Genomic DNA, 57,671 nt, shown 5'->3' on the forward strand with positions numbered 1-57,671 from the left:
ACGCCTTCGGCAGAAGCGGATCGGAGCTGTTGGGAAAAGGCGATGATCAACGCGGTTCATGCTTCTGCCCGGAGGGCGTAGGAGTCTGGCTTGCCAACGATGGGGCTGCGAAGCGGCCCTGAAACCAGACATCTCGGTTCATCAGACACACCGCGCACACAGGTTTTGCTGCCGGTCCCCGGCAGATCGCGGGCAAGCGCCGCTCCTACGGCCTCCGGCCAGAATCAAAAGCTTCACGGGCAAGTCGGAACGCCGCCCGCTCATTCCGACAGGATGTGTAGGTGCCCCGAGGCCGCTTCTGCGCGGATCGGTACTTTATTTGGCCACCGCATCGCCGCACGAGCCATTCACGGCTTTTAGCAGCGTGTCGTTCTGAAAGACTTCAAGGTGAACTTGGCAGGAGGCACCGGCAGGCATGTTCAGGCTGACGCTGTTGCCGGACACGCCACTTTGAACTTCGCCTTCCTGACTGATCCCGGCATTGCCGCTCGCGCTGCTTTGCTGCACGGCCATTCGATAATGCAGGGACAGCGGCGTCGGGTTTTCGATGTGCGGGCGGATGATGACCACACTGCCTTGGCGCTGCATGTCGATCGATACGGCTAATTGCGAGACGTCCATCATCCAGGCTACCTCTGCGTCGCGTTGGCGCTCATGTTGTTGCCGTATTGGGTGATTGAAACCGTGCCGCCAAAACCTGCCTGGCTGACTGATGCCTGGTTGGCTTGACCGTATTGGCCGACGAACGCCTGATTGTAGGCGCCGTTCTGCACCACAGTGGCCGCGTTACCGGTGCCGTTCTGCGTAACGCCCGCCTGGTTGTAGCCGCCGGACTGACTGACTTCCAGGCCGTTGCCGGAGCCTGTCTGTTGAGCAGAAATCGAATTGTTGATCCCGCTTTGGTTGATCGTCGCCAGGTTTCGGTTGCCCGACTGGATCTGGCTGAGCTGCTGGGCAGCGCCGCTCTGATCGACCCGGGTGCGGTTGTTGGAGCCGATCTGCGAAATGGTGGAAACACTGTTGCCTACCGTAATCGCTGAATAGCGCGCCTCGGGCATCAGGTCGGCCGCCTGGCACAGTGTGCCGGCAAGCGACATGGCTGCGGCGAGCCACCAATAGTTTTTATTTTTGAGTACCATTTTTGTCTCCGTTGGAAAGCAGGTCTCGTTCCGATGTCGCGATTGGCAAGGTCGACATCTGTTCGTCGTAGTTCTGCAGGTAGCTCTGCAGCAACGGTTTGTTCAGATCGTCTGGATTCTTCAGGTTCCAGCTTCCGTCGCGGGCGCCTTGGGCGATCATGTGAATCAGCGCGGTCTCGATTGCTTCGCGCACGCACTGCTGAACAGGTTCGTTGCGCGACAAGCCGGTTTCGACCTCCAGCAAATGCTTGAGCGAGACGAACTTGAAAATGCCGAAATCGACCTGAATCGAAAACACGGTTTTGGTCGTGGTGATGCTTTGAATGATATCGCCGGTCCTAATGTCCACGGCCCGCAGGTTGACCGTCACCTGGTCCTGGCGGTAAAGCTCCGATGGGCCGATTCCCAGATAGCGAACGCCGATGCCGCCGGTTCTGACGTTACTTTCATAGGCCACGATGGCGCCTTCGATCAGCATGTTGGCCGGGCGCAATGCAGGCAATTGCACCTGTGCCTTATCCTGGGGTTGCTCTAACGCACGAATGATTTTGCGTTCAGTGAGCAGGTCTTGCAGGTTCTCGCGCTCCACCGGTTTGAACCAGCGTGAGTCACGCAGCGCGGTGATCAATAAGGATGCGGCGCCTTGTGTCACCGAGGTTGAAAACGAACTGTCAGGCGACGGTTTGTACTGGCCGGTCTGATCTCGCAAGCCATACACCGCAACGCTGATGGGGCCAGCCGGTGCAGGCAGATGGGTCAGGTCACGCAGGCTCTGGGTGGGAGGCGACAGCGTGGCCGGAGAAATGGTCGATGCGGGTCGGGAGGTGGCACAACCGGCGACTAACATTACGGCAGAGACAATCAATGATAATGAACGGATGCACATGGTTTCCCTTCCTGCAAAGAAACCCCGCCAGAGTGCTGGCGGGGTAAAACATCTTAGTGTTGGTAGATCGTAGCGACGTTGCCGCTGCCGCCGGTCTGGGTGACGTTGGCAACCATGTTGTTGCCGGTCTGAGTCACGCCGACCAGGTTGATACCACTGAACGAACCACCACCGGCACCGCCAGTCTGGCTAACCACCGCGCGGTTGCTGTTGCCGGTCTGCAGCAGGGATTCTTCGTTGTACGCGCCAGTCTGGGTGCTGGACGCATAGTTGTTATTGCCGCGCTGTTGAACGTCGGCGTTCAGGCCGGTGCCGCTCTGATACAGGCTGGCGGTGTTGTAGTCGCCGTTCTGCAAGGCACTTGCGGAGCTGAAGTGGGTGCCGGTTTGCTGAATGGTGCCCAGGTTGCTATTGCCGTTCTGCTGCAAGTTGCTCGAAACCAGAGCTGAGTTGTATTGCTGAGAGACGGTGCCGGTGTTGCCGTTGCCCGACTGTCTGACAGAGGCCGTCACTGTGTTGTTGTTATTTTGCTGAGAGACGCTGCCCAGATTGAAGCTGCCCGACTGTGTAACGCCCCCGCCGACGATGGTGCTGTTGCCCGCTTGAGAGACGCTTGCGGTGTTGTTGCTGCCGCCACCTTGAGTGATGCTGGCGCTCGTGCGGTTGTTGCCATCCTGAGAAATGGTCGCGGTGCTGTAACTGCCGGACTGGTCCAGTGTGGCCACTTGCGGCAGAGAGCCGCTACCGCCGTTCTGGGTCACGGACGCATCGTTGTTGTTGCCAGCCTGTTTGGCAGCGGTGCTGTTGAAGAAACCGTTCTGGTTGATGTTCAGGGTGCTGTAGGTCGCGGTCTGGCTGATCGGCGTGCCTGGAGAGAACAGCGATGCCTTGGAGCCGGCGGAGTTCTTGCTGCCAGTCTGGTTGATGTTGATCGTCGACTGGGTCGCGCCTTGCTGATTGACGTTGATCGTGTGGTCAGAACCGTCCTGGTTGGTATTGACGGTGCTGGAGTCAGCCATGGCCGAGCCAGACAATGCAACCAGTACAGCGAGAGACAGAAGTGATTTACGTGCTTGCATGGAGAGTCATCCTTTTTCAACTTTATGATTGGTTTTTTGCGGCAGATTTACAGCGGTCTTACGGTTGGTTCACTTGAAACTGTGTGGTCTGGCCGGTGTTCTTGTCGGTGGTGACAATCTGCAGCAGGCCGCCCTGAAGGTTGGTGATCGAAATACGGAAGTCGGTGGTTTCCACAACCCCCGGCACCAGCTGGCCGTTGGCACCGACGATGCTGGAGGTCACGGCCGAGGACACTCGGCTCAGAATCGCGCTCTGCAACATGCTGTTGAACTGGGTGAGGGCGGTCTGTCCTGACAATCCCGAAGACGAGGACTTCTCGGTGAAATGGTTTTGCGCCTGCGCCTGGTTCAGCAGGACCGGGCCGTTCAACGGGTTGCCGCCGAACGAGGGGTTATTGGGTACGTAGGCCAGTTCGCTGGCGTGTGCGGCAAGGCTCAGGCCGGACACAAGCGTCAGGCCGATGACCTTCAGAGATAAACACTGCATAGGGATACCTTTCATAGTTCATCGCGCCCCACGTCCGGGTCGCCGAAGAATTGCGCGAGTTGATAGTCAAGAATTGCCTGGAACACCTGCGCGGCGGCATCAGCCCCGATGGCCGGGATGAGCGTGCGGTTTGGTGGGAGGAATGTCTGGTAGAGGCGGCGGTTGCCGTAATCGACGAACACTTGGCTGCCGAGTCGCGCGGTGGGCCGTTCAGTGATGGCCACCGTGAACGTTCCGGTTTCGTCCTTTTCAGTCCAGGCCACCGCGAAGCTGTCAAAAAAAGCGCGGCCGGCCAGTGTGATGGTTTGCCCAATGACAATACCGCCCACGTCTTTATGGTTAAGCGTTCGATGTTGATCGACAGTTGCAGAACTGTTAACGCTGGACTGCGCGCACACGGTGGCAGCAACTAATAGTTGCAGGGCGATCAGGCCCAAACTTCGTAAGGCATTCATTTTTATTAACCACTTAAAGCGGGTCTGTTGCTAGTTATATATGAGCAATTGCTTTTTGCCACTACCTAAATGAAAATATTTTTAACTTTTTTATTGGCGTCAAATTTTAATATAAGGCGGTGCGTTTAATAATTCCGGGAGACGCTTGTGGATTAGCGGAAAAGTGGCGTCAAATTTTCATTTTAGTCAGTGTTTTCGGGGGTTTTAAGCTGGGGGGATATTTTTTGACGCGGTTTGTGAGCGGCGAGACTATGTGTGTTTTAACCGGGTTGTGCATGCTTCATCTAACTTTTTAGTTTGCAGTTTATTTAAGTGAGTTGTTGTCTTTGAGTGCTTTAATAGGCTGATTAATTCCGGGTTATCGTGGGCGCCATATTGTTCGCTCTCTGTCGGTGGCTCTAGCTCGCGGGTGAGATATGATTTGGCAGGCTTGCCAATTAATAAGCGAGTCGCTCAACGCTAACGGAGCAGCCCGGTGCACAAGTTGTTGAACGACCGTCGCCCATGGCGGTTGGCGCAAATCGGCGCGAGTGAAATGACTCCGTCGATTGGGATAGAGTGGCTACCAATCTTGCAACATCTTGAAAAGGTCGCCCACGTTGACGGTTCCTACGACGCCTGATTCACGCATCGCCGACTCCGGCGTCAGTGTGCAAACCCGCCTTATCGCGCTCGTCGTGGCGGTGACATTTTTCATGGAAAACCTCGACGCCACAGTCATTGCGACCGCGCTGCCGAAAATGGCCGCCGGGTTTGGCGTCACGGCTGTCGACATGAACATTGGTATCAGCGCCTATTTGATAGCGGTCGCCATTTTCATCCCGCTGTCGAGCTGGGTCGCGGATCGCTACGGGGCTCGCCGGGTGTTCGCCAGCGCCATCGTCATTTTTACCCTCGCGTCCCTGCTCTGCGGTTTGAGTCAGAACCTGGAGATGTTCGTCTTTGCCCGGATGCTGCAGGGCGTTGGCGGGGCCTTGATGGTCCCGGTGGGGAGGCTGGCCGTACTGCGCAACACCGAGAAAAAGGATCTGGTGAAGATGGTCGCGGTGATCACCTGGCCAGGTTTGGTGGCGCCCATTCTTGGGCCATTGGTGGGCGGGCTGATCGTCACCCACGCATCGTGGCCGTGGATCTTCTACATCAACTTGCCGCTGGGCATCCTTGCCTTGGCCGCCACGCTCTGGCTGGTGCCTGCCGGTCGCGAAAGCAACGTTCGCAAGTTCGACGGCCTGGGTTTTGTTCTGTTGGCGTGCGCCTGTGCGCTGATTCTGGGCGGGCTGGAATGGCTTGGCGCTCAGGACGGAAATTCACTGTTGACCGGCGCCGTGCTGGTTGCGCTAGGCCTGGTCTTTTCAGCGCTGGCGGTGCGTCATTGCCGCAATCGTGCGGACGCGCTACTGCCATTGGCGACGATGAAATTCCAGACCTTCCGTGCCAGTATCTACGGAGGTTCGCTTTTCAGGTTGGCGATCAGTGCTCTGCCATTCTTGCTTCCGTTGTTGTTTCAAGTGGGCTTTGGATTATCGCCAGTGGACGCCGGCTCGCTGGTGCTGGCGGTTTTTGCCGGCAACCTGGCGATGAAGCCGTTTACCACTCCCATCATGCAGCGCTTTGGGTTCCGCACAGTGTTGCTGGTCAACGGCGTGATTGGCGTGGTATCGATTGCAGCCTGCGCAGCGTTTACCGCCCAGACGCCGTTCTGGCTGATCGCTGCTGTGCTGTTCCTGGGTGGGCTTTCGCGCTCCATGCAGTTCTCTTGCTACAACACGATCGGGTTTGCCGATGTACCGAAGGCGCGGATGAGCGAAGCCTCGGCCTTGTTCAGCATGTTCTTTCAACTGGCGATGGGCATCGGCGTGACATTCGCCGCCTTGCTGCTGCGGATGTCCATGGCCGTGCAGGGACACGAACTCCACGCCCTGCCTGCCGATTTCAGAGTGGCGTTTCTCGGCGTCGCGCTGCTGGGGATTTTGGGGTTGATCGATGTGGCCAGATTGCCGAAGGATGCGGGGACGAGCGTGTTGCAGCGTCATTGAAACTATAGGAGTTCCTTTCTGTAGGAGCGAACTTGTTCGCGAGAGGCCAGTACAGCCGACGCACCTTTTGTGGCGGATAGTCAGTCTTCGCGGACAGGTCCGCTCCCACGGGTTTGCGCGCGCACCTGACCGGGCATTGAATCTGTAGGAGCGAACTTGTTCGCGAGGCGTCAAGCCTGACACGCCGCTTCAGCCGAATTGCCAACAACCTGGCTTTTACAGGTGGAAGCGTGCAATCACCGGCAAGTGATCTGAGATCAACAGCGTGTCGTCCTGGCGAACCGAGGCATCAATGCGCTGGATTGTCGGGCTATAAAACAGATAGTCCAGGGTGCGATCCGGGCCGCTCACGCGAGGATCGTTGGGAAAGCGGGTAAGCCATCTCCTGCGTTCATCGCCATTGGTGTCGTCGTTGCTGGGCACCATAGGGTATTTGTCCCACAACGTTTGCAGCTCGCTGCCAGGCGCGTACTCACTACGCAACTCTGCGGGCATACGTCCGTATTGCCCTTTGGGCAGCAAATTGAAATCCCCGCCCGCGATCCATCGAGTGCCCGCACCTTCAAACGAATCAAGCAGCCGTTCAGTGAAGTCCACCTGCTGCTGCAAGCTGTCGTCGCCTTGATGGGAATTCCCCAGATGGGTATTCACCACCGCCAAATGCTTGCCGTCAGTCATCGGCAGGTAACTCACCAGCAACGCACGCTTGGGCTCGAACTGACGGGCAATCAGATTGCCGTCGGGAGAGGGCAGTTGCAGACGTTCGGCTTTGTCTAGCCGGAAGCGGCTCAGGGTCGCGAGTTTGGTGCCGACGCTACCAAAAATATGCGGGTCGGGGATGAAGTCCGATTTCCAGTAAAACGCTTCGGTGCTGCACGGTAGCAGGTCGGTAACGCGGGCTTGCAGCAGAGCGAGTTGGTTGACGTAGTCGGTGTTCTTGGCGCCATCGTCAACTTCCTGCAGCAGCACGATATCGGGCTGTTCGTCCCGAATCACTCGCGCCACTTCGTCGAGATTGTAGGCAATGTCCTCAGGGGTAGGGCGCTCGTCCGGACCGCTGCCATCGGCCATGTCGTACCAGAACACGTAGCGCTTGCCCGCGAGGTATTGAATGTTCCACGTCATGACTTTCAGCGTCTGTCCGGGCTCCAGTGGCGGCAGGGCTGCGTCCTTGGCGTTGCAACTGATCGGCATATGTTCGTGCGCGGCAGGGTGCCAGGTCACGTTGTAGACCAGACCTGCGAAGAAACCCGCCAACACAAGCACGATGAGAACGAAGCGAATTAATCGAGGCATCGGTTTGGCCTGGCCCCCTCACTGGATCATTGATGCAAATCTTGCGTCAGGCGCGATCTGACGTCTCATCGAGCAACATGAACATCCGGAACATCACGACGCTGATAAACAACTGCAAAAAGCTGGAAATACTGTCGACCATTAATGAAAGCAACGGACTTTGCTGCTCGGGTAGCACGTAATAACTCAAGCCTTCGAGCGCAGAAAGCGGCACATACACAAACACAACGCAGGCCAGAATGCGCAGCATGTGCCCGCGAGTCATCATAAAGCTTGCACGCATGGCGGCCAGCGGCGTGAGGCCGCGCAGCACCAGTAAATACTCGGAAAACACCAGTTTGATCATCACCCAGATGCCGGGCAGGATGAACAGCGACAACCCACCCATGATCAGCAACGTGCTGAGCGCCGACAGCACCGCAAAGGTCGGCCACAAGCGTAATGCACCGGCCCACAGATTGCGTTTGGGTGGCTCATCGCCCGCTGATTTTGCATCGAGAAACAGAATCAGCGCCCCGGTGTACAACGGATAAAACAGCAGCCCCACGATCAGCTCATAGGTCGCGGTCGCACTGTCCCCCAGCGAGTTGCTCAGCAATTGCTTGGTCAACGCCTCCAGTATCACCAGCGGCAGGCAGAGCATCAGAATGCTGGCCAGATTGCGCCGGAAGAAGTAGAGGGAGTCTCGGAGGATGGTCAACGGGTTCATGAACGGATCACAGGCTAAAAGCAGGTCGCCACTTTAACGCAGTGCCGGCGAGCGGGCCAATTGGACGAGCGGTCGCACGCCGGTTAACTTTTTTGACGCCCTATTGAAACGGCTCGCAATAGCCCCATTACGTTGCATGTACCTGACCATTTGGTCGGATCACGAATTCCAACGGCAATCTAACGAGGTCGCCATGAATAGCGAAGAGCAAACCCTGATCGACGGCCTGTTTGCAAAACTCAAGCAAGCAGAGACGGATTCGGACCCACGAGACGCGCAGGCCGAAGCCCGGATCAAGGAACATCTCGGCCAGCAACCCGGCGCGCCTTATTACATGGCGCAATCGATCCTGGTGCAGGAAGTCGCGATCAAGCAGCTGGAAGCCCAGAGCCGCCAGCGTGACGAGCAGATTCAACAATTGCAGGCCGAGCTTCAGCGCAGCAAAGTGCAGGCGCCCGCAGCAGCGCCTGCGCAAAGCGGTGGTTTCCTGTCGAGCATCTTTGGCGGGGGTGCGCGCGAGCCTCAGGCTCAGCAGCCTTCGTCTTTTTCCCAGCAACGTCCGTCCACGCCGCAACCTTCGGCTGGCGGCTGGCGTGACGCGGGCCCGGCAAGTCCACCGCCCTATAACAACGCCGCGCCTCAGGGCAACTACGCACAACCGCCGCAGCAACAAGCGCCCGCCGCGCCGATGGGCAGTGGCTTTTTGGGCGGTGCCCTGAAGACTGCCGCTGGTGTAGCCGGTGGCGTGATGCTCGCCCAAGGCATCAGCAGTCTGTTCAACCACAACAGCCAGCCGCAGGAAATCGTCGAAATCATCAAGGACGAGCCTGCGCAAAATGTCAGCGATACGTCCAATCAAGATGCTGGCAGCACCGGCGGCTGGAACGACGATCAACAGACCGTTACCAGCAACGATTCCTGGGGCAACAACAACGACTCCGGTGGCTTTGCCGATACTGACTACGGCAATGACGACGGCGGCGGGATGTTTGATGACGATGATTCGTTTGTCTAAAGGATACCGGCGCGGCAAACCGGGCTCACTGTAGGAGCGAACTTGTTCGCGAGACGGCAGAGTGGGTTCAACCTGTGATATCGCCTCGCCAACAAGTTGGCTCCTACAGAGCGCGCGCAAGGCGCAAATCCGCGCGAATCCCACTGCGCGCTTCAATCAATTCCTCAAACTGGCATACTGAGCGCCGGTCCGGTGTTCGGGCCGTTGTCGCTCGTTAGCGAATCGAGGAGTTCCGGTGAAAAGAATTGCGGTGTTCGCCGACGTACAAAACCTCTATTACACCGTGCGCCAGGCCCATGGTTGCCACTTCAACTATGCGGCCCTCTGGGCCGATATCAGTCAGCGCGGGCAGATCGTCGAAGCCTATGCGTATGCCATCGACCGTGGTGACAGTAAGCAGCAGCAGTTTCAGCAGATCCTGCGCAACCTCGGTTTTACCGTGAAGCTCAAGCCATACATCCAGCGCAGTGATGGCTCGGCCAAAGGTGATTGGGACGTTGGCATCACCATCGACATCATGGACGTCGCGCCCAACGTGGACGAAGTGGTCCTTGCGTCGGGCGATGGCGATTTCGACTTGCTGCTTGAGCGCATCATCAGCAAGCATGGCGTCGAAGCTGTGGCCTATGGCGTGCCGGGGTTGACTGCCAATTCCCTGATTCGCGCGGCCAGTCGGTATGTGCCGATCGAGGGCGGGTTGTTGCTCAGGAATTGAGGCCTCACCTGTAGGAGCGAACTTGTTCGCGAGGCGGCGTATCTGACTCCGAGTTTTGACCGCCTCGCCAACAAGTTGGCTCCTACAGGTCGAGTTCCAGATCCGGCATCATCCGGGCCCCCGGCTTCAATAAAGACCACTGTTAAAGGCTAAAAAAACCGTGCAGGAACGCATCGCTGTCATCGACTTTGAAACCACCGGTATTTCCCCCGGCAGCGGCTGCCGTGCCACCGAAATTGCCGTGGTGATCATGGAAGACGGGCGTATCGTCGAGCGTTATCAGAGCCTGATGAATGCCGGTGTGCGCATCCCGTCCTTTATCGAATCCCTCACCGGCATCAGCAACAGCATGCTGCGCACGGCGCCGTCCGCCGATCGGGTGATGAACGAGGTGGCCGAGTTCGTCGGATTTACGCCCTTGGTCGCGCACAACGCCTCGTTTGACCAGAAGTTTTGGGATTACGAACTGTCGCGCATCAAGCGTATCCGCGAGCAGAGTTTCGCCTGCTCCATGCTGCTCGCCCGCCGACTGATGCCGACCGCACCCAATCACAAGCTCGGGACGCTCACCACTTGGGCAGGTCTGCCTAACACCGGTAAGGCTCACCGGGCGATGGCCGACGCCGAAATGGCCGCCAATCTCACCGTTCACCTGAGCAACGAACTGCGCCAGACCCATGGCATCCGCGGTGTTTCGCACCAGCTCATGTGCTCGCTGCAGAAAGTCCCCGCGAAAAAAGTCAGCGAAGCGATCATGCGTCATCGCGGGTTTTAAACGCTCAACACCTAACCTGTGGAATTGGAGCAGCGCTCGAGATTCTGGATCGTGCCCAGAAATTGTGGGAGCGGACCTGTCCGCGAATGCTGTATGCCAGACGCTGAAGATGTATCGGCTGTACCGACCCATTCGCGGACAGGTCCGCTCCCACAGGATTCGAGCCGTGATCGGGATTTCATCGTGTGTCTGCACTTGCTACAAAAAGTGTATGGGTCGATTAAGCTCGATGTGTGGCTAATACTTTTTGCCCAACGTTTCTAGAATGTCCGGCCATAACAAGTAGATGTTGAGTTACTCATGCCTGCCCCTCGCCGTTTCCCCCTGTTGTTGGTCGGTGCCTTCTTTGCCCTATACGTCATCTGGGGCTCCACGTATCTCGCGATTCGCATCGGCATCGAAACCTGGCCGCCGCTGATGATGGCCGGGGTACGTTTCACCATCGCTGGCTCCATCCTGTTCGCATTCATGCGCTGGCGCGGGGCGCCGATGCCGACCTGGCAACAATGGAAGGCCGCGGCGATGATCGGCTTCCTTCTGCTGGCGTGTGGCAATGGCGCAGTCACATTGGCGGAGCACGCAGGCGTTGCGTCAGGAGTCGCAGCGCTGGCAGTCGCCACGGTGCCATTGTTCACCTTGTTGTTCGGCTTGTTCTGGGGCCATCGCAACACTCGGCTGGAATGGGCAGGGATTGTTCTTGGACTGGTCGGGATTGGCCTGCTCAACCTCGGCTCCAACCTGCAAGCCAGCCCGATGGGCGCGTTGTTGGTGATCTTCGCTGCCGCGACCTGGGCGTTCGGCTCGGTGTGGAGTCGCTACCTTCCGTTGCCCGCCGGCCCCATGGCCAGCGCCTGCGAAATGTTGGTCGCAGGCGTGCTCATGCTGGTGGGCAGCTACATCAGTGGCGAGCGCATGACTCAATCGCCGGGTCTTTCCGGCTGGCTCGTCATGGCCTATCTGGTGGTTTTCGGCTCGATCGTCGCGTTCAGCTCGTACATGTACCTGTTGAAAAACGTTCGCCCGGCGGCCGCCACCAGCTATGCCTACGTCAACCCCGCCGTAGCCGTGATGCTGGGCGTCGCGTTCGCCGGGGAACACATCGGCATTGAAGAAGCCATGGCGATGGCCGTTATCATCAGCGCCGTGGTGCTGATCGGCTTGCCGCAGTGGCGCAAGCAGAAACCCGTCGAGAAAGGGTAAACTGCCGGCCATTGCAAAACGCGCTGACATTTTCCCTACGGTATCCCCATGACATTCGCCTCTCTCGGCCTGATCGAACCCTTGCTGCGCGCCCTTGATGCGCTTGGCTACCAGACCCCGACGCCTGTCCAGGCGCAAGCGATCCCCCCGGTACTGGCCGGCCGTGATTTGATGGCCGCCGCCCAGACCGGCACCGGCAAAACTGCCGGTTTCGCTTTGCCACTGTTGCAACGCCTGACCATGGAAGGCCCGAAAGTGGTCTCCAACTCGATCCGCGCCTTGGTGCTGGTGCCGACCCGCGAACTGGCCGAACAGGTTCACGCGAACATCGCTCAATACGCCGAGCACCTGCCGCTGACCACCTACGCAGTGTATGGCGGCGTCAGCATCAATCCGCAGATGATGAAACTGCGCCGTGGCGTGGATGTGCTTGTGGCGACTCCAGGCCGTTTGCTGGACCTGTTTCGGCAAAACGCGATCAAGTTTTCCCAAGTGCAGACCCTCATCCTCGACGAAGCCGACCGCATGCTCGACCTGGGCTTTTCCGAAGAGCTGCGCAGCATTTACGCGGTGCTGCCCAAGCGCCGCCAGACTCTGCTGTTCTCGGCTACATTCTCCGATGAAATTCGGCAACTGGCCGGGCAGGCGCTCAACGATCCACTGACCATCGAAGTCAGCCCGCGCAACGTAGCGGCATCTTCGGTCAAGCAGTGGGTGGTGCCGGTGGACAAGAAGCGCAAGGCCGAGCTGTTCATTCACCTGCTGAAGAAGCAGCGCTGGACCCAAGTACTGGTTTTTGCGAAAACCCGTGTCGGCGTGGATCAGTTGGTTGATCGCCTGCAAGGCCTGGGCATCAACGCTGATGGCATTCACGGCGATAAACCGCAAGCGACACGCCAGCGTGCGCTGGATCGTTTCAAGGCAAACGAAGTGCAGATTCTGGTCGCCACGGACGTCGCTGCCCGCGGTCTGGACATTAACGATCTGCCTACTGTGGTCAACCTCGACCTGCCCACCGTTGCCGAAGACTACATCCACCGCATCGGCCGCACCGGGCGTGCGGGGCAGACGGGCGAGGCGATTTCCCTGGTCTGCGCCGATGAAGTCGAACTGCTATCGGCCATCGAGATGCTGACCCGCCAGACCCTGACCCGTAAAGACGAACCCGACTTCGTCCCTGAGCACCGGGTTCCGCTCACCGACGCCACCGGGCAGATCCAGAAAAAACCTAAAAAGCCGAAAAAACCCAAGGACAGCGGTGGCGGCGGTAAGCGCAATCTTGGCAAATGGGTCGACAGCGGCGATGCAGCGCCAGAAGCACCGTCGGTCAAGGCCGTGCGCAAAGTGCCGGTGTTCAATACCGGGCCTCGCAAGCGTAAGCCATGAGGTAACACGATCGGCGCAGTGAGCAATCCCGCGCCGATGTCGTCAGTGGCGTTCGAGAATGTCCCGATACAGCGCTGCGTAGCTCTGCACCATCTTCTCTGCGGTGAACAACGTTTCATACCGTTGTTCAGCCTTTGCGCCCATCCGCTGTGCCAACGCAGTGTCATTCCAGATCGTGGTCATGGCATCGGCCAACGCCGCTGAGTCCCTTGGCGGGACAACGAGGCCGGTCTCGTCAGCGATGTTGATGAACGTGGTACCACTGCCGATCTCGCACGAGATCATCGGCTTGCCGTACATGGCCGCTTCGAGCAGTGAAATACCGAATGACTCAGATCGCAGGTGCGAGGGGAACACGAACGCCGTACACAGCGTCAGCAGCGCGTTCTTGTCTTCGTCAGGGAGACCGCCGAGGAATTTGACGTTAGTCAGCCCCAGCGTTTCCGCCTTCGTTTTAAGCTCGGCTTCTTCATGACCGCCGCCCATGATCACCACGGGAAGCTGACAGCGCTGGGCCGCTTCGAGCAAGTAGTCCAAGCCCTTGTAGTAACGCAACGCACCCACAAACAGAAAAAACCGCTCGCCCAATTGTTGCTTCCAGTGCGCGAGCTTGTCTGGAGAGGGGGCAGGATAAGTCTCGCGGTCCAGACCGTACGGAATGATCTCGACTTTGTCCCGAAAGCGCGTCAGCACTTCACTGCTGGCGGCATAGTTGGGAGACGAGGCGACGATGCGATCAACGCTGCCCAGGAAGCGGTTCATCAGTGGCTGGTAAAGCTTGAGCAGGGTCTGCTGTTTAACGATGTCCGAGTGATAGCTCACCAGCGATGGCTTTTTCAGGCGCGTGGCGAAGTGCGCCACGTCCATGTAAGGCCATGGGAAGTGGTAATGGACGATGTCTGCTTGCGCTGCCAGCTCTTTGAAGTCCCTGATGCCAGACCAGGAAAGCCCGGTCGAGGCGATGTGCAAATCCTGCTTTGAGCGATGAATCCGATGGTTGCCGACCGATTCATTGCGAGCCGAGCCGTTGGCGCTGAGGTACAGCACCGAAGGATCGATGCCGTGAGCTGCACTGCCTTGCGCGAGCTGAAAAATTACCTGCTCAATCCCGCCGCCGGGGCTTTCCGGAAAGTAGGTCTTGAAGAAATGCAAAACTTTGGTCATCAGTGTTCTCTGACGAAACGGTCACGTCCGCTGGTTCGCGACACGTGCACAGCGGTCAAGCGGTTACAGGAGCGCAAGGCTTAAAAGAAAACCCGAAGCGCGTTACTACGCTTCGGGTTGCAGTGCATCGGATCAGGCTTCGCTCAACATCCAACTCAGGGTCTCGCTCAGCTCCGGGGTTTTCCATCCTGGAACAAGCTCCTTCAAACGGCTGTTATCGCCGCAAAGGGTTTTCACTTCATTGGCACGGACGAAGGCCGGATTCACTTCGACGGCCAGGTCGTGGCCAGTGATAGTGCGGCACATGTCGATGACTTCTCGCAGCGAGTGGGTTTTGCCCGAACTGACGTTGACGAACTGGCCGAACGGTTTGGCCTCCAGCAGCCCACGGTATGCCGCTACCAGTGAGCGCACGTCGCTGAAGTCACGCCAGACGTCCAGGTTACCCAATTCGATCTTGTCGGCTTTTTCGCGGAAGTGCTTAACGATCTTGGGCAGCAGGAAGTTATCCGCCTGTCCAACACCGGTGTAGTTAAAGGGGCGGGTGACAATGATTGGCAGCCGACCGAACCACAAGCTGGCCATATACTCCATGGCCAGTTTGCTGACGGCATAATCATTGGCTGGCGCGGGCGCGGTGCCCTCGTTCAGCATCCCGGAAGAAGCGTTGCCGTACACGTTTGCGCTGCTTGCCAGCAAAACGCTTTCCGGCGTCTTGCCGCAGGCCGCAATCGCTTCCAGCAGGTTACGCGTACCAATCAGGTTGACTTGATAAAACGCCTCTGCCGCACCATGGCCAACGAAGGCGAGGGCGGCAAGGTGAACGACGATGTCCGGTTGAATATCTGCCAGTAGCTTGCTCAAACCAGCCAGATCGGTGAGATCGACTTGATAATAATCAGCATCCTCAGAAGGCTGGCTACCCATTCCGATGACTTCGCAGCCCTGGGCTGCTAGTTCGGCGGCCATGTAACGCCCCGTGAATCCTTGAATACCCGTTATCAGCGCACGCTTACCGGCAATACTCATCAGAACGAAAATCCTTTTTCATTTCGACGCATGTCCGCTTCAACCATCATGCGGCACAGCTCTTCCAGGGTGGTCTTCGGCTCCCAGCCCAGGACTTCCTTGGCTTTGAGCGGATTGCCGATCAGCAGGTCAACTTCGGTAGGGCGGTAGAACTTCGGATTGACCGAAACCAGTACCTTGCCGGTGGCTGCACAAGTGCCTTGTTCGCCTTCAGCTTCGCCGCTCCAGTTGATGGTGATATCAACGGCCTTGAATGCCATCGTCACGAAATCGCGAACGGTTTCGGTGCGGTTGGTCGCCAGTACGAAGGTGTCCGGCTCGTCGGCTTGCAGCATGCGCCACATACCTTCGACGTACTCCTTGGCAAAACCCCAGTCGCGCTTGGCGTCCATGTTGCCCAGCTCAAGCGTGTCCTGCAGACCCAGTTTGATCTTGGCAACGGTGTCAGTGATCTTGCGAGTTACGAACTCACGGCCACGCAGGGGAGACTCGTGGTTGAACAGAATGCCGCTGGTTGCGAACAGGCCGTACGACTCACGGTAGTTAATGGTCATCCAGTGAGCGTAAAGCTTGGCAACGCCGTACGGGCTACGTGGATAGAAAGGCGTGCTTTCGATCTGAGGGATCGCCTGGACCTTACCGAACATCTCCGAAGTCGACGCCTGGTAGAAGCGGACTTTCGGGTTAACGATGCGGATAGCTTCCAGCAGATTCACAGCGCCAAGGCCGGTGATTTCTGCGGTGGTCAGAGGCTGATCAAAGGAAACGCCAACGAAGCTCTGGGCTGCAAGGTTGTAGACCTCGGTCGCTTCGGTGGTTTGCAGCAAACGGATGCTTGCGGACAAGTCGGTCAGGTCGTACTCGACCAGGTGCAGATTTGGATGATTCTGGATACCCAGTTCGTCGATCCGCCAGAAATTGACAGAACTGGTACGGCGGTATGTGCCGTAAACGGTGTAACCCTTCCCTAGCAGCAGTTCAGCCAGGTAGGCGCCGTCTTGACCAGTGATGCCGGTAACGATTGCTTTCATGCGAATCCTCTAAACTCCATTAAAGCCAGCGCAGCTATCAGTTACTTAACGCATGGCGAATTGGCAGGCATTGGTGAGGCGGCAATCATACAGAAAATCCAGACTCTGGACGATGGGCGGTACGCAATGAAGCGCAGATATGACGACTGGTCGGTGGCTGGCACTCGTGCATTGCGATGAACCAATCTCGTTTATGCGCGGCACGATGAAATGAACTAAATCTCTTAAGCGCCTGAGCGCGCCTGCACAATGCTTTTTTGAGGGTCCTGTCGTTTTTCCAATCAACTTTGCTGCATGAAAAAAGCGCCACGATCTGTGACTTTCTTTAAAAAAGGTCGAGAGCTACAATGCCCGCATTCAGGGGAAGGCATTGATGCAGACATCGACAAGTAGGGCGCTATTCGCCAACCAACTCAGAGGGTTGGCAGTGGTGGCAGTAATAATGGTCCACTGGTGCGGTATATATTGGGGTGCAAGAGAAGCGGTCGCCAGTTACATACATGCCCCTGTTCTTGAAGGCCCGCCTTCCAGCATGTCAAAGTGGCTGGATATCCCAACATTCAACTACGGCCCTTTTGGCGTTTCTATTTTCTTTTTGATCAGTGGATTTGTCATTCCTTTTTCATTGGCCCGAACAGCGCCTTTGAAGTTTCTAGTCGCGCGGTTTTTAAGGATATATCCCACATACATTGTGGCCTCGTTCACGATGTTGCTGCTCGTCTACTTATCAAGTCGCTACTGGGGGCAAAGCTACACCCTGTCTCTGACCAACTTGTTGGCAAACCTGACGCTGGTGCAGGAAAACCTTTCAATGCCGTCTATTGACCTAGTGAACTGGACGCTGTCGATCGAAATAAAGTTTTATCTGATGGCTGCGCTGCTGTACTTGGCCATACGCAAGGGTAATCCACTTCCTATCATCTTTTATGCAGTGCTGGTACTCGCGTTCTGTAGTGTACCCACCAGCTTGTGGCCCATTGGTTTGACTTCAGTCATTTCCATCGACTCGCTCAAGACGGAGTTGATGTATACCGTATTCATGTTTGTGGGCACCGGTTTCTATCATCATTACACCGGGGATCACAGCGGCAAGCAGCTGTTTCAATATTCGGCAGTACTGCTGGTTATATTCTTGCTCTGCTGGCCGAGAACATCCTGGGTTGGCCCGATTTCTGATGTCCCGCAAAACTATATGTATGGTTTGCTGACGTTCAGTATCAGCTATTTGTTCAGAGATAAGTTCAGGCCGATCTGGCCGTTGGACTTTCTGGCCAATATCAGCTACTCGGTCTACGTGCTTCATTCGATTATTGGCTATTTATCGATCCGTATCCTGATGGACCAGGGATGTACTTTTCCGGTGGCCGGATTGTTAACGCTTATCTTCGTGTTGGCGTTGGCTTACGGCTTACATGTACTGGTCGAAAGGCCAACCATGCACATGGGGAAAAACCTGTTCAAGACCAAGGTAGCCCCACCTGATGCAATTGCCACTGTGGCGCAGCAGTAGGGCGGGTGAAACCTACGCTGAGGGGCATCCGGGGCGGCGAGGTCGATACAACGACTCGCAATCCCCGGAATCATGAGAAAACGTTGTTTAAATCATGGCTCGCTTGAGCTGCTCCACGCTTTCTTCCCACTTCAACCACGGCATCTGAGCCGATGTCGGATGCTCACCCGCATTGAACAATGGCAGCCATTTTTCGATGGCTTGGGCGAGGTCATCAGGCGCCAGTCCCTGGAAATAAAACGCATGATCGCCAGCCACTTCCCTGAACACAGGTAAGTCCCGGATGATCATCGGCACCTTGTACTGGGCGGCTTCGATCAGTGGCAGCCCAAAGCCCTCACCTTCGGACGCAGCAACCAGACACGTTGCGACGCTGTAGACCTTCTCCAGATATTCGTCACTGATGCCTTCGAGCCAGAAGAGCCGCTTATGCTTCTCAGGATGCGCTTCTAGCTGCGCGACCAGTTTATCGACCAACCAGCCCCGTTTGCCGACGATGACCAGATTGATATCGAGGCCAGACGCCCAAAGAATTTCGAATGCCTTCAGCGCTTGCTCGTGTCCTTTGCGTGGCTCGATGGTGCTGACCATCAAAAATGATGGCCGCCCCGCGATCTGCTCCAGGGTCTGGATCGCATCATCTGGCAGGCCGACTGAAGGCAGGCTGCTTTGAATATCCGCACCAAGATGGAAGCTCGCGATAGCCGGGCCCAGGTCAGGTCGTTGAGGAGGGTTAACGATCAACCAATCCCTCAATTCGTGAGCCACTGCTTCGGAAATACAAATCAACCTGTCGCCTACCAGGCTTATCTTCTCAAGCCAGTTTTTAAACAACTCCGGATTGGGCGCATGCCACCAATCCGGGCGATGAACCAGCAGCAAGTCATAAACGATGTAATTGATCTTCACCCCGTTGTTCTGCATTTGCGTGTGCAGCGACAGTAATTGGGTCGCCAAATGCATGTTCAGATCAAGGGAGAGGTAGATATCGCCCTGGACGAAATCGATAGGCGTATCGGTAGGCACGGCATCGCCGGTTTTCACCGGGGAGGTGAACTGGTCGGCGTAGAAGTAAGCGCCGCTTGCGAAATAGATAGGTCGCACCGACATGCCCGCCGGAGGGGAGGTCAGAAACTCATGCAGCAGGCTACGCACGACCCTTTGTATCCCGGACTTGGCATCGCTATGTACGATGCTGGAAATATCCAGCATCAGCTGCTGATCCCGACCTTCCGGGAAGTTATAGGCAATACTTTTCGCGATTCGGATCAGCTCTTCGTCAGAGGCAGGCGAACTGTCGAGCGCAGCGAGATTTTCGATGAGCTGACTGCGCTTGAATTCGTACCGGTCCTCGCGCGCAGTTATATCCAATGCTTCTAGCGCAGCAATAGCCTTCTTCGCGGATTCATCCCAGGAAAAAGTCGCAGCCTGCACTGCCGCGTGTTCGATGAGTGTCCCTCGGAAAGCCTCATCGTTTAGCGCCTGAGCCATTTTTTCGGCAATTGAAGCAACCGAAAACGGATCGAATAAAGCGTCTTCAAACCCGATGACTTCCGGGACGCTGCTGCAGTTGGACCCAATGACTGCCGCGCCGCAAGCCATTGCTTCCAGCACAGGCAGACCGAAGCCCTCGTGTGTCGAAGGGAACACAAACAGTTTGGACATCGAGTAAAGCGCGACCAGTTCGTCATCTTCAACGTAGCCGGTCAGTACCAATTCATGGCTTTTGAGCCCGAAGGATTTTGCATAGCCGTTGAGTTCTTCCCGCTGAGGCGGGTGAAGCTTGCTGGCAATGACGAGTTGGTAAGCCTGGCGCAATTCAGGGGCAAGCGTGCTGTAAGCTTCGATCAATCTGGCAAAGTTCTTTCTGGGATCAAAGCCGCCAGGCGCGAACAAGATGAATTCTTTAGTGATTCCAAACTTGCTCAGCAGTGTCGAAGCTTTGTCCTGGCCCAGCACTGTTGGCGAGAATTGATCGCCAATCGCAGCTGAAATATTGGCAATCTTTTCCAGTTCAATGGCCAGGTGTTCTGAGGCTTCTGATCGGGATGAATCAGAAATTGCCAGAAGCAGATCTGCATTCTTCAGCCATTCTATTTTTCTGAAGTAATAGTCACGCAGCTCTGCGTTGGGCAGATAAACGTCCTGATTCAGGAGTGGAATCAGGTCATAGAAGATCACGGCGGTCCGATGCGCCGAATGAGTCGCGCCGACAGAAGTCACAGCCCCCGCCCATGGACCCTCGAACATACTGCTCACCAGAACCACATCAGGCTCCAGCGAATTCAGAAACTCTTCGCGCACGATCTCCGAAGCACGCCCGGTCCATTGCCCGGGCTTTCGGTCATCGGGGACATCAAAGGTGCGGATTCGCTCTTCCGGGATCAGCTTTGAGAAAGCGGCTTTCAGCCTCGGAATGCTTTCCGGCAATCTGCCGTTCAGTGCGATCCAGATCTCGTGGTCCTGCGCGTGCTTGGCGATCGCCAGACTCAGCGAAAGCGAGTAACGACCAATTCCCCTGAAGCGGCTTTCGGATTGCGCGCCCTGCAAATCAATAACGATACGCATCACTTACTTTCCTTGCGCTCAAGAGCATGTTTGAGTTCCAGATAAATATCAGCTTCACGCATGCTCAAAAGCGGCGTTCCGGACACAGGACCATTGCTGGCAGATACCGGAGCGCCCGAAATAATTGCAATCGCCGACAGCTTCGCTTTTAGCGATCTTGGAAGCCGGTTTGCGGCGATGACAGCAACGCGTTTCAGGCGGGGGCGAGCGGCAACAAAGTTAATGGCGCGCAAAGCGAGCGAGCGCTTGAAACTTCCGGTCTGGCTTGAGGATTTCCCGCCTCTGACCAGGCTGGAAACTTTCCTCAACGGATAGGTGATTTTCCAGGAGGCGCTTTGCACCACCGCGTTCAAAGCGCTGTCAGCAGCGCTGTGATTGGACTCAGCCTGACTCAGCCTTGCCTGAAGCGCCTGCACGGTTGCTTCCAGCGAATCGTTGCGGGTCAGCAATGCGCCATTTTGATGTGCGAGGGCGCTGTTCTGATCTCGAACCGACGACAGCTCAGTGTTGAGCTCTGTCAGGCGCTGCAGAAAATTTTCGGTGAGTGCCGAGACGCCGTCCATCTTCACCTCAAGATTCTCAAACCGCGTATCAATGCGTTTGTCATAGCGCGCCGCTAGCTCACCGGGAGTGATACCAAATATCCGGGCGAACGGCTCATCGAAGAGCGCCGCGACAGATTCAGGCGCGTTCTTCTGGGCCACGATCGCGTAGTCGGGGCTTGCGCTACCAAGCGCCGTGATTAGATCAATCGTCTGGTTCTGGTCGTGCAGTTCGGACTGTTCTTGCAGGCGCAATAGCTTGGTTCTGTCGAACCCGGTGAACTCGGTCAGGAACGAAAGCAGAAGATGGGGAATCGGTTTTTCGTGCGTCGGGTCCATATAGAACCCGTTAGACCCGACGAAAAGATTCTCTGCGTTGGGCGTTTCCAGTATCAGCAAACCGCCGGGCTTGAGTACGCGAAGGGCCTCGGCGATCAGGTCCTGCAACGCCGTAAACGGTATGTGCTCAACCAGATGAAAAGCGCTGATGACCGACACGCTGTCGTCTGCGCGTTTTTTCAGCGCGCCGACCGCATCATCACGTTCCGCTGGCAGTCCACGCACGCGGCAGCCTTCCAGCATGCCGTCATCCAGATCCACGCCACTGGCTGTGAACCCGGCGTCGATGACCATCTCCAGCCATTCGCCGCGACCGCAACCGAGGTCGAGCACAACCGGATCGGCCTCCAGCTGTTTAAGCGGTTCCAGAAACGGTAGATACACCTTCAATCGTTCAAGAATCAGCTCTCTGGAGCCGCGATGACGATCTTCAAACGCCCTGTAGAACGGAGCTACCATTAATTACACTCCACGGTCGGTGGCATCCATGCCATACCGATAAATTTCTTCTTAGAAACGTTAACCACGTTGAATACGAGCGCCAGGTCTCGCCATTCAAAGTTCTCGGCAATGTGCGTATCGGACGAATGCAGCGCAACGGCGATGGAGTACGAGCCAACGCCCATGTTGGCCGGAAATCTGAACTTGTAGGCCAACTGCGCCCCGGCTTTCACCGTCTCAAGTTTGCACTCCAAATGGTGAGTATTGGTGCCGAATACGTCCTGCCCAAGACGGTCCTTGATCACGTAGCCGACTACCAGCTCGGGTAGATCGACATTCGCCCGAACGTTGATAGCCAGACAAATCTCATCGCCAACGGCGATGTATTCAACTGGAGAGCCGTCCGCGTCGTAAAGCGTCACGCTTTCGATAGAGGCCTCGCCGGTTCCGGAGCGCGTTTGAACGCCCGTACCCTCCAGCGTCACAACCTCAACCGTGCTGTTTTCTTTCTGCGCGATGATGGCGTTGTAGTAATCCATCACTTCTTCAGGCGGACCGTCTTTGATCACAGTGCCGTTGTCGATCAGGATCGCCCGATTGCACAGCGCCTGAATCGACCCGCGATCGTGGGAAACGATCAGCAGCGTCGTGCCTGCCTGTTGAAACTCTTTGATCCGGCTGAAGCTCTTGTGCTGGAAGTAGCTGTCACCCACGGACAACGCCTCGTCGACAATCAAAATGTCCGGGCGGAAAGCTGTCGCTACCGAAAAAGCGACACGCATCTGCATGCCGCTGGAGTAGGTGCGCACGGACTCATCGAAGTACTCGCCGATTTCAGCGAAGGCCTCAATGTCGGCAATGACATGATCGATCTGCTCCGTGGTGAAGCCCATCAATCCGGCAGCGTGATAAACGTTCTGCCGGCCCGTTAGTTCAGCGTTGAAGCCCATCCCCAATTCAAGGATGGCGGCGATTCTGCCGTTGACCTGTACACGTCCCTCAGTGGGCTGCAAGGTGCCCGTGATCATCTTAAGTAGCGTGGATTTGCCCGCCCCGTTTTGCCCAACGATGCCAATTGCTTCGCCTGCGTCGATGGAAAAACCAATGTGACGCAACACCCAGTGTTCGTGATTGGCTTTTACCGGCAAGTAAAACCACCGAGCAAAGCGCTGCCACTCAGAACGATAGGTGCGGTAGGCCTTACCGACGTTTTCTACGATCAACAGGCTCATAGCGAATCCACCATCTCGGGCGCAGCACGTCTAAACAGGAACAGACCCAAGAGCATGAGTGCCAAGGCCACCAGCACGGTAATTGAAATCTGCTGCAAATCCGGTGCTGTCCTGTAAACGAGGACGTTGTGGTAGGCACTGACGATTGAAAACATCGGATTCAGATTAAGCGTGCTGCGAAAGGATTCGGGAATGATGTTGATCGAGTAAACGATCGGGGTGAACCAGAACCAGATCTGCAGAATGATCGGCACGACCTGACCGATGTCACGCACAAAGACGTTGAGCACGCCCAGCACCAGACCAATGCCAAGAGCGAGCGACGTGACTGCCAATGTCAGCGGGATCAGCCATAACATTTCCAGGCTTGGCATCTGTCCCAAAATGGCGAAGACGATCAGCACCGCAACGAACAACAAAAGGTTGTTGAGCAGGCAAGACCCTACGACGACCACAGGCAGAGCGATGCGGGGAAACCTCATTTTCTTCATGAGATTGCCGTTTTCGATGAACACGTTGAGGCAGCGCCCCACGATCTCCGAAAACAGATTCCACGCCAGAATCCCCGCCATCAAATACAGCGCGTAGGCGTACTTGTTATCGATGCCTGGCAGCTTGGCTGCCAGAACGTTGGAGAGAATCAGCGCGTAAATCGCAACCTGCGAAAGTGGATGAATGATCATCCACAAGCCACCCAATTTGCTGCGGGCAAACCGAGCGATGAACTCATTGCGAATAGAGGTTGATATAAAGCCCCGGTATTCCCAAAGCCCCCTGAGCATTGCAAACATATTTACCCCTCAATGAGCCGTTCAATTTCCTGCACGCGCTGGGTGACCAGCGACTCGTTTGCACGGCTCTCAACATTTAAACGCAGCAGCGGTTCGGTGTTTGACCCACGCAGGCTGAAGCGCCAGTCGGCAAACTCGACGCTGATGCCATCGGTCTTATCGATCGTTGGCTGTTGCGGCAGGTAGTGGCCCAGGATTTTGTCGATCACTGTTTTAACGTCATCGACGCGATAGTTGATCTCGCCGCTGCACGGGAACGCTTGAATGCGCTCATCGACCAGCTGCGACAAGGTCTTGCCGGTTTTGCTCATCAACGCCGCGACCAGCAGCCAGGGAATCATCCCGCTGTCGCAATAAGCGAAATCGCGGAAATAGTGGTGAGCGCTCATTTCGCCGCCGTACACCGCATCTTCCAGGCGCATGCGCTCTTTGATGAACGCGTGACCGGTTTTGCTCTGGATCGCGACGCCGCCTGCAGCTGTCACCTGTTCGATGGTGTTCCAGGTCAGGCGCGGGTCGTGAATGATCTTGCTGCCCGGATGCTTCAACAACAGCACTTCAGCCAGCAGGCCCACAAGGTAATAACCTTCAATGAAGCGGCCGGTTTCGTCGAAGAAGAAGCAGCGATCGAAATCGCCGTCCCACGCCAGACCGAGGTCGCACTTGTGCTCAAGCAGCGCGTTACGCGTCAGCTCGCGGTTCTCTGGCAACAGCGGGTTAGGCACGCCGTTAGGGAAGTTGCCGTCCGGCTCGATATTGATGAACACGAATTCCAGCGGCAAACGTGCGGCCAATGCTTCGAGGGCAGGGCCGGCAGCGCCGTTGCCAGGGTCAGCCAGAATTTTGAGGGGCTTGAGCGCGGCGACATCTATATAGGTCAGCAGGTGATCGATATAAGCGGTCTTGTCGAAGACTTCACGCACTTGGCCCACTGTTGCAGCAGCTTCCCCGATATCACCGGCATCCACGCGCACGCGAATGGCATCAAGGCCTGTATCGCCACTGATGGGGCGAGACTGCTCGCGCACCAGCTTCATGCCGTTATAACCCTTGGGGTTGTGGCTCGCGGTGATCATGATCCCGCCATCGGCTTTCAGATGACTGGTCGCGAAATACACCTCTTCGGTGCCGCACAGACCGATGTCGAGAACGTCGGCACCAGCCTCGGTCAGGCCCTTGATCAGCGCGTCCGCCAATGCCGGGCTTTCAAGGCGCATGTCCTGGCCGACGACATAAGTCTTGCCGTGCAACTCGGCGACAAGGGCGCGGCCTATCCGATAGGCGATATCGTCGTTGAGGTCATTAGGGACTTGGCCACGAATGTCGTAGGCCTTGAAGCAACGGGTTTGAATAGGAGGGTACATATCGCTCACCTGATGAAATGGTCGTCCATGCAGTCGGCATGGAGCGTTCGAGAGGGGATCGTAGTTTGAGTGACGAACCGATCCAGTGACCGCAGTTTCCTGCGGCACCGGGTCAAGACAGGTTACCAGCGTTACTGGCCAGCTCGGCCGTAGACGTCTTCGAAACGAACAATGTCGTCCTCGCCCAGGTAATCGCCACTCTGTACTTCGATCAAGATGAGGTCTATGACACCAGGATTGCTCAAACGATGCTTGTGGCCTGCACGAATGAACGTAGATTCATTAATGTTCAGCATCATCTCTTGCTCATCATTGACGATCAGAGCCATGCCGCTCACCACGATCCAGTGCTCGCTGCGATGATGATGCATCTGCAAGGACAGCGAAGCTTTGGGCTTGACCACGATACGTTTGATCTTGAAGCGATCGCCGGTTTCCAGCGTCGTGTAAGTACCCCACGGACGATGCACCGTCTGGTGCAACTGGTGCAGCGTATGCCCGGACTTCTTGAGTTGGGTAACGATGTGCTTAACGTCTTGCGCGTGATCTTTGTGCGCAATCATCAAGGCGTCAGCGGTATCGATGACCAACAAATCTTCGACCCCGACCAGAGCGGTCAGACGATCTTCGCTATTCACATAGTTGTTGCGAGCCCCGTGGGACAAAACTTCGCCTTCGAAACGGTTGCCGTTTTCGTCAGCGTTGGTCAGGTCGCTGACTGCGTTCCATGAACCAATGTCGCTCCAGCCGATGTCGCAAGGGATCGTCGCAACCTTGTCCGAGCGCTCCATCAACGCATAATCGATGGAAATATCGGGGACTTGAGCGAAGGAGTCCGCATCTACCGCAAGGCAGCGATAGCCCTTGGCGGTCGTTTCGCGGGAGCGACCCAAAGAAGCTGCGGCTGCGCTCAATACATCCGGCGCGTGCCTGGCAAACTCCTCCAGCACCGCGCCCACCTGGAAGCAGAACATGCCCGAGTTCCAGAAATAATTACCCGCTGCGACATACGCTTCAGCCGTTTTTAAATCAGGCTTCTCGACGAAGCGCGCAACCTTAAGCCCGCCTTCCAGCTCAGAATCGGCCGCCTCGATATAACCGAAACCCGTCTCTGGGTATTGCGGCTTGATGCCAAACGTCACCAGCCAACCCGCTTCCGACAGCTTCACGGCTTTGGCCACTGCAGCGGCGAACTCGGTTTCGTCTTGAATCAGGTGATCGGCGGCAAGCACCAGCATATGCGCCTGGGAGCCATGAGCCTCTTTCAATTGCAGCGCAGCCAGTGCCACTGCGGCAGCCGTATTACGGCCGAAAGGCTCGAGAATGTAACCCAGCGCATGGCCCGCGGTGTCGACCGTGCGGTACTCGTCTTCAGTCTTGAACAGCAGCTCGCGGTTGGTAACGGTGAGGATTTCGGAAACGCCTTCGAGGGCAGACGCCCGAAGGAAGGTCTTTTGAATCAGATTCTGGCCATCAGGCAACGTCATGAACGGTTTGGGATGAGCTTCGCGCGAAACCGGCCACAACCTGCTGCCCACGCCGCCTGACAAAATTACGGGAATCAAATCCATGTTTAAGATCCTTACGTGTAACCAGTGGCAAACAGATCGAATGAACAATCAGGTGTTCGAACAACTCGATCTAGCATAGTCACAGAGGGTTGGCCGAAGATGCTGGGCATTCCGGAACCGCCTGGTGACGCGGACATGAGCAATCAATTCAGCGCGCAAGAATACCAGAGAAAACAGACATTGACGCCGTGTCCAGACACGCTACGGGCCAGGCGTAAGCACCGCAGCGATAGCGACTTCCATTGAAAAAGCTATCGGCTAATACGTGAGCCAACACTAATCACAATGGAACGAGGCGGCATTTGGAGGACGCATTTTTGTGTGGAGCATCGCTTAAATGACTGCCTCGTGTGTAGAGAGAGACGCATTGGCGGCAGCCATAGAAGCAGGAAAGCTCAACCAGGCATTTTCTTCGCTCCCGGTTAGGAGGGAAGGCTGGGCTGATCCGCGATCTTCAGTGCATCTTCAGCCATTGATCGATAGAACTGGACACTCGGATCGTTAAACCTTTCCAGGTTAGTAATTGCAGATCGCCGCTGTGAATCGCTATAGCCCGAGCATTTACGAAGAAGTTCCGTCTTCAGAGAGAATTTTGCACTCGGTGATTTGATGAAGAATCGAGTAGTCATCTCGGCAAGAAGGAATTCAGGTTGTTCATTATGAACTATCGACCAATCAATATCTGCGCCTGAAAAAACATGTACGACTCTGGCAAAACTGAATACGAGGTAAATGATCAACGGAGTAGAAAATGAGTCGCCAAAGATAAGGCAGGTTGCCTTGTTGATGGTGTCATTGTTTTGATAAATATGAACTCGTCCCCGATTCAGAATTTTGTTGTCGAAGATCCTATATTGGTTCACGCTGGAGTAGTCCGGGAGGGGAACGACTTCCGTACGAGGAGGCGAGAACTTTGACCCCAGATCACCACTGGTCCGAGTGTATTTATAGTTGAAATCAGGATTCACGAAAGTCTGATTGAAATGCTGGCATACAAGTCGAGCAGCAACGCGGGCCCCATAGTGAGTCCAGTGCGTATCAACCTTCGAGTAAGTAAAGTTTCGCTCAGTAATAAGTTGAGTGGTTGGGTTGATTATTGAAATATCTTCGCTGAAGTGAGACATGAATTGGTCGGCAGGCGTAGTCCCACTTCTAATGACAGGATAGTGCTCTGGAAAAATATATTCCTTCCCAGGTGCCATCAGGAATGCACTTTTAAACTTGTGGTTTTGCGCCTCCGCAGAAATTTTTGCAAAATATTCTCGCCATAGAGTCAGGTTTTGCTTGTCAATCAGTAGTTCGCCTCTGTACTGAGATACACTTCTGTTAGAGTCATGGTCGAGAAACAGATAGTCATCGTGACCAATCAGTACACTGACGCGTTCGAAGATTATTGATGCAAGCCACTCCACACCGCTGCCACGCTTGTAGCCGAGCTTAGCATTGACACCCAGTTCCAAAAGGGTTTCGAAGCCACAGCAAGCCGGGGCCTTATCGTAGGCGAGCGCTACATCCGGACGCTCTATGAGTGCGGGTAGGTTAACCTGGGAGCCAGTATCAAGTACCAACTCGGGAACCTCGCCTACCTCCGAAAAAAACCACCCTTTAAGTTTGACAAAGTGTCGGTGGTCGCCTGCGACAGTTGACTCTTTAGGCGAGTCGATAGAGAACTTTATGCTGCTGTCCGAAGACAATAACTTTGTGACTCTGATGGTGGTTTTCATAGGCAGTACCTGCATTTTTATCTATTTTTATCTGTCTTTAGTCATTTTTGAACAGGTCGCGACTATAGACCTTATCCATTACGTCTTCTAAGTCATCGGATAATCTATTGGCTACGATGATGTCAGAGACGCTCTTGAACTCCTGCAGGTCATTCATGACCGCAGAATTGAAAAATAGCGCATCCTTTATTTCTGGTTCGTAAACGACTACTTCGATCCCTTTCGCTTTGATGCGTTTCATCACACCTTGGATAGAGGATTTGCGGAAGTTATCAGACCCTGATTTCATGATCAGCCGATATATGCCAACCGTTTTCGGCTTGAGCTTGATTATCTCTTCGGCGATAAAGTCTTTGCGCGTTGTGTTGGAGTCAACGATCGCTCTGATCAAATTGTTTGGGACGTTCGCGTAATTGGCTAGCAGTTGCTTTGTATCTTTAGGAAGGCAATACCCTCCGTAGCCGAATGAAGGGTTTCGGTAGTGCGTACCGATGCGGCCATCCAGGCCAACACCTTCAATGATTTGCTTTGAGTCCAAACCATGCACTTGGGAGTAGGAGTCCAACTCATTGAAATATGCTACCCGCATGGCGAGGTAGGTGTTCGAAAAAAGCTTGATCGCTTCTGCTTCGGAAGGAGAGGTGATCAGGATTGGGACGTTATCAGCCAATGCGGCTTGCGTAAGCAGTGACGAAAATTGCTTCGCTTTCACCGCGTTTCCGCCAACTATTATCCTGGAAGGGTACAAGTTATCGTGAAGCGCGAGCCCCTCCCTTAAAAACTCAGGTGAAAAGAGTATGTCGGAGTCTGGATGCTTTTCTTGCATGCGTTGTGTAAATCCGACGGGAACTGTCGATTTGATCACAATAGTTACATGCCTATTTGCCGCTAATCCCGCCTCAATGACGCTTTCAACCGAAGAAGTGTCGAAAAAGTTCGTCACCGTATCATAGTCGGTCGGAGTGGCGATGATAAGAAAATCAGCGCCCGCTACAGCTTCGCTTAAGCTTAGAGTTGCGGATAGATCAAGAGATCGAGAATTTAGATATTCGTCAATTACTTCATCTACGACAGTAGATTTCTTCGCATTCAAGAGCCCAACGTTATGCTCGTTCACATCGTAGGCGACGACCTGATTATGCACTGACAACAAGACTGCATTTGACAGTCCGACATAGCCAATCCCAGCGACCGCAATTTTCATCAACCTATCATCCCCAAGTCTATGCAATTCATTCTTCTGATACCGCTACAATCATACGTCCTTCTCGCATTCCATGTACCAGGTAATGGACTAGGGTCGGAACTCGTGCATGCACGACATCGATATTGTTTCGTTTGTAATATGCAGTTGAAAATCCCGCACTTGGATTCAACGCCAGATCATCGCCATACAGAATGAAATGAGTGATGGGCGACATGTGGACGGGGATAATGCCTCCCGAGTTTTCCACGTAGTAATCCTCATTGAACAGTTCGCTGCCCATGCACAGCGCTGCCCATTTAGCCAGGTTGCTATAACGTGCGACATGCCACTTGCTGGATACCCTATAGGAGAGGCTCTTGTGGAACTCACCTTCACTAATAGCTCGCAAGTTCCAGCTCGCTTTTGTCGGCGAGTCAAGATACATGGCTGCGCTATTCATGCCCTGTTGCATTGGTAGCGCGCCGAAGACTCTTTCCATGGCATGAGCCCATGATCCATCGCCGCCTGATTTAGCGGCCGCGAAGTCTCTCAATGCTAAATCACGAATCGTCTCGAAATTCGCCGCAAGGCTGTGCAGAAGGCTTCCACGAATCCAGAACATGGTTCCGGCAAAGAATCCCCAGTCTGACTTGGGATAATTGAAATCAAGCGAATTCAGGATGTCACGCACCCCTGCAGCGTTTACGTACATCAGGCTTTCGGCTGAGCGATAGAGGAATTCTGGCCCTATGAGCCCGATTTTGTGATCGTCTGCGAATGCGTCAACGATGTGCTCGACCGCCGAAGGATTAGGCAACAGAGACTCAAGGCACATATTTCCGAAAATGGCATCATCGTTGGTCTTGGTGTTTTTAGTGTGGAGCTTCAGAACTGATACATAGTTCCAGAGTGAAAAGTCGTGATTGATCTGCAGGAACGGAAGTACATCCATGCCATGATTCTGCATTCCCAAAATTCTGGCATTTGGATACTCAGTCGAGATCAGGGCGATCACCGCAGGCAGATCTTCTTCCGTGCAGGTGACAAATAGGTCAAATGCCCGCTCTATATTGTTCAAGCGCGATTGTATGGTGGGCCACTGATCAATATAGTAAAGGTGGATACACACTGCCACTTGCTGAGATATAGAACCCTCAACTCGTTCGCGGGGCCCTGACGGCTTGTGTTCTGCCTGCAGTAATGGAAGTACATTCATGAGAGTCGACTGCGGAGAACGGAGCTTCCATATGTATTCCCAGGCCCTATGCGCCATATTCAGCATGAGCTCTCGGTTATCCATCGCCATCGTTAGCGATCTAACCCAATGCTCGGTATGATTTTCCGTTGCGAGTACCAAACCAAGTTCCTGGACCTCGGAAAAAGGAACAGAGCGCGAGCTAAGCGTAGGGAGACCTAACGCGCTGTAGTGCAAGAAGTTGGAGTCTGATGACGCGACGTGCAGGCTATCGGACGAAATTGGAGCAACACCAAAGTCGAATTTCTCTGCATTTGCGAGCCAATTTGCAAATTGTGGGTATTCAGAACGCTGGCTAGTAGGCCGGATAACTTTAAGCCAGGGGCGAGCGGGCAACGCCGCTATCTCTCCAATGATAACCAGTTCAAATACCTTTCCACGGCTTGCGTATACAGCATCCAGCGCGGGTATCAAGATATTCATACCGCTAGTATCGTTTGAGTTGGGTAGGTACAGAATTCTGAACTTCGGCGCCAGGGCGGGGCGAGGGATTGGCTTACGGTAATTTCTCCAAAACCTCGGATCGATGGTGTCGGGAACTACTGACCCTTTTGCGTAGGCGTGGCAGTAAGAAAGGGCAAGCCGCGCATTAGAGAACCAGACGTGGGTAGCGTTGTACATCACCAGATCAAATGCTTGCGCCTCGGAGTCGTTCGCTAATCCGCGTGCAGTGGTCGTCTGAGGTTTGTAAACGTCGAGGTATAGCGAAATGCTGGAGGCGGCGGTAAGGTCGATTAGCACCTGAGCATTTTCGATCGATGTAATTGCGTGCCCTTGAACAACCACCGAACTGCAGTTCTGCAGCCTAGAGTCCTGCACACCGCCAAGTATGATCAGCTCGAATTCGGAATGAGCGAAATCCGTAGTCAAAGGAGAAATTAGCCGTCGATAGGCCGCGTGATTCAAACCTTTCCAGTCTGGTTCGATCAAGAGGCCAATTTTTTTACGATCGACGCCGCCACCTTCATATTCGCAATTTCCCGCATCACGGTTATGGTCATCACTCCACGTGGTCGGCAGCCCTAATCGTGTCAGGATGTCATCGCCTATAACGTGAGCGCGTGCCTTGAAGGAGTGATTTATCCTTACGAAGTTGGAAATTCTTTCCTTCTCCGCTTCTCCTCGTTCTTTGAGGCTTTGTAGCTGTCCAATCACGCTGTCCAGGCCTGCCGCATCCTCAAGTTGGACTACGCTATCGCCAAACAAGCGAGTGATACTCGGTAAGGAGTCACTGACGAGCGTACTACCCGCCGCGAGCACATCAAAAACTCTGTTCGAAACATATCCAAACTCCCTCATTGACTCCCAGTGGTCATTCAACACTACTTCATGAGCCGCATAATGTCTGGAGAGTTCAGTGTTCGGCACGTTCTCCCCGCGGACATGTCGTTGATCAACAAGCGGCTTCCAGCGAGTACCGTAGATGGCGAGAGATTTTCCACCCTCGATAGCTTTCCTGACAATGGGACGATATTCGTTGCGCGAATTACCTACAAAGAGCATATCTTTGGATCGGGGTCTAATTGGCTTTTTATAAAAAAATCGCTGTGGGTCTGTGCATTGAATAAGAGGCGCGACCTTGGTGTTAAGATTGAGTTTAAGTAAATTGGCATATGAAGCGGACGCGACATACACAAGATCATAAAGCTCAAATTCGTCCATTGAAACTTGATCTGGGTGGCTAATGCTCCAGATAATGTTAATGGCGCCTTTTTTAGGATTGTACGCAGTTAGGCCGCGTATGACGATCACAACATCATCAGCGCTAGGAGGACGGTTATACCATGCGCCGTGGAAATCCAGCGTGACTTTATGGCCCATCTCTTCCAGCGCTAGGCGGAGAGAATCAGCATAATGATAATCACCCCATTGCTCCCTTTCTTCAAAAGGCGCAGGAATTTTTATGGCGAAGTTCAGCGAAAGTGATCTTGCCAAGACCTCTGGACTACTGTCAGTAGTGCTGTTTTTGAGTCGAACTACCTTCTGAAACGCCAGGGGCTCAGACAGTGTAATTCTACCTTTATCATTTCTACTTTCAAGATATATGCAGCCGATAAAGGGAGCATAGAAAGGAAGTGAGGTCTTGGTATAACGCAGGATGAGATCCCAGTCCACCATGCGACGCAATGTAGTGTCGAACATTCCATTGTCTGTTAAAAAACTGCGGTGATGTCCGAACGTATTGATGTCGATGTAGTTCGCTTGCAGGCAGTGGTCCCATGCGAAGCTTTCCCCGCGATACCCGAGTACAAGCGCATTTTCGTCGACAAGCGTAATTCCTGCGTACCCAGTCAAAAGGCCGGTTTTTAGAAAAGCAAGATTCATAAGATACAGATATTGACTCGTCCATGTATTATCAGAGTCTAAATAATATATGTAATCCCCAGTCGCCTTCTCTAAACCTTTATTCCGGGCGGCGCTGACTCCCTTATGCTCGCCTTTGATGATCTTTATTTTCTTGTCACGGCTGTATTTCGTTAAGATTTCTGCGCTGCCGTCTGTACTTCCATCATCGATTATTATCAGCTCCCACTTTTTATGTGTCTGCGCAAGTACGGAGTCGATTGCTTTCCCCAGCGTTGACGCCCTGTTATAGGTAGGCATGATGATGCTGACGGAAATCTTCTTTAGCCGAGCAGATATCGATTTTGATTCTTCAAGTGCTTTGGAGGTAAAGAGTCGCTCAAGGTCAGTATCATAAGTTTTTAACAGGCGTTTAGGAGGACCTACCAGCTTTAGACTCAACATGTCTAACACACTGCTCGCCGCTGTTATCTCGGGATTTTGCGCAAGCTCCTCGGCTTTTTCGGTCGCCGTTACTGTGTCGTCTACAGTGATCGCCGCAGTCTTGACCGGCTCATTCACCAAATCCAAGTCGTTCTCTGTTAACCCGAAGGAGGTTGAGGAGACATTTTTCTTCAGCCGGGCGTCTGCGATAGCAATGTTCATGCTAATGGTTTGCGCCAGTTCCGGATGCTGTCGGGCGGCCTCAAGGTAAAATGAGATCGCCTCACTGTAATTACCTTGGCGAAATTTTTCGTTAGCCTGCGCTAGAGCTGTGGTTTTTTCTGGCATGATCATTTAGCACTACTTTGAATTGAAAGGTTTTTTTGATCGAATACAACGTCTACCAGAACAGCCTCGCTGTATGAGGACTCGGCACTCATATCGCCTTTTCCTTGCTGGGTCCGCTGTAAATAAATAGTGAGGGTGCTCGAATTCATCCAGTACGTACGATCTATCACTGGTTCTGAAAATCCTACGTCTTCTTCGGATAAATTTATTATCGTTGCTGCTTGTTCACTGCTGTATGGCTTCGGCACGGAGTGCAACACCATTCGATCTTCCGTTAAATCGCCTCTGTAAATGAAGTGGGCGGTATCGAAGTCATCAATAACAATCTCTGGGCGACTTATTGGAAGCCGCAGCGTGCCAGCGCCCTGTAGCTCGAACGGCTCACTACGATGCGTCAGCTGCCTAGCATGCCAAGCATTGGCATCAAACCAGAGGTGGAAATATTGCGGAATCTGACGGGCATCATTAGAGTAAAAGGCAATATGGGGAGCGCCTTTACTATCCAAAGCCATGCTGCATTGGTTCATTAAGTTATTACCAGGCGATACCGCATGTACGGTCTCTGTATTAACCGGAGTAATTGGGAGGCAATATGGTTGTCCCAATGATGTGACCCAGGAAATGCCATTGTCCACCGAGCGCGCGTAGCAGATATTGATATTATTAATACGCTCATTCGCACCAATAGAATGGGTTCGCCAAACATATGACAAATGTATCGTTCCGTCGCGGCCAATCGCAGGATGGTTCCAATACGCGTTGCAGGTCCAAGGCCGCTCGTCTTCGCCGGATAAAATCGGGCCTGGTCGGTCTTGCCAGGATCCAGTCTTTTCATCGAAGGTTTTTAGGCGCGCCGATCCCTTGTTCCATGCACCATCCCGATATAAAAGCGTTAAGGGATGATGACCACGTGGATTTATAAAAGTGGGATAGGTTACTTTGTCTTCGTGAGTCCCAGTCATGGGTATTTCAGATGTCCACTCATTAATAGACATTGCTGTCAAGCTGCGTCGATATTTTAGCTTCGTGCCGTGATGATCGTACGTAATATGCAGACGATCATCTTTGTCATGTCCCATTGAAATGCTGTTATGCGCATCTTTCAGGTTGAACCTTCCTGCAAGATCATGCATTTCAATATTGCCGTTGTTCAGGTCACGTTTCACAATTCGGATGCATGACTCGCCAGCATAGAATGCGGTGAATTGGAAATCCCTGATCGTGAGAATTCCGTGATGTCTGAATATAGTAGTGTTAACGCTACTGCCTGCCCACGCCGTACCTAGTTGGATCGTTTTTGTAATTTGTGGCGGGTTGGCCGCGTGTCGATCGGCAGCAAGCAACATTGACGACTGTTCAGTCGTATCTCGCCCAGAGCGTTCGCTCGGTCGAAGCTTGCGTAACAAGCACATAATCTTGCGAACACTATTAATGCGCTGGATCATTTCGACGTGCCACTCTTAGTGGCTTTGATGACAAAGGCTCGTGCGCACCGCTTTGACGGATCAAGACTGCGTTTGGATGCAAAGTTTTCGCATTCTCGCAGCCGATCGCTCGTATGTGCAGAATCGTGCAACGTGGTAGCAGAGGTGTACTCCATGTCAGGCCTCTGCCTTGTTGTGAGTCAATGCGGCATTCTTCTGAAAAATATGCTTGATCGATTGCGCCAAGCCTTTCCAGTCTTCCCAGCGTCCGCTGATGGAAGAATGGGTATGCGAGATTTCAGCGATTTGTTTTGGCGCGCTGCCTACTATCCCGGCTAACAGCATTTTATCGTTGATAGTGAGTCGATTCCATATCTCGATATCCATTGCGCCGGGTTGGGCAAAACGTAACTCTAATCTATCTCCACGGTGATCGGTCGATTCGACGAACCAGTTCTCAAAGGCATGAGCGCTGATTTCAGGGAATTCCAGCCTTGGGTTTTGCCCAAATTGGCCGTCTGGCGTATCAACCGTGGCAATACGGTAGACAAAGCATGGCGATGTGATGTTTCCCAACGACATGTTTTCGAGCTTAATTTCGATATGATGATAGCTATCACCGTGGAACAATTTTCCGGCGCGGATGGCGTCATATCTGAAAACGACTGGCCATGCATCGAGTATATCCTTCAGCTTGATGAGGGCCGACCTTAGCTCCTGTCGGTCCAAGGCCTTCGGGGCACTCCAAATTGTACGATCTACAGCGATATCCACAAGTTTTTCAACCAGGGCTTTCAAAAAGGTCCACTCGGTCGTACTTAAGCTCGACAGGATGTTGTTGCTTCCAAAGTTTGGAGGCCCTTGTAAAGGAATGCACGCCAAGGCTGTCCCAGCTTCTATGCCCGATGGCCAACGAATAGGAGTAAAGTCTTCAGAACTTTCTTGTGAGGTGCTGATTGCAATACCAGCCACCCCGTCTTTTATTATTGTTTCGAAGCGTAGTCTTGGGACTGATCTTCCATTCAGATATAAGTTTGTTATATCCCAAGAAAGGGTTGGGTGCTCAGCGCCTTTAGCCTGAGTCACACTGAGCATGTCGTAGTCCCAATATCCTGGATATCGTTCCAGCATTTTTCTTGTGCGAGTGGTTGCCTCTTGCAGCTGGGAGTTGAGCGAGGCCGATACGTACAGATGTTCCTCAAGCAATTCTTGCACTCTATGCAGCTCGGTTACAATTTCATTTTTTTCAGTTGTTTCTTCGTTCAATTCTTGCTCATAACCCGCAATAATCGACTTGAATCGTTCAGCTGTTGTATCTGTGACGACATTTTTGTCGAGACGCGAAACGTCATCAATGGTTGGCTTATTAAGCTTGGTGTTTTCTATTTTTAATTTTGCTGCCTGTTCATTGGCCGTGGTGAGATTTTTGCGTAAATTAGTTTCTATTGTTTTTAATTCCAAAAACCTCTGTTGCTGATGATTGTTCGATGCAAGTAGAGTTGCATACCCATTTGCAGCCGCTTCAATCGAAACTGTCTCGAAGCCCGAACGTTTATCATTAGCACCGAATAGCACCGCTTCCACTTTCGTTTCTAACGCCACTAGTTCTGGCTGTTTTCGTACTATTTCTTTGGCTAGATAGAGAGCTACAGGGTCCTCATGATAGCTTGTGCGACTTTGAGCGGCGTCGGGCAGTCCGAGGTTCCATCGTTCTATCAGCGCAGTTACGTATGACTGTTTGTTGTTCGAAAAAATTTGAAAGCTGACGAGCTCGCTTTTTTCGGGATGCCGACTATGAAATTGCAACATCGTTTCCGTTTTGGCGCGCCAGCTCTCCATCAGATCTTCGATCGCAGTCTGGGATGCTTCGTTGGCTAATATTAGATCGGCAATCAGCCCTTCTAGCGTTGAGTGCAAAAGTATGAAGCTGGTCTGTTTATTAAAGCTTTCCCAGTAGTCAAGATGATCTAGGCTTCGAGTATCCGCCCAGTGCCATACAGCACTCGAGCTATTAGCACGGAAAATTTCGCCAGCTACCTCATTCCACTCTTGATTTACTTTTGCCTTCGCCTTCAGTTGTAATTTTGCAGAAGGTTTTGTGGTTTCTGCCTTTTCATGCCAGTGATGAAGAGATAGCTTTTCGCGCGTTATTGCTGGTAAGGCGTCTGCAGACCCACTGCTCCTAAGGTACGCAGCAAAATTGTCTAGCTGTTTTTGAGAGGAACCTGTAATGCATATACTCTTCATGGTTTCTGCGCCGCTAGATTTCTATAAATAATTTGATATGCGGAATAGATAGGGTCCTGGTTCCATATTGATGGCACTGCCTCTACTCCGTTTGTCAGCCCTGAATGTTCTTTCGCCTAACGGTTGATCCCCGCTGGATATGGTGTCGGCGGCTGATCTATTTGTGGTGCCGAGCTGCCACGCTGGGAGATGCTTCTCACCGGCATCGCCAACCCCCCATAAGGCCCACTCAAATAATCCAGGCTCAATGCCGGGTGATAGTGCGGATCACTTTGTCCTGCCGCGAACCACCGTTCTACAAACCGCTGCTGCTCGCGAACGGCTCGCGCGCGTTTTTCCGCGCTTTCGTCTTTCCCGCGGCTGGCAGATTCCGCATGTATCAGTTGCGCAAAAGGGGTCCAGATCAGGTTCAAGCCAGCTTGCTGGATACGCAGGCAAAAATCGACATCGTTGAACGCCACCGGGAAGGCGTGTTCATCGAGGCCGTTCAACGCTTCGTAAACTGAGGTGCGGACCAGCAGACAAGCGGCGGTCACGGCGCTTTGGCGTCGCGCGATTTGATTCATGCCCATGTAGCCCGGGTCGCGTTCTTCCAAGTTATTGCCTGTGTGCGCAGCCAGCCCGTTCACGCCGACGACGACGCCACCGTGCTGAACCATGCGGTTGGGCCAGAGCAGTTTCGCGCCTACCGCGCCGACATTCGGACGAAGGAGTTGGCTGACCATTTCTTTCAGCCAGCCCGCTTCGATGATTTCGATGTCGTTGTTGACTAGTCCGATGATTTCACCGCTCGCGTGTTCAACCGCTCGGTTGTTGATGGCCGAGTAGTTGAACGGGTAGGGGTGATGCAGGACTTTCACGCCTCTGCCCGGCAGTTCTGCCAGGTACGCCAGGGTTTGCGGATCGCTGGACTGGTTGTCGACGATGATGATTTCCAGGTTCGAGTAATCAGTGTCGTTGAGCAGCCCTTCAATGCAGGCGTGCAGCAGTTTGTATTGATCCCGGGTCGGGACGATCAAGCTGACGCTCGGCAGGGTAGGGGGCAAAGGCCAGTGTGCGCGAAGTAATGCGGGAAATGCCGGAAGTGCTCTGACTGTGGCGCCAGGCTCAAGGGACTGGCACAACCAGGCGATTGCCTGATGGCGGTCCATTGAGGGCCAGGCTTGTTCCGGGCTTGCTGGCGTTCTGTGATCGCGGTGGTAAAGCACCTGCGGAAGATGCACCACTTTTGCTTCAAGCTTTTCAGTCGCCAGAACGATACCGGCAATCAGGAAGTGCCAGTTCAGCGATTGCAGCTCATCAGTCGGTGATAGCAGCGACAATGCCGCGCGCACAATTTCCACACCAAAGATCGCGCCAGCGGTGAATATGTCTGCACCGATAAACAGGTCCACATCCCATACAGGCTTGAGCCACGGCAGGCTGCGTTCACCTTGTGGGCCATCGCGATCACAATCGGCGTAACCCCAAGCGATGCCTTCATCAAGTAGGCCTGTCAGGTGATCGAAGGCATATTTGCTCAGACGGTCGCCAGCAGTAAGCGGGATGATGCAATCGCAACCAGCGTTGAGCAGCTCTATAAGTGCGGGGAGCAGGTTGTCAGCTGATGTTCTGGCGACTTTCAACGGCGTGGATTTATTTGCACGCAGACTGGCAAGGCTGACGCCTTCCATTTCCATGTCGCCATCGCTGAGCATCAGCAGGCCGATCTTGGTATTGGCGCGAGTATTCTTTTCAGGAGCCAAGTCTTGAAATACCTCGAACCACTGCGGGTAATGCTGAAAGCCTGCGCTTTTCGGGGAGCGGAGTGTTTGCTCTTTGGCGACCTGGGTCAGCAGCGCCAGCGTTTGATCATCAGGGCCGCTATGGTCGTGCAGTTGCAACAGGCCTTCCAGCCCTTCAGGCCAGCAGCACAGTTTTATCGGGCTGCCGGATAAAGGCTGACCCAGATCGTTTTCGATGTGCAGGGTGTGAAGCTTGCCGTCCGCGAGCTCCCATGGCAGATCAATGGTGAAACCGTGATCGCTGGTGGCGCGATAAACCAGTGCCTGGTGGTGTGTGTCGCAAGATACGCGACCCAAAACGCGGCTGTCCTCGCGAACGGTCACTTCGACGTGTCGTTGCGGAGCCTCTGGGTCCCACGCCCATCCACTGATTCTCAGGCCACCGCTGTGCCAGGCTTGCGACGCAACGGGTGCCGGTTCTTTACCGGGCAATGCCGGAAGCGTCAGCTCACCTTTTAAGGCGTAGTCCTGATTGGCAACCCGAGCGCTAATGTGGCGCGCATCGTCGAGCCAGCTCTGGCGCAGCTGTACGCCGAAGCCATGGAATTCATCACCCATCTCGGCGTTGGGCTGGAACTGGTCCGCGCGCACAAGGGAAACGCACGCGCCATCGATCAGCACTTCCACCACAAGGCGTTGATCGGGTTGCGTAATGTCCAGCGCCCAACCTTGCAGCACATCACCGTACAGTCCAGTGATTGCGCCGCGAAAGGTGGCGGAGGATTCAAGCTGGCCGGTGGCGGATGGCTTAGTTATGACTTCTTCTGACATCAGGCCCGGCTCGGTGAAAGTGGTAGTGAGTGCATAGAAAAGGCGCCCGCGTCATTGGCGACCGGTCCCGGCATCGCGTACAGCGGCAAGCCGACCGACGCTGCCAAATCGGGGGCATGCCAACTGGCGCCCGGGTTGGGCTGCAGGCTCAGCGCGCCCTTACAGCCAGCCAGTGCCAGGCAGTCAGCAAGCTTCAGGCCAGTCACCGTAGGCAATGCATGAACTGCGCCAGTGGCCAGCAGGGTTTTCTGCCAGGCGCTGTCTCCCTGCGCGAGCAGCATCACCGGCAGATTTTCACGGGTGATACGTCGGCCAAGATCCAGCCACTTGTTGGCAAGTTCAGCGTCGTGCAGCGCGTCAGCGATAAACAGGATGTGGGGCGCAGGTTTGCTCGCTGGCAGCGTTTTGCTTTTGGCGTTGATGACAATTCGCACATCCGGCAGCGCTGCGACGTAGCGTTTTTGCAGCGCTTTCCACGGCAGATGAACGCTATGGGCGTGGCGAGCAAAAGCGGGCCAGTCACGCCCGCTGTCCTGGCGCAGCAACTCGTCGTCGCGGCAGATGATCCGATAGGGTTTATCAAGTCCGGATGGCAAATCAAGGAACTCGGCTGGGCAGCCAGCCAGTTGCTCAAAGATCAGCTCATCGACGGGCAACGCCTGCAGGTCCTGGAGCAAGCGCTCGCAGTCTGCTGGCAGCACATAGTCAAGACTCAGCAGTAGCGGTTGCACTTGAGCATTGAGCGTGACGAGCGTGCGCGTGCCTTGATGACGCCAGTTCAGGCTAAGCGGTGCGTCAATTTCAGCGGTGCTTTGCACGTGCAGTTGTTTGATGCCCAGCTTCGGCCACGCGCAGCTGGCACTACTCGCGATCAGCGCCGACAGCTGCGCAAGGCGCGCACGCTGAAGCGCCTGGCGCGCAGGCTTGAGTGGATCACGCAGGCAGAAGTCCTGATAGCGGTTCGAGGCATCCGGATAACGACGCTTCAAGATGGCGTTGTTGTGCGCGACGCGCAGCGCCTTTTCGTCACCGAAGGAAATGCCGCCCTGGTGGGCAACGAACACTCCTGGCGCCCCCATGTGACGCCAACCCAAGGCGCGGGCCCGCAGGCACCAGTCGGTTTCTTCGCCATAGCCGCGCAGTAGGTGTACTTCATCCAGATAGCCCACGACATCGATGGCGCTGCGCTTTATATACAGGCAGAAACCACAGCCGGTTTCGATTTCAATCGGCGGGCTGTTCGCGAGCTGCGCCATGTCGTCGAGCACCGCTTGCTCTTCGGCGGTGGGCATCGACTGGCTGACGCGGCTCACCGGGAAACTCATCAGCTCGCCGTTGTTGGTAAACGGCGTCACCGAAGCAATGTCTTTTTCGCTGTAGGCGACACTGCGCAACCGATCCAGCCAGTTGCCATGCACCCGCGTGTCTGCGTTGAGCCAGACCACGTCGCGCTCTGGGCTTAGCGCCATGCCCCGATTGACGTTGCGGATGAAGCCCAAATTGACGGGGTGCTGAACATGCTCAATCTCGCCTGCGGCCGCCAAGGCCTGCAAAGCTTGGCGCAGCTCGGGATTAGGCGTGGCGTCGTCGAGCACAACGAGGCGATGGGCGGTGCGATTCAGGCCTCGGTTGCGCAGCACGCTGTGCAGGCACTCCAGTGTTTCGTCGTAGCCGTCGTAGACCGGGACTAGGATGTCGACCGGCTCTTGGCGGCTCAGATTTTTGCTCGCCGGGGTCGGCGGATTGAATGCGGGCAGGTTGGACAGTGGACTGCCAGCCAGAGGAGTGCCGTCCTTGAAACGTACGTGCAAGGTTTGCGCAGGATTGCTGATGCGTGCGCGGATGGCGCCGTAGGTATCGGTCAGTCCTGCTTTGGTCAGCAGCGGGTGTGGCTGGTAGGCCGTGTACGGTATGCGCTCATCGTTGGAGTCGATGTGCAGCTGGACGACTGACTTGGGAGCCTTGAGGTTAACGGCCCAGCCCACAACCTCATCGGTTTCGGGTTGAAACCGCACGACGCCGACCACGGTAGGGGCATCAGGTTGCGCGGCCAACAAGCCGAGCACCAGGCCCAGCTCGCTGGCGTCATCGATATCCGGAAGGCGGGCGAATATTTGTTTGCGCAGTTTTGCCGGTGTTTCCGTTCTGCTTCGGGCCTGCCACAACATGATGCGCAATGAAGGATCGGCTGGCATCTGCTGCCAGGCAGCGGCTAACTGTTGCGCCGCCAATTTCGGCTGCTGTTGGACCAGGATGCTGCGGCCTGTCAGCGCACGAATGTCTGCCCGGTCAGGTAGCGCGTGGGCGGCACTGCTCAAAAATAGAAAGGCGTGATGAGGACGTTGCTGCTGGATGGCTTCGATGCCTTTCCAGATCAACGCCTCAGGGCGGTATTCAGGGGTTTGTAGCGCTTTCTCAAGAAAAATCACGGCGTTGCCATGCTCGCCATTCGCGCGTGCACGGTGGAAGTTGTCCATGAGCGTTCCACGCTCAGGCGCTTTGGTTTCTGACATTGCCATGGGGAGTTCGCAAAAATAATAAAGAGGGGCGCCCGAAGGTGCCCCTTTTTCAAATACCCCCAGCCTTGCGGCCGGAGGTACTCAGTGTTGCAGCGGTGCGAAGAGTTAAACCGCGCCGTGTACTACAACCACGTTAGTGATGTGGTCTTGAGCTTCTGGCGAACCAACGATGGCGATAGCCACGTCAGCTTGGGTGGTGCCTTGATCCAGCGAAGCTACCCACTCAGCTTTGTAAGTATCTACATCGCCTTCTGGACGGCCCAGTGCGTTGGTGTAGAGCGATTCAACGAATTCAACGTTGGCGTGGTGAGACGCTTCTGCCGAACCGAAGATCTGGCTCGCAACTTCCGAACGGGTGCTGCCTGCGATCAGTTCGCCAACCCAGTGACTGACATCATCACCTTGGGTAGCACGGCCCAGTGCCGAGTCGTACAGCGATTCGATGAAGCTGTCGTTAGCCTGACCTTTGGTCTGAGCTTCGGCAGAAACAGCGATCTCGCCGGCAACTTCGCCTTGAGTCTTGCCGCTTGCCAGTTGATCCAGCCAGAAAGTCTGGTCAGCTGCATCAGCAGGGCGTTCCAGCAGCGAGGTGTACAGGCCTTGGACGAAGTCGTCGTTTACCGAGTTTTTGTACTCAGTAGAAGCCAGGAAGCTTTCAGTGATCGAGGTCAACGAAGTACCGTTGTTGATCTCGTTGCTGAACAGCTCAGCGCCGCCGTTATCAGCGTCGCGACCCAGCAGGCCTTCGTACAGACGCAGAGCCGATGCTTCAGCTTCGGTTTCAACGATTGCGATGGTGTGGCCATCAGCGAAGGTGACGAACTCGCCGCCCTGGATGGTTACAGAGTTGGTGTCGCCACCCAGTTCCAGGAAGCTGCCTTTAACCGATACGTCGAAGTCAGCCAGGTTGCCCTGAACTTCGATCGAATCACGGCCAGCACCAGCCAGGATTACATCGTTGCCCAGACCGGTAACGATGGTGTCGTTGCCAGCGCCAGTTTCGATGTGGTCATCACCTGCGCCGCCAGTTACAACGTCGTCGCCGCTACCGGTGATCAGAACGTCGTTACCCAGGCCGCCATCCAGAGTGACGTTGCCACCCAGTACAGTCAGGGTGTCGTTGCCATTGCCGCCGTTAACGATGATGTCGCTAACTGCTGCAACGCGTGCCAGAGACGAAGCTTCCTGGCCAACGGTCAGGCTTACGTCAGCATCGCTGTCGATCAGGATTACTTTAGCGTCAGCAACGCTTTCTGGCAGAACCAGGTTAGCTTCGTCGCCGGCAACGCCGTCAACAGTGATAGCCAGTACGTCAGGCGAACCAGTGGTAACTGGTGCAGTAACGCCGTCCCAGCCAGCAACGTTTACGGTTGTTGCAGTATCCAGACCCAGCAGGGAGGAGATTGCAGCAGCAGTAGCAGCAGAGATTGCTACGTTGTTGTTGATAGCGGAGCTGAATTCAGCGGACGAAGTAGGGGTATCGTATTGCAATGCCATGAGTCATTTCCTGCCATATCAGGCCAGTTGGCCTATGTTGCTATCTGTCTGCGTAATCGCAGGTTTTTCCCTAAGAGACTTATGGCGGAGAGCGTTGATCTCAGTTTTGGGAGTAATCGAAATCTGTAAAGCCACCAGCGGCTCACTGCCACTGGGTCCAAAAAGCATTTGTTCAGAGACGATGGCTTGCTTGGCGCCACCTGCAAATACGGCGTAGCCGGTCAACTCGTAATCGTTGCGCTCGGGGCCGGTAAGGCCAAAGCCAACGGCAACCAGTGAAGCGCCTTTAGCGCGAGCACCAGTAAAATTGCCGCTGAGGACCTTCTGGCTTGGGCCGGCACCGGCAATGGTGCTGGTGTAAACGAGATCAGTGCCTTCAGGCTTGTTAACCCAGGCAATAGAAAAGCCTTCGATGCGCGCAGTTGAACTCTCGTCGCCCAGCCACTGATCGGTCACGCAGACTTCGCCAGTTTCCTGGAGGTGTCCGGTAAGCTTCAACACAGCGTTGGCAGGGGCGGTTTTGGAAAAAGCGACAGCCTCGGGAGCAGGCTTGGCGGGAATGAAATTGCGCATGATGGCGGCGGAGGTGTCGATGCGATCAATGCGCAGATCGACAGGATCGACCTCGACGTCGGCCAGGTAATATTCGGTAATCAGGACAGTTGCTACACCACTTTTGACGCGACCGATGATGCAGTCGCCGAGTTTGGTGAGCATGTTTTTGCTGACGCCTTCTCCGGGAAAGAAGTCGATCACGCCTTTACCTAACGGCGCTTGCTGCAATGCAATGAACACACTTCGTTCAGCGATGGGCTGTGAGGCGTAGCGAAAAATGTACATCCCCGGCTCGAGCAGAGTCACGCGGGAGGTGATTTTCAGGCCATCTAATTTTTGCGACTGCACTCAATAAGCTTCCTTCTTATCCCGAGCTGAATGTAACGGGTCGTCTGCAATTGACCGACTCAGCTAAACGCAGGTACTGCCCAACTTCTGTCAATGCTTCATGGCGCATTGGTGGCAAACCACCGAAGGGCGAGATTAATTCATTCGTGGGAATTGTCAACCGCGCGGGTAGGAAATTTCGTCCATTTGGATTGATAGATAGTTGAACTGCGCAAATCTTTCAATCTCCCGTTGTCGCTCTAGCCGTCTGTCAGGAATCTGGAACTTTATTCAAGATTCCTGCTCCGCACAGAGGTGGCATATTTGCGACGCCCGCACATTAACGGTGGTTAAGACGTCTGGGTTTCAGGACTGTCGATACTGATCGCTGACTAATTAGCAATGCGCTTTTTGTGCGCGTACCGCGTGTCACATTGGTGCGTTATGAAGCGATGAACCAGGAGTTTTGGTGTTGGAAGGCTCTATCTCGGCGTTCTCGAGGTGGGGTTAGGATCGTATCTATGACGCCGCGGTTATTGCTCGGCTGTTGCCATGATCCCGGAAAATTACCTGTGAAGACCGTTGTACCGATGGTGCGATGACCTCCGAGCAGAGTCGCCCCAGCCTGTTTACCAATGCTGTGCGTAGTGCAATTCAGTAAAGTGACTGAAACAAACTGATAACGTTTTTTTAGCAATTTTGCTGCTGCATCTTGCTCAATTTAAAAGCGACGGTTCTTAAGCTTGGAAATGGAGTCTGTATATAACAGCCAACATATTTAAATTGTGGAAATCATAGTTCGATAATCAGCTAACTATATAAGCAAATATTCGGAACGCGCCGTTGATCGACAAACCTAACAAAACATTCATGTATTTCTGCCGAACGGGTAGCGATTTGGTGGCCATTTGGTGCTGCCTCACTCAAATGCGAGTGATACACTGCGGCGCTTTCGCAGCCTCCTCCTCATCAGTATGGATTCTATGAGTCGCTCACACGAAAATAATCTGCAAGCCGCCTTGAAGGCTTGTAAGGGCAGTTTTTTCTCAGTGGGCTTTTTCAGCCTGTTCGTCAACGCCCTGATGCTCGTCCCCACCTTCTTCATGATTCAGGTTTCTGGTCGCGTCGTGCCCAGTGGCAGCACCTCAACGCTGATCATGTTGACCCTCATTCTTTCCATCTTGATGCTCACGCTCGGCTCCCTTGAGTGGGTCCGTTCGCGGATCATGGTGCGTGTCAGTAATCGCCTGGATATGTTGCTCAGCGGTGACGTCTACCGCGCCAGCTATAAAAAGGCGCTGAGCAGCGGTGGTATGGATGCCTCGGCCCAATCGTTGAACGACCTGACTTCGCTGCGGCAGTTTTTGACAGGCAACGCGTTGTTTGCTTTTTTCGATGCTCCTTGGCTGCCGATTTATACCGTGGTTATGTTCCTTTTTCATCCATGGTTTGGCTGGATGACTTTGGCGTCCGCTGCAGTGCTAGTGACGTTGGCCTACCTTAACCAGCGCTACACGGGTAAAGCTATCGCCGAGGCAAATAAACAAAGCCTCGCTGCAACTTTGCAAACCACCAAGAGCTTGCGCAACGCTGAAGTGATTGAGTCCATGGGCATGTTGGACACACTTATGGGGCGATGGGCTGTACGTCAGCGCCGTGTGTTGGTTTTGCAATCGCAAGCTAGCGACAAAGGGGGGATCATCACCTCGATCTCCAAGACTTTCCGGATTTGGGCTCAGTCGATCATGTTGGCGCTTGGGGCATATCTGACTGTGACCCACGAGATTAACCCCGCCTTGATGATGGCTGGTTCATTGTTGCTCGGTCGGGCGTTGTCGCCAGTGGACCAGATGATCGGCAGCTGGAAAGGTTTCGTCAGCGCACGCATGCAGTACGAACGTCTGAACGCCACCCTGGAGAAACTCCACGGCGAACCGGAGCGTATGTCGTTGCCTGACCCAGAAGGGCACATCCAGGTCGAGAATCTGGTCATCGCGCCTCCCGGCGCCAAAGCTGCGGTCATTCGCAACATGAGCTTCGTCGCAGCGGCAGGCAGCATCGTCGGTATCGTCGGGCCGAGCGCTGCCGGTAAATCCACACTGGCTCGCGCGCTGCTAGGCATCTGGCCTCCTCAGCACGGCACGGTCCGCCTCGATGGCGCCGATATCAGTGCCTGGGATAAAACCAAACTCGGGCCGCACCTTGGCTATTTGCCCCAGGACATCGAACTGTTCGAAGGCAGCATCAGCGACAACATTGCCCGCTTCACCAAGGTTGATCCTGAGAAAGTGGTTCTGGCCGCTCGTACTGCCGGGGTCCACGAAATGATCCTGCAATTGCCCGACGGTTACGACACCGTCATCGGCAGTGAAGGCGTCAATCTTTCCGGCGGGCAGCGTCAGCGCATTGGTCTGGCCCGCGCCCTTTACGGCAGCCCGCGCCTGATTGTTCTGGATGAACCCAACTCCAACCTGGATGAAGTCGGCGAGCGTGCGCTCAGTGTTGCTCTGCAGAAGATCAAGGAAACGGGCGCCACGGTGTTCATCATTTCCCATCGTCCGAGCGTCCTGTCGCGGCTTGACCGGATCATGGTGCTCAACGCCGGTGTCATCACCATGTACGGCGCCCGCGAGCAAGTGATCGCAGAGCTTGCTCAGCAGCAAGCCAAAGCCCAGCAGCGGGTCGCTCCAGCTGCGCCAGCTACCCCAGTTGCCACCGATGCCGCACAGCCGAGCGCGTAAAAGGAAGTTATAGATGACCAGTAATGCGCTTACCGTGCTCGACGAACCCTCTGATGACATGCCAACGTCCGACCGGGGTATCCGGCGAATCGGCATCACCATCGTATTAGTGACGTTCGGTATCTTCGGCACATGGGCTGCGTTGGCGCCCCTGGGCAACGCGGTATACGGCACAGGGTTGGTGACCGTGCAGACTTACCGCAAGACCGTGCAGCATCTGGAAGGCGGCATCGTCAAAGAGCTGCTGGCACGCGACGGCGACACCGTTCGCAAAGGCGATCCATTGATCGTGCTGGACGAATCGCAGTTGAGTTCCGAGTACGAATCCACTCGTAACCAGTTGATCACTGCAAAAGCCAAAGAGGCTCGTTTGCGTGCTGAGCGTGACGATCTCCCGGCCGTCCCGCCGCTGGTCATCAGTGGCGTGGAAAGTGAACGCGCACGGGAGGCCATCGATGGTGAAGCCCAGGTGTTTAGGGCGCGACACGATTCTCGTCTCGGCGAAATCTCCGTTCAGCAGGAGCGCGTCGGCCAGCTGAAACAGCAGATCCTGGGCCTTAACGACATGATCCGCACCAAGATCAATCTCGAAAAATCCTACAGCGGCGAGATCACCGAACTCAAGGATCTGCTGTCCCAAGGCTTCGTCGACAAACAGCGCTTGCTTGAGCAGGAGCGCAAGCTAGACATGCTCAAGTCCGAGGTGGCCGATCACCAGTCGAACATCACCAAAACCCGCCTGCAAATCAACGAAACCGAGCTGCAAATTATCCAGCTGAACCAGAAATTCAGCTCCGATGTGGTGAAGGATTTGAGTGACGTGCAGGCCCAGGTATTCGACCTGCAAGAGAAGTCATCGGCGCTTCAGGATCGACTGTCCCGCGTAGTAATTCGGGCCCCTGAAGACGGCATGGTGCTGGACATGAAAGTGCACACCATCGGTGGCGTCGTCAGCCCGGCTACGCCGTTGCTCGACATCGTGCCGGAGTCTTCCGAGCTGGTGGTTGAGGCCCATGTGTCGACCAACGATATTGATCGGATCGCTGTCGGCAAACTCACGGATGTCCGCTTCAGTGCGTTCAACAGTGCGACTACCCCGGTTATCCAGGGCGAAGTTACGCGCGTGTCAGCTGACCGCCTGACCGATGAAAAGTCTGGCGACGGCTACTACCTGGTGCGAGTGAAGCTGACCGATGAAGGCAAAGCACGCCTGGGTGATCGAAAGTTGCAGCCAGGGATGCCGGCTGAAGTGCTGATCAAGGCGGGCGATCGGACCATGCTGCAATACCTGCTCAAACCTGCGCGCAACATGTTCGCCAAATCGATGATCGAGGAATGATCCAGGTGCGTTTTTTTTCTGGTTTTTTGCTTGGTGTGATCGCGGTACAAGTTCAGGCGGCCCAGCCCGTGGCGCCGCAGACAGTCAGTGCTTCGACGTATTCGCTGGACTTGATGACGCTCTATCGCGAGTCTCGGCTGGAAGACCCGAGGATTCTCGCCGCCTACGCCAGAGCGCGGTCTGCTCGCGAGCAAGAGCGTGAGGCACTTGGCGGGCTGTTGCCGCAGGTTACTGCGAACGCTAACGGCAACCGAATTCTGCGCAAGGACGAATTGTCCCGTGAGTACTACAACAACAAGAGTTACTCGCTGAGCCTGACCCAGTCCCTCTACAACAAACAGACTTGGGAACACTATCAGCAGGCTAAAAGTCTGACGTTGCAGCAGGCCTCGCAGTCCGAGGATGCTCAGGCCGAAGCAACGGTTGATCTTGCCCAGCGCTACTTTGACGCCCTGGCCGCTGACGATGAGCTGGAACTCGTCCAGGCTGAGCGTCGTGCTACCCAAGGCAACTTGGATAGGGCGAACGCGATGTACGCCAAGCAGTTGGCGATGGTTACTGACGTCCTGGACCTCAAGGCTCGGGTTGACGCGCTTGCTGCGCAGGAAGTCGATGCTCGTAATCAGGTCAGGTTGAGTCGTGAGGCACTTTCAGAAATTGTCGGGCGGCCGATCACTGAACGGCTCAGCCGTATTCGCGACGACATCGCGCTAGAGGCTCCAACCCTGCCTTTGCAGAATTGGATCGCCCAGGCGATGGACAGTAACCCTATGCTCAAGGCCAAGCAGAGCGCGGCTGCGGCAGCGAACTCCGCAGTTCAAGAGGGGAAAGGCGGGCATTATCCGTCCCTGACTTTCAGCCTCAGCGCGCAGCAGAGTGACGTTGGTTATGACAATACCGAAACGCCGCGTGCTGATAGCTACGTCGCCACACTGGGCGTGAAAGTGCCTATTTATAGCGGCGGATCGACCTCCGCTCGGGTGCGAGGCCTCTATGATGAGCAGCTCGCGACCGAGCAGGAATTGGAGGGCGTGCGTCGTCAGGTAGTGAAGGAAACCACAAGCAGCTTCCTGACCGCACAGTCGAGCATCGATAAAATCCGCGCTAATAAAAACGCAGTCGAGTCCGCCAAACAGTCGAGTATTGCCGCGCAAAAAGCCGTGGTTTATGGAGTCGTCAACGCGGTCGACGTGCTGACAGCGCTGCAGAAGGAATTCCAGGCCCGCCGTGATTTGTTAAAGGCGCAGTACGACTTCATGACCAACCTGTTCATCCTCAATCGCTGGGCAGGCAGGGCTTCGGAAGAAAGCGTGAACAGCGTGAACGTCTGGCTGGGCGGGAAAGAGTCAGACGCCGTGAAGGACCTCAAGGTGTCCAGCGCCAAGCGCTGACCTCTGCATCGAGGATGGCGACCGCGCCGCCATCCTGCTTTTGCCACGACGCCTTCCTGCTTCTGCCGCACCGCATTCTGCTTCTGCTTCTGCTTCTGCTTCTGCTTCTGCTTCTGCTTCTGCCGAAGGCGTAGGAGCTCTCGGAGGTTACGACGGCAGCGATGGGCTGCGAAGCGGCCCTAAACCAAACGCCTCGATACATCAGACAAACCGCATTTCCAGGTTTCACTGCCGCTGCGCGGCAGATCGTCGGCAAGCCAGACTCCTACGGCCTCCGGCCAGAATCAAACCGATTTCCGCCACACTCCTACGGCCTTCGGCCAGAATCAAACCGATTTCCGCCACGCCACCCTCCCGCTTCTGCCGCAGGCGTAGGAGCTCTCGGAGGTTACGACGGCAGCGATGGGCTGCGAAGCGGCCCTAAAACCAAACGCCTCGGTACATCAGACAAACCGCATTCTCAGGTTTCACTGCCGCTGCGCGGCAGATCGTCGGCAAGCCAGACTCCTACGGCCTCCGGCCAGAAGCAAACCGATTTCCGCCACGCCACCCTCCCGCTTCTGCCGAAGGCGTAGGAGCTCTCGGAGGTTACGACGGCAGCGATGGGCTGCGAAGCGGCCCTAAAACCATGCGCCTCGGTCAATCAGACATATATAGCGGTGTCGGTTGCCTTGGCTTATGTCCGGAAGGCGAATCTCTCTCCCTCATCCCTTGGAGGCCAGCACCTTTTCATAGACTGCCAATGTCTTTCGGGCGCACTCCTGCCAGGAGTATTGCTTCGCGCGTTCCAGACCTCTGGCGATCTTTTCCGTGCGGGTATCGGTGTGCGTCAATACGTCCTGCATTGCGGCAGTAATACTGGCCGTGTCCATCGGATCGACTGGCCACGCTGCGTCGCCTGTTACCTCGGGTAAGGATGATGTGTTCGAGGCAATCACCGGGCATTGTGCTGCAAATGCCTCGATCACCGGCAATCCAAAACCTTCATAAAGCGACGCGAAAACTAATGCGCCCGCGCTCTGCATCAGAGCCATGACTTCTTCTTGTGGCAAATAGCTCAGCCATTGGCCTTCACCTTTGTCTTTCAGGCGTTGGAGCGAGGGAATAAGTTCGTCGTTATCCCAGCCATCACGTCCCACGACGATAAGTGGATGTTCTTTGCGTACTTTGTCAGGCAGGGCTTCAAACGCATCAACAATGCGCGGCAGGTTTTTACGTGGCTGCAGGGTCCCGATCGACAGAAAGAAACCCGGCCCAAGACTGTGCTTTGCCAGTACGACATCTTTGGCCGATTCATCGATTCGCTCGAAGTAAACCGGGTCAACACCAAGTGGTGTGACGCTGATGCGATCGGGGCTTATCCCAAGATGCTCGACCATGTCCTTCTTACTGTGCTCGGAGATAGTAATCAGATGATCGGCCTGGCGAATGCTGCGGGTAAACAGCCAGCTTTTCAGGCGCCGCAAATCTTGTTTGATCCACTCAGGATGAAGTTGCGGAATCAGGTCCATCACGCTCGCGATGACGGGCACACCTTTGATTCTGGGGATCTGATGATCCGGAGCGTGGAAGAGATCCACTTCGTTGCGGATCGAAGCTGAGCACTTGAGCGGCATGTTCAAGACACCGCTCAATGCCGCCTGGACTCTGAAATCGCCGGCCAGGCTTTGAGGTTTGCCGCACTCCAGAGTGGGCAAGTCGTTGCCGAACGCATACGGCTTCAGATGAATAGATGGGTGGGTTTCACGGGCGAGTACATCAAGGGCCTGCCAGAGTGAGCGTGTATAGACGCCAATGCCGTCCAGATGCCCCTCGCGCTCACAACCTGCCCAAACGCTGCAGCTGAAACCAATATCCATGCGTAATTCTCAATCCAGATCGTCACAGGTCAGATGGGGCGTGAGCCTACCATGAGTGGCGTCGCTGAGCATTTGGCCACTGTCCGCGTTACATCAAGGGGGAGGGCGAGTCCTGGGGACAGCAACATTTGGTCGGCCAAGGGTTCAGCTATTTGCCCGCTCCGGAGAAAGCCCGATGTTGTTGCTTCGTCGGAGTTTTTTTCGAAGGAGTCTTTGCAGCGGCACCTCAAAGAAACGGTGGCTGGAAAAGCTGATTGCAATGAGCACAACCATAAAAATCAGCAGCATCCACGGACTGTAAAATATCGCTCTGCCATAACCCAGATAATCCACTGCCATCGCAAACAGCATCTGCAACGGGAAGTGCAGCAGATAAGAGGAATAACTGATATCGCCGATTGCGGCGAACGGCTTCATGAAGTTTTTGTAGGTAAAACCAATCGCGGCGAGGGTTGATACCGAAAGCGGGAATGCGATGCCGGTTAAAAAGAAGATTCCCACACTGGGTGTCATCCAAATATAAATCCAGCAGGCCGCCGAGAGCAAAGTCCCCGCTGCTGCGATTGATCTGATACCCAGGTGCCCTAATGCATAGCGCAGGACGATATACCCCGCACCCCCGCAGAAGAACGTGAACAGCCCGCTGCCTAATTTGTATTGGGTGGGATAAATATAGGCGCCGATTACGATCATCAACGCCACAAGGGGCAGGCGAAGATGCTTGAAGGAAAAAATCACGAAGAAGATCGCGTAAAGCAACACCTCCACCGATACGGACCAAATGGGTGCGTTGAATGACCAGCCTTTCTCCAGGCCCCAGCTCGGCGCCAAGAACAGGTTGAGCATAAAGTGATAGGTGTCGTTGAGCTGATAAACGAAATCGGTATCGTGATTTGCTCTGTAGGCTAATTGAAGTACTGCAACTGCTATGAAAGTCACAAAGTGCAGCGGATAAAGTCGACTGAATCGGTCAATGAAAAATGCATAAGGCGTAATGCGTCGATCAGTTATTTTTTTTGAAAATAACCAGAAAAATACAAATCCTGAAATGCAGAAAAATAGCTCTACCGCCAAAGCACCGCGCGTATAAAAGACGTGTAGCAAATCAAATAGCGGTTGCTTCTCTAGCACTAGATTTCGGGCGTCGTCGCCCAAATAGAAAAAGTGCTGCCAATGCCAGAACACGACGGAGAGTGCAGCGATGCCGCGCAAAACATCGAGCGCATACACCCTTTCAACATCCAGTGTCGGCCTTGTCATTCGATACTCGTAAGAAATTTCGTAATGCAACAAAGTCTGCGCAGAAAGCTCCTACGCGTCAAAGTGTTTCGGCGTGCATGGGTTGCTCGGCTAACCCGGCGTAGAGTGATCTCACTACGCCATTGTCTTTCCCCCTCCAACCCGTCACCATCGCCTTTTTTCGGCCATCTGCTTGCTTAACGGATTAAACGAATTGGCAGCACGTTCAGCTCATGGACGGTTTGGGCTTTGGCTACTTTTTGCGCTGTTGATATCGAGCTGCGCGGGGGTTGGCTATCTCAACGCCGACTGGGATTTTTCTGTCATCAGCCGGCGCGCCGAATCGCTGTACGGGCCGCTGGGCGCAGGAAAGCAACGTATCGATGCCTGGCAGAATCTGCTCGCCACGCAAAAGCAGGCCAGCGAGCCGGACAAGCTGAACGTGGTCAACCAGTTCTTCAATAAGCAGATGCGCTATGAAGAAGACATCGACCTGTGGCACGAGGTCGACTACTGGGCCACGCCCATTCAGTCGCTGATGAAGGGCGCGGGCGACTGTGAAGACTACGCCATCGCCAAGTACTTCAGCCTTAGACGATTGGGCGTCCCCAGCGAAAAATTACTGATCACCTACGTCAAGGCCCTGCGCCTGAACCGCGCGCACATGGTGTTGACGTACTACTCAAGCCCCAACGCCGTGCCGTTGGTGCTCGACAGCCTGATCGACGCGATTAAACCTGCAAGTGAACGACCTGACCTGTTGCCGGTGTACGCCTTCAACGGCGAAGGACTCTGGTTGCCGGGTGCGCAGGGCAACAAGAAAGTGGGGGACACCAAGCGTTTGTCCCGCTGGCAGGATTTGCTGAAGAAAATGACCGCTGAAGGCTTCCCGACCGAGCCTGAGTATTAGGAGTTTCGATGTCTCTTTTCAAACAACTGTTGATTGCGATCTGTCTGTTTCTGGTGGTGGCGTTTGCTGGCAGTTTTGTCGTCAGCCTCGAAAGCTCCCGAACGCAGTACGTCAATCAGCTGCGCTCCCATGCTCAGGATGCGGCGACGTCGTTGGCGTTGTCGCTGACGTCCAATATCGACGACCCGACCATGGTCGAACTGATGGTCAGCTCGATTTTCGACAGCGGTTATTACGCGAGTATCAAGGTGGTGGATCTGGCGACCAATGCCGCCATCGTCGAGCGTAGCGCTACGCCGGATAACCAGGGCGTGCCGCAGTGGTTCATCAACGCTATCGGGCTTGAGCCGGCAGGTGGCGAGGCTATTGTCAGTCGCGGCTGGCAGCAGACGGCTCGGGTCGAAGTCGTCAGCCATCCGATGTTTGCCTTGGCCAAGCTGTGGCAGAGCGCGTTGGGGAGTCTGGGTTGGTTGCTGGCGTGTGGCGTGGTCAGCGCAATTCTAGGCGCCTTGCTGCTGCGTCGTCAGTTGCGTCCGTTGGATGACATGGTTGCGCAGTCTCATGCGATTGGTCGTCGTGAGTTCACTAGTATCAAAAACCTGCCGCGCACGCCTGAATTGCGTCGTGTGGTGCAGGCAATGAATCAGATGGTCGAGAAGCTCAAAGCGCTGTTTCAGGAGAGCACCGAGCGCAGCGAAAAGCTGCGGATCGAGTCGTATCAGGACAGCCTGACCGGGTTGTCCAACCGCCGTTATTTCGACATGCAGCTGGCCGCGCACGTCAGCAATCTGGAAGAAGAGCGCGCGGGTTATCTGCTGCTGCTTCGTGTGCAGGATCTGGCCGGTTTGAACCAACGTTTGGGCGGAAAGCGCACCGATGCATTGCTGATCGCGGTAGGGCAGGTATTGGTGCATCAGTGCGAGCGGCACCCGGAAACTCGTCACCTCATCAGCCGCAGTCGTGGCGGTGAGTTTGCTGTCCTTGCGCCGGGCATGGACCGTGAAGAGGCTTTGCAACTGGCGCAAAACCTGGAAGTGGCGCTGCAAAGTCTGGTCGCGACCGGAGCGTCGGATGTGTCGCCCGTCGCGCACATGGGGCTTGCGCCTTACAGCCCGGGTGACGCGCCGCTGACTCTATTGGGGCTTGCGGATCAGGCCTTGTCCCAGGCTGAAACCCAAGGCGAGCAGACCTGGAGCTGCATCGAACACGGCGCCGTGACCAGCCTTGGCGATGACCACCACACCTGGCATCGCGTGCTGGATCAGGCGTTGAACACCGGTGGTTTTCAGTTGTTCTTCCAGCCGGTGGTCGATGCACGCGAAGAGGGCAAGGTGCTGCATTACAAAGTGATTTCGCGCTTGCTGAATGAGCACGGTCAGACCATCCCTGCTGGACGCTTCCTGCCCTGGATCGAGCGCTTCGGTTGGTCGACGCGTCTGGATTTGTGGATGCTGCATCAGGTGCTCGCGCATCTGCAGACCCACGACCAAAGCCTGGCGCTGAATTTTTCAGCCGCGACCCTCGCCGACAGCCATGCGCTGGATCAGGTGTTCGATGCGCTGCGTCAGCATGCGAAAGTCGGCTCGCGTCTGACGTTCGAGATCGGTGAAGAGCAGTTGCCGGAACAGGCAGTGTTGGAGCAGTTGACGCGGCGTCTGCAAGCGACCGGTTTCTCGCTGGCGTTGCAGCGCTTTGGTGGTCGTTTCAGCATGATCGGTAACTTGGCACATCTTGGCCTGGCGTATTTGAAGATTGATGGCAGCTACATCCGCGCCATCGACGAAGAAAGCCACAAGCGTCTGTTCATCGAAGCCGTCAAACGCGCCGCGCACAGCATCGACCTGCCGCTGATCGCCGAGCGCGTCGAGACCGAAGGCGAGCGGCTGGTGATTGCAGAAATGGGAATTGAAGGGGTGCAGGGGCAGTTGGTGGGTGATCCTGCGCCTTGGAAATAAGGCTGTTTTCTATGGTCCGCGCCCGCTTTTGTAGGAGCTGACGACCAGCGGAAGGCTGCGATTGCGGTCATCAAACAGACCGCATCGCAGCCTCGCGCTGCTCGTCAGCTCCTACAAAAAAACGCGAAGGACGCACAAATAAATGTGGGAGCGGACCTGTCCGCGAATGCGGTGGCACAGGCACCACATTGGGTGAATGTTCTACCGTCTTCGCGGACAGGTCCGCTCCCACAGGGTATTGCGCGTTAAACCTGACACCAGGTTAATCCCGGCCCACAGGGTATTGCCGAATAGCGCCGGGCTTCAGATCAACCCGGTCTCGTCATCATTGATCAAGTCGCTCAGCCCGCCCAGTGATTCCCGGGCTTGTGTGCGGTCCATCAATTTGGCCTGCGCCGCAGCGGGCAGGTCCGTGACATTCAAAATGCCCTTGGCCGTCAGGACCTGAATCAAGTCGTCGAGTACACGGATCATCTCCATGTCGCTCATCTTGAGCTGATTCAGGCTCTTTTCGACAACCTCGTCGGCATACCAGGCCTGTATCTGGTGATCATCGGCGGGCAAGATTTCGGTCGCTTCAGCAAACTCGGCCGCTTCCACCCGCAGGATTTCACCGCTGTCATCGCGCTGAACGTAAAACATCGATCATTCCTCAAAGAGAGAGCGCTGGCTGGCAACCGCCGAAACGGCTGCCAGCACAGTACATCAGCTGTTACCCATCAGCCATCAATCAGTGGTGATCCACCTTGATGGTTGGATCAGTACCGCCGACCAGCGACTTGATCATGTCGTTGCTCCACTGCACGCCTTCCACCTTGATGTGTACGTCAGCTGTGTTGGCTGCCGCCGCTGCTGTTGTTGCCGTGGTGAATTTCCCGGTAGTGCTGACTTCGATCACCGTGTCCTGACCCACCGTGGAGATGTTCAGGAACTTGGCAATCGCAGCCGCGCTGCTGTCGGCGGCAAGGCTGTCTTCACCCTGCAACAGATCACTCAGGTCGAGCTTGTCAGTGCCTTTCACTGCGCTGTGATCCGGAGCTTTGAAGTCCTTGATCACATCCGAGCCGGTGTCGCCCTGTTTCCAGACGAAGGTGTTCACGCCCGCGCCACCAA

The 57,671-nt window shown here is 55.0% G+C and carries 42 protein-coding genes (1 of these 42 running past the window's edge); 12 read left to right on the plus strand and 30 right to left on the minus strand.

Annotation, left to right across the window (positions count from 1 at the left end):
- Window positions 1–315: 315 nt before the first annotated feature.
- The 6 genes from csgH to ACWKV9_RS12260 are packed head-to-tail and all read right to left on the minus strand — an operon-like array spanning window position 316 to window position 4,046.
- A complete protein-coding gene (gene csgH / locus ACWKV9_RS12235) occupies window positions 316–624 on the minus strand; it encodes a curli-like amyloid fiber formation chaperone CsgH (protein ID WP_483836361.1) in 309 nt (102 codons plus the stop codon).
- A 5-nt stretch (window positions 625–629) separates the two neighbouring features.
- A complete protein-coding gene (locus ACWKV9_RS12240; RefSeq protein ID WP_483836362.1) occupies window positions 630–1,139 on the minus strand; it encodes a curlin-associated protein in 510 nt (169 codons plus the stop codon).
- The gene (locus tag ACWKV9_RS12245) at window positions 1,123–2,025 is read right to left on the minus strand and encodes a CsgG/HfaB family protein (RefSeq protein WP_483836363.1); all 903 of its coding nucleotides are present in this window, start codon (window positions 2,023–2,025) and stop codon (window positions 1,123–1,125) included. Before ACWKV9_RS12245 ends, ACWKV9_RS12240 begins: the two co-directional genes overlap by 17 nt.
- Window positions 2,026–2,078: 53 nt before the next feature.
- Window positions 2,079–3,104, minus strand: coding sequence for a hypothetical protein (locus tag ACWKV9_RS12250; RefSeq protein WP_483836364.1), 1,026 nt, complete (start codon window positions 3,102–3,104; stop codon window positions 2,079–2,081).
- Between the two features lie 58 nt (window positions 3,105–3,162).
- Window positions 3,163–3,591, minus strand: coding sequence for a curli assembly protein CsgF (locus ACWKV9_RS12255; RefSeq protein WP_483836365.1), 429 nt, complete (start codon window positions 3,589–3,591; stop codon window positions 3,163–3,165).
- A gap of 11 nt (window positions 3,592–3,602) precedes the next feature.
- The gene (locus tag ACWKV9_RS12260; RefSeq protein WP_483836366.1) at window positions 3,603–4,046 is read right to left on the minus strand and encodes a CsgE family curli-type amyloid fiber assembly protein; all 444 of its coding nucleotides are present in this window, start codon (window positions 4,044–4,046) and stop codon (window positions 3,603–3,605) included.
- 650 nt (window positions 4,047–4,696) lie between these two features.
- Between ACWKV9_RS12260 and ACWKV9_RS12265 the strand changes: the two genes are divergently transcribed.
- Window positions 4,697–6,082, plus strand: coding sequence for an MFS transporter (locus ACWKV9_RS12265; RefSeq protein WP_483836415.1), 1,386 nt, complete (start codon window positions 4,697–4,699; stop codon window positions 6,080–6,082).
- Window positions 6,083–6,298: 216 nt separating this feature from the next.
- Here the strand turns inward: ACWKV9_RS12265 and ACWKV9_RS12270 are convergent, their stop codons facing one another.
- Both ACWKV9_RS12270 and ACWKV9_RS12275 read right to left on the minus strand, forming a co-directional pair.
- A complete protein-coding gene (locus ACWKV9_RS12270; RefSeq protein ID WP_483836367.1) occupies window positions 6,299–7,378 on the minus strand; it encodes an endonuclease/exonuclease/phosphatase family protein in 1,080 nt (359 codons plus the stop codon).
- 46 nt (window positions 7,379–7,424) lie between these two features.
- Window positions 7,425–8,087 (minus strand): YciC family protein, encoded by a 663-nt coding sequence (locus ACWKV9_RS12275; protein ID WP_483836368.1) that lies wholly within the window; start codon window positions 8,085–8,087, stop codon window positions 7,425–7,427.
- Between the two features lie 193 nt (window positions 8,088–8,280).
- On the opposite strand from ACWKV9_RS12275, the gene ACWKV9_RS12280 reads away from it, so the two are divergent.
- The 5 genes from ACWKV9_RS12280 (at window position 8,281) to rhlE1 (ending at window position 13,178) form a co-directional block, all read left to right on the plus strand.
- Window positions 8,281–9,102 (plus strand): DUF2076 domain-containing protein, encoded by an 822-nt coding sequence (locus ACWKV9_RS12280; RefSeq protein WP_483836369.1) that lies wholly within the window; start codon window positions 8,281–8,283, stop codon window positions 9,100–9,102.
- A gap of 235 nt (window positions 9,103–9,337) precedes the next feature.
- Window positions 9,338–9,817 carry an NYN domain-containing protein gene (locus ACWKV9_RS12285; protein ID WP_483836370.1) on the plus strand — a complete coding sequence of 160 codons (480 nt, stop codon included), beginning with the start codon at window positions 9,338–9,340 and terminating at the stop codon, window positions 9,815–9,817.
- Window positions 9,818–9,977: 160 nt separating this feature from the next.
- On the plus strand, window positions 9,978–10,592 hold the full coding sequence (locus ACWKV9_RS12290; protein ID WP_483836371.1) for a 3'-5' exonuclease: 615 nt from the start codon (window positions 9,978–9,980) through the stop codon (window positions 10,590–10,592).
- A 300-nt stretch (window positions 10,593–10,892) separates the two neighbouring features.
- Window positions 10,893–11,792 carry a drug/metabolite exporter YedA gene (gene yedA / locus ACWKV9_RS12295; protein WP_483836372.1) on the plus strand — a complete coding sequence of 300 codons (900 nt, stop codon included), beginning with the start codon at window positions 10,893–10,895 and terminating at the stop codon, window positions 11,790–11,792.
- Window positions 11,793–11,840: 48 nt separating this feature from the next.
- Complete coding sequence (rhlE1, locus tag ACWKV9_RS12300) at window positions 11,841–13,178, plus strand: RNA helicase RhlE1 (protein WP_483836373.1); 1,338 nt, start codon at window positions 11,841–11,843, stop codon at window positions 13,176–13,178.
- Window positions 13,179–13,220: 42 nt separating this feature from the next.
- Here the strand turns inward: rhlE1 and ACWKV9_RS12305 are convergent, their stop codons facing one another.
- The 3 genes from ACWKV9_RS12305 to gmd form a co-directional block, all read right to left on the minus strand.
- The gene (locus ACWKV9_RS12305) at window positions 13,221–14,342 is read right to left on the minus strand and encodes a glycosyltransferase family 4 protein (protein WP_483836374.1); all 1,122 of its coding nucleotides are present in this window, start codon (window positions 14,340–14,342) and stop codon (window positions 13,221–13,223) included.
- Window positions 14,343–14,474: 132 nt separating this feature from the next.
- Window positions 14,475–15,371, minus strand: coding sequence for a GDP-mannose 4,6-dehydratase (locus ACWKV9_RS12310; RefSeq protein ID WP_483836375.1), 897 nt, complete (start codon window positions 15,369–15,371; stop codon window positions 14,475–14,477).
- Window positions 15,371–16,402 carry a GDP-mannose 4,6-dehydratase gene (gene gmd / locus ACWKV9_RS12315; protein WP_483836376.1) on the minus strand — a complete coding sequence of 344 codons (1,032 nt, stop codon included), beginning with the start codon at window positions 16,400–16,402 and terminating at the stop codon, window positions 15,371–15,373. Before gmd ends, ACWKV9_RS12310 begins: the two co-directional genes overlap by 1 nt.
- Before the next feature lie 373 nt (window positions 16,403–16,775).
- Here gmd and ACWKV9_RS12320 point away from each other — a divergent pair, with 373 nt between their 5' ends.
- On the plus strand, window positions 16,776–17,912 hold the full coding sequence (locus ACWKV9_RS12320) for an acyltransferase family protein (protein ID WP_483836377.1): 1,137 nt from the start codon (window positions 16,776–16,778) through the stop codon (window positions 17,910–17,912).
- Window positions 17,913–17,999: 87 nt separating this feature from the next.
- Here ACWKV9_RS12320 and ACWKV9_RS12325 read toward each other — a convergent pair whose 3' ends face one another.
- The 15 genes from ACWKV9_RS12325 to ACWKV9_RS12395 form a co-directional block, all read right to left on the minus strand.
- Complete coding sequence (locus ACWKV9_RS12325) at window positions 18,000–20,480, minus strand: glycosyltransferase family 4 protein (protein ID WP_483836378.1); 2,481 nt, start codon at window positions 20,478–20,480, stop codon at window positions 18,000–18,002.
- A complete protein-coding gene (locus ACWKV9_RS12330) occupies window positions 20,480–21,820 on the minus strand; it encodes a class I SAM-dependent methyltransferase (protein ID WP_483836379.1) in 1,341 nt (446 codons plus the stop codon). Before ACWKV9_RS12330 ends, ACWKV9_RS12325 begins: the two co-directional genes overlap by 1 nt.
- A complete protein-coding gene (locus tag ACWKV9_RS12335) occupies window positions 21,820–23,034 on the minus strand; it encodes an ABC transporter ATP-binding protein (protein WP_483836380.1) in 1,215 nt (404 codons plus the stop codon). The genes ACWKV9_RS12330 and ACWKV9_RS12335 overlap by 1 nt, the downstream gene beginning before the upstream one ends.
- A complete protein-coding gene (locus tag ACWKV9_RS12340) occupies window positions 23,031–23,825 on the minus strand; it encodes an ABC transporter permease (protein ID WP_483836381.1) in 795 nt (264 codons plus the stop codon). The genes ACWKV9_RS12335 and ACWKV9_RS12340 overlap by 4 nt, the downstream gene beginning before the upstream one ends.
- Window positions 23,826–23,827: 2 nt before the next feature.
- Entirely contained in the window at window positions 23,828–25,189 is a 1,362-nt protein-coding gene (locus tag ACWKV9_RS12345) for a phosphohexomutase domain-containing protein (protein WP_483836382.1), read from the minus strand.
- A gap of 131 nt (window positions 25,190–25,320) precedes the next feature.
- Window positions 25,321–26,760: a mannose-1-phosphate guanylyltransferase/mannose-6-phosphate isomerase gene (locus tag ACWKV9_RS12350; RefSeq protein WP_483836383.1), complete on the minus strand. Its 1,440-nt coding sequence runs from the start codon at window positions 26,758–26,760 to the stop codon at window positions 25,321–25,323.
- 422 nt (window positions 26,761–27,182) lie between these two features.
- Window positions 27,183–28,484 (minus strand): alginate O-acetyltransferase AlgX-related protein, encoded by a 1,302-nt coding sequence (locus tag ACWKV9_RS12355; RefSeq protein WP_483836384.1) that lies wholly within the window; start codon window positions 28,482–28,484, stop codon window positions 27,183–27,185.
- A 37-nt stretch (window positions 28,485–28,521) separates the two neighbouring features.
- Window positions 28,522–29,688, minus strand: a complete 1,167-nt coding sequence (locus tag ACWKV9_RS12360) for a nucleotide sugar dehydrogenase (RefSeq protein ID WP_483836385.1) — start codon at window positions 29,686–29,688, stop codon at window positions 28,522–28,524.
- Between the two features lie 28 nt (window positions 29,689–29,716).
- Complete coding sequence (locus ACWKV9_RS12365) at window positions 29,717–34,006, minus strand: glycosyltransferase (RefSeq protein ID WP_483836386.1); 4,290 nt, start codon at window positions 34,004–34,006, stop codon at window positions 29,717–29,719.
- Entirely contained in the window at window positions 34,003–35,445 is a 1,443-nt protein-coding gene (locus ACWKV9_RS12370; protein WP_483836387.1) for a BNR repeat-containing protein, read from the minus strand. The genes ACWKV9_RS12365 and ACWKV9_RS12370 overlap by 4 nt, the downstream gene beginning before the upstream one ends.
- 156 nt (window positions 35,446–35,601) lie before the next feature.
- A complete protein-coding gene (locus ACWKV9_RS12375) occupies window positions 35,602–37,671 on the minus strand; it encodes a hypothetical protein (protein WP_483836388.1) in 2,070 nt (689 codons plus the stop codon).
- A gap of 116 nt (window positions 37,672–37,787) precedes the next feature.
- A complete protein-coding gene (locus ACWKV9_RS12380; RefSeq protein ID WP_483836389.1) occupies window positions 37,788–40,226 on the minus strand; it encodes a glycosyltransferase family 2 protein in 2,439 nt (812 codons plus the stop codon).
- Window positions 40,226–42,703: a glycosyltransferase family 2 protein gene (locus ACWKV9_RS12385; RefSeq protein ID WP_483836390.1), complete on the minus strand. Its 2,478-nt coding sequence runs from the start codon at window positions 42,701–42,703 to the stop codon at window positions 40,226–40,228. Before ACWKV9_RS12385 ends, ACWKV9_RS12380 begins: the two co-directional genes overlap by 1 nt.
- A gap of 147 nt (window positions 42,704–42,850) precedes the next feature.
- Entirely contained in the window at window positions 42,851–44,242 is a 1,392-nt protein-coding gene (locus ACWKV9_RS12390; protein WP_483836391.1) for a DUF4214 domain-containing protein, read from the minus strand.
- An 18-nt stretch (window positions 44,243–44,260) separates the two neighbouring features.
- Window positions 44,261–45,082 (minus strand): hypothetical protein, encoded by an 822-nt coding sequence (locus ACWKV9_RS12395; protein WP_483836416.1) that lies wholly within the window; start codon window positions 45,080–45,082, stop codon window positions 44,261–44,263.
- A gap of 1,025 nt (window positions 45,083–46,107) precedes the next feature.
- Between ACWKV9_RS12395 and ACWKV9_RS12400 the strand changes: the two genes are divergently transcribed.
- Genes ACWKV9_RS12400 through ACWKV9_RS12410 form a run of 3 tightly spaced genes read left to right on the plus strand, consistent with a single transcriptional unit; the run spans window position 46,108 to window position 50,595 of the window.
- On the plus strand, window positions 46,108–47,865 hold the full coding sequence (locus ACWKV9_RS12400) for a type I secretion system permease/ATPase (RefSeq protein ID WP_483836392.1): 1,758 nt from the start codon (window positions 46,108–46,110) through the stop codon (window positions 47,863–47,865).
- A 13-nt stretch (window positions 47,866–47,878) separates the two neighbouring features.
- The gene (locus tag ACWKV9_RS12405; RefSeq protein WP_483836393.1) at window positions 47,879–49,204 is read left to right on the plus strand and encodes an HlyD family type I secretion periplasmic adaptor subunit; all 1,326 of its coding nucleotides are present in this window, start codon (window positions 47,879–47,881) and stop codon (window positions 49,202–49,204) included.
- Window positions 49,201–50,595 carry a TolC family outer membrane protein gene (locus tag ACWKV9_RS12410; protein ID WP_483836394.1) on the plus strand — a complete coding sequence of 465 codons (1,395 nt, stop codon included), beginning with the start codon at window positions 49,201–49,203 and terminating at the stop codon, window positions 50,593–50,595. Before ACWKV9_RS12405 ends, ACWKV9_RS12410 begins: the two co-directional genes overlap by 4 nt.
- Window positions 50,596–51,299: 704 nt before the next feature.
- Here ACWKV9_RS12410 and ACWKV9_RS12415 read toward each other — a convergent pair.
- Window positions 51,300–52,454 carry a glycosyltransferase family 4 protein gene (locus ACWKV9_RS12415; protein WP_483836395.1) on the minus strand — a complete coding sequence of 385 codons (1,155 nt, stop codon included), beginning with the start codon at window positions 52,452–52,454 and terminating at the stop codon, window positions 51,300–51,302.
- 144 nt (window positions 52,455–52,598) lie between these two features.
- On the minus strand, window positions 52,599–53,714 hold the full coding sequence (locus ACWKV9_RS12420; protein ID WP_483836396.1) for an acyltransferase family protein: 1,116 nt from the start codon (window positions 53,712–53,714) through the stop codon (window positions 52,599–52,601).
- A gap of 193 nt (window positions 53,715–53,907) precedes the next feature.
- Here ACWKV9_RS12420 and lapG point away from each other — a divergent pair, with 193 nt between their 5' ends.
- Both lapG and lapD read left to right on the plus strand, forming a co-directional pair.
- Window positions 53,908–54,603, plus strand: coding sequence for a cysteine protease LapG (lapG, locus tag ACWKV9_RS12425; RefSeq protein ID WP_483836397.1), 696 nt, complete (start codon window positions 53,908–53,910; stop codon window positions 54,601–54,603).
- Window positions 54,604–54,611: 8 nt separating this feature from the next.
- A complete protein-coding gene (gene lapD, locus ACWKV9_RS12430) occupies window positions 54,612–56,558 on the plus strand; it encodes a cyclic di-GMP receptor LapD (protein WP_483836398.1) in 1,947 nt (648 codons plus the stop codon).
- Window positions 56,559–56,861: 303 nt separating this feature from the next.
- On the opposite strand, the gene ACWKV9_RS12435 is transcribed toward lapD, so the two are convergent.
- Entirely contained in the window at window positions 56,862–57,200 is a 339-nt protein-coding gene (locus ACWKV9_RS12435; RefSeq protein ID WP_483836399.1) for a tryptophan synthase subunit beta, read from the minus strand.
- An 88-nt stretch (window positions 57,201–57,288) separates the two neighbouring features.
- Window positions 57,289–57,671 carry part of the coding region annotated (locus tag ACWKV9_RS12440) for an immunoglobulin-like domain-containing protein (protein WP_483836400.1) on the minus strand (this coding region is incomplete at its 5' end). The annotated region continues 5,791 nt past the right edge of the window, so 383 of the 6,174 annotated nt are shown.

The sequence above is a fragment of the Pseudomonas corni genome, assembly GCF_057128765.1.

Bases quoted from the DNA above. Each gene is read 5' to 3' on its own strand.
- csgH (WP_483836361.1), bottom strand. From the start codon at position 624: ATGATGGACGTCTCGCAATTAGCCGTATCGATCGACATGCAGCGCCAA.
- ACWKV9_RS12240 (WP_483836362.1), bottom strand. From the start codon at position 1,139: ATGGTACTCAAAAATAAAAACTATTGGTGGCTCGCCGCAGCCATGTCG.
- ACWKV9_RS12245 (WP_483836363.1), bottom strand. From the start codon at position 2,025: ATGTGCATCCGTTCATTATCATTGATTGTCTCTGCCGTAATGTTAGTC.
- ACWKV9_RS12250 (WP_483836364.1), bottom strand. From the start codon at position 3,104: ATGCAAGCACGTAAATCACTTCTGTCTCTCGCTGTACTGGTTGCATTG.
- ACWKV9_RS12255 (WP_483836365.1), bottom strand. From the start codon at position 3,591: ATGCAGTGTTTATCTCTGAAGGTCATCGGCCTGACGCTTGTGTCCGGC.
- ACWKV9_RS12260 (WP_483836366.1), bottom strand. From the start codon at position 4,046: ATGAATGCCTTACGAAGTTTGGGCCTGATCGCCCTGCAACTATTAGTT.
- ACWKV9_RS12270 (WP_483836367.1), bottom strand. From the start codon at position 7,378: ATGCCTCGATTAATTCGCTTCGTTCTCATCGTGCTTGTGTTGGCGGGT.
- ACWKV9_RS12275 (WP_483836368.1), bottom strand. From the start codon at position 8,087: ATGAACCCGTTGACCATCCTCCGAGACTCCCTCTACTTCTTCCGGCGC.
- ACWKV9_RS12280 (WP_483836369.1), top strand. From the start codon at position 8,281: ATGAATAGCGAAGAGCAAACCCTGATCGACGGCCTGTTTGCAAAACTC.
- yedA (WP_483836372.1), top strand. From the start codon at position 10,893: ATGCCTGCCCCTCGCCGTTTCCCCCTGTTGTTGGTCGGTGCCTTCTTT.
- rhlE1 (WP_483836373.1), top strand. From the start codon at position 11,841: ATGACATTCGCCTCTCTCGGCCTGATCGAACCCTTGCTGCGCGCCCTT.
- ACWKV9_RS12305 (WP_483836374.1), bottom strand. From the start codon at position 14,342: ATGACCAAAGTTTTGCATTTCTTCAAGACCTACTTTCCGGAAAGCCCC.
- ACWKV9_RS12310 (WP_483836375.1), bottom strand. From the start codon at position 15,371: ATGAGTATTGCCGGTAAGCGTGCGCTGATAACGGGTATTCAAGGATTC.
- gmd (WP_483836376.1), bottom strand. From the start codon at position 16,402: ATGAAAGCAATCGTTACCGGCATCACTGGTCAAGACGGCGCCTACCTG.
- ACWKV9_RS12320 (WP_483836377.1), top strand. From the start codon at position 16,776: ATGCAGACATCGACAAGTAGGGCGCTATTCGCCAACCAACTCAGAGGG.
- ACWKV9_RS12325 (WP_483836378.1), bottom strand. From the start codon at position 20,480: ATGCGTATCGTTATTGATTTGCAGGGCGCGCAATCCGAAAGCCGCTTC.
- ACWKV9_RS12330 (WP_483836379.1), bottom strand. From the start codon at position 21,820: ATGGTAGCTCCGTTCTACAGGGCGTTTGAAGATCGTCATCGCGGCTCC.
- ACWKV9_RS12335 (WP_483836380.1), bottom strand. From the start codon at position 23,034: ATGAGCCTGTTGATCGTAGAAAACGTCGGTAAGGCCTACCGCACCTAT.
- ACWKV9_RS12340 (WP_483836381.1), bottom strand. From the start codon at position 23,825: ATGTTTGCAATGCTCAGGGGGCTTTGGGAATACCGGGGCTTTATATCA.
- ACWKV9_RS12345 (WP_483836382.1), bottom strand. From the start codon at position 25,189: ATGTACCCTCCTATTCAAACCCGTTGCTTCAAGGCCTACGACATTCGT.
- ACWKV9_RS12350 (WP_483836383.1), bottom strand. From the start codon at position 26,760: ATGGATTTGATTCCCGTAATTTTGTCAGGCGGCGTGGGCAGCAGGTTG.
- ACWKV9_RS12355 (WP_483836384.1), bottom strand. From the start codon at position 28,484: ATGAAAACCACCATCAGAGTCACAAAGTTATTGTCTTCGGACAGCAGC.
- ACWKV9_RS12360 (WP_483836385.1), bottom strand. From the start codon at position 29,688: ATGAAAATTGCGGTCGCTGGGATTGGCTATGTCGGACTGTCAAATGCA.
- ACWKV9_RS12365 (WP_483836386.1), bottom strand. From the start codon at position 34,006: ATGATCATGCCAGAAAAAACCACAGCTCTAGCGCAGGCTAACGAAAAA.
- ACWKV9_RS12370 (WP_483836387.1), bottom strand. From the start codon at position 35,445: ATGATCCAGCGCATTAATAGTGTTCGCAAGATTATGTGCTTGTTACGC.
- ACWKV9_RS12375 (WP_483836388.1), bottom strand. From the start codon at position 37,671: ATGAAGAGTATATGCATTACAGGTTCCTCTCAAAAACAGCTAGACAAT.
- ACWKV9_RS12380 (WP_483836389.1), bottom strand. From the start codon at position 40,226: ATGTCAGAAGAAGTCATAACTAAGCCATCCGCCACCGGCCAGCTTGAA.
- ACWKV9_RS12385 (WP_483836390.1), bottom strand. From the start codon at position 42,703: ATGGACAACTTCCACCGTGCACGCGCGAATGGCGAGCATGGCAACGCC.
- ACWKV9_RS12390 (WP_483836391.1), bottom strand. From the start codon at position 44,242: ATGGCATTGCAATACGATACCCCTACTTCGTCCGCTGAATTCAGCTCC.
- ACWKV9_RS12395 (WP_483836416.1), bottom strand. From the start codon at position 45,082: ATGTACATTTTTCGCTACGCCTCACAGCCCATCGCTGAACGAAGTGTG.
- ACWKV9_RS12400 (WP_483836392.1), top strand. From the start codon at position 46,108: ATGAGTCGCTCACACGAAAATAATCTGCAAGCCGCCTTGAAGGCTTGT.
- ACWKV9_RS12405 (WP_483836393.1), top strand. From the start codon at position 47,879: ATGACCAGTAATGCGCTTACCGTGCTCGACGAACCCTCTGATGACATG.
- ACWKV9_RS12410 (WP_483836394.1), top strand. From the start codon at position 49,201: ATGATCCAGGTGCGTTTTTTTTCTGGTTTTTTGCTTGGTGTGATCGCG.
- ACWKV9_RS12415 (WP_483836395.1), bottom strand. From the start codon at position 52,454: ATGGATATTGGTTTCAGCTGCAGCGTTTGGGCAGGTTGTGAGCGCGAG.
- ACWKV9_RS12420 (WP_483836396.1), bottom strand. From the start codon at position 53,714: ATGACAAGGCCGACACTGGATGTTGAAAGGGTGTATGCGCTCGATGTT.
- lapD (WP_483836398.1), top strand. From the start codon at position 54,612: ATGTCTCTTTTCAAACAACTGTTGATTGCGATCTGTCTGTTTCTGGTG.
- ACWKV9_RS12435 (WP_483836399.1), bottom strand. From the start codon at position 57,200: ATGTTTTACGTTCAGCGCGATGACAGCGGTGAAATCCTGCGGGTGGAA.